General features: G+C 53.2%; 38 protein-coding genes, 1 tRNA gene and 1 pseudogene (1 of these 40 only partly in view). 21 read left to right on the forward strand and 19 right to left on the reverse strand.

The genetic code is table 11. From position 1 onward, the window contains the following. Window positions 1-106 carry the start of a DNA polymerase/3'-5' exonuclease PolX gene (gene polX, locus CA13_RS33700; RefSeq protein WP_146404490.1) on the reverse strand. It extends 1,628 nt beyond the left edge of the window, so only the first 106 of its 1,734 coding nucleotides appear in the window; its start codon is at window positions 104-106; its stop codon lies off the left edge, out of view. A 153-nt stretch (window positions 107-259) separates the two neighbouring features. Between polX and CA13_RS33705 the strand changes: the two genes are divergently transcribed. Then, window positions 260-342 (forward strand) — tRNA-Ser (locus CA13_RS33705). A gap of 103 nt (window positions 343-445) precedes the next feature. On the opposite strand, the gene CA13_RS33710 is transcribed toward CA13_RS33705, so the two are convergent. Beyond that, window positions 446-1,348 (reverse strand): TerC family protein, encoded by a 903-nt coding sequence (locus tag CA13_RS33710; protein ID WP_473087526.1) that lies wholly within the window; start codon window positions 1,346-1,348, stop codon window positions 446-448. Window positions 1,349-1,594: 246 nt separating this feature from the next. Here CA13_RS33710 and CA13_RS33715 point away from each other — a divergent pair, with 246 nt between their 5' ends. Then, window positions 1,595-3,979: an alpha-L-arabinofuranosidase C-terminal domain-containing protein gene (locus CA13_RS33715; protein WP_146404492.1), complete on the forward strand. Its 2,385-nt coding sequence runs from the start codon at window positions 1,595-1,597 to the stop codon at window positions 3,977-3,979. Window positions 3,980-4,347: 368 nt separating this feature from the next. After that, complete coding sequence (locus CA13_RS33720) at window positions 4,348-5,166, forward strand: PEP-CTERM sorting domain-containing protein (protein WP_146404494.1); 819 nt, start codon at window positions 4,348-4,350, stop codon at window positions 5,164-5,166. A gap of 224 nt (window positions 5,167-5,390) precedes the next feature. On the opposite strand, the gene CA13_RS33725 is transcribed toward CA13_RS33720, so the two are convergent. Then, window positions 5,391-6,632, reverse strand: coding sequence for a GspE/PulE family protein (locus CA13_RS33725; protein WP_146404496.1), 1,242 nt, complete (start codon window positions 6,630-6,632; stop codon window positions 5,391-5,393). A gap of 279 nt (window positions 6,633-6,911) precedes the next feature. Between CA13_RS33725 and CA13_RS33730 the strand changes: the two genes are divergently transcribed. Further along, on the forward strand, window positions 6,912-7,697 hold the full coding sequence (locus tag CA13_RS33730; protein ID WP_146404498.1) for an NIPSNAP family protein: 786 nt from the start codon (window positions 6,912-6,914) through the stop codon (window positions 7,695-7,697). Between the two features lie 120 nt (window positions 7,698-7,817). Further along, on the forward strand, window positions 7,818-10,442 hold the full coding sequence (gene mutS / locus CA13_RS33735; protein ID WP_146404500.1) for a DNA mismatch repair protein MutS: 2,625 nt from the start codon (window positions 7,818-7,820) through the stop codon (window positions 10,440-10,442). Between the two features lie 106 nt (window positions 10,443-10,548). Here the strand turns inward: mutS and CA13_RS33740 are convergent, their stop codons facing one another. The 6 genes from CA13_RS33740 to CA13_RS33765 form a co-directional block, all read right to left on the reverse strand. After that, on the reverse strand, window positions 10,549-11,574 hold the full coding sequence (locus CA13_RS33740) for a DUF1559 domain-containing protein (protein WP_146404502.1): 1,026 nt from the start codon (window positions 11,572-11,574) through the stop codon (window positions 10,549-10,551). Window positions 11,575-11,857: 283 nt separating this feature from the next. Further along, window positions 11,858-12,388: an NUDIX domain-containing protein gene (locus tag CA13_RS33745; RefSeq protein WP_146404503.1), complete on the reverse strand. Its 531-nt coding sequence runs from the start codon at window positions 12,386-12,388 to the stop codon at window positions 11,858-11,860. Then, complete coding sequence (locus tag CA13_RS33750; RefSeq protein ID WP_146404505.1) at window positions 12,388-13,641, reverse strand: nickel-dependent lactate racemase family protein; 1,254 nt, start codon at window positions 13,639-13,641, stop codon at window positions 12,388-12,390. Before CA13_RS33750 ends, CA13_RS33745 begins: the two co-directional genes overlap by 1 nt. Window positions 13,642-13,803: 162 nt before the next feature. Continuing rightward, entirely contained in the window at window positions 13,804-15,198 is a 1,395-nt protein-coding gene (locus CA13_RS33755) for a phytoene desaturase family protein (RefSeq protein WP_146404507.1), read from the reverse strand. A 52-nt stretch (window positions 15,199-15,250) separates the two neighbouring features. Further along, window positions 15,251-15,511 (reverse strand): acyl carrier protein, encoded by a 261-nt coding sequence (locus CA13_RS33760; protein ID WP_146404509.1) that lies wholly within the window; start codon window positions 15,509-15,511, stop codon window positions 15,251-15,253. Window positions 15,512-15,589: 78 nt separating this feature from the next. Further along, entirely contained in the window at window positions 15,590-16,849 is a 1,260-nt protein-coding gene (locus CA13_RS33765) for a beta-ketoacyl-[acyl-carrier-protein] synthase family protein (RefSeq protein ID WP_146404511.1), read from the reverse strand. 604 nt (window positions 16,850-17,453) lie between these two features. On the opposite strand from CA13_RS33765, the gene CA13_RS36020 reads away from it, so the two are divergent. The 5 genes from CA13_RS36020 (at window position 17,454) to CA13_RS33790 (ending at window position 23,627) form a co-directional block, all read left to right on the forward strand. After that, window positions 17,454-18,764 carry an MSCRAMM family protein gene (locus CA13_RS36020; RefSeq protein ID WP_419195301.1) on the forward strand — a complete coding sequence of 437 codons (1,311 nt, stop codon included), beginning with the start codon at window positions 17,454-17,456 and terminating at the stop codon, window positions 18,762-18,764. Between the two features lie 202 nt (window positions 18,765-18,966). Next, complete coding sequence (locus CA13_RS33775) at window positions 18,967-20,100, forward strand: hypothetical protein (protein WP_146404513.1); 1,134 nt, start codon at window positions 18,967-18,969, stop codon at window positions 20,098-20,100. A 61-nt stretch (window positions 20,101-20,161) separates the two neighbouring features. Further along, entirely contained in the window at window positions 20,162-21,583 is a 1,422-nt protein-coding gene (locus CA13_RS33780; RefSeq protein ID WP_146404515.1) for an aldehyde dehydrogenase family protein, read from the forward strand. Then, window positions 21,583-22,518 (forward strand): 16S rRNA (cytosine(1402)-N(4))-methyltransferase RsmH, encoded by a 936-nt coding sequence (gene rsmH / locus CA13_RS33785; protein ID WP_146404517.1) that lies wholly within the window; start codon window positions 21,583-21,585, stop codon window positions 22,516-22,518. The genes CA13_RS33780 and rsmH overlap by 1 nt, the downstream gene beginning before the upstream one ends. Before the next feature lie 92 nt (window positions 22,519-22,610). Further along, complete coding sequence (locus CA13_RS33790) at window positions 22,611-23,627, forward strand: Gfo/Idh/MocA family protein (protein WP_146404518.1); 1,017 nt, start codon at window positions 22,611-22,613, stop codon at window positions 23,625-23,627. A gap of 818 nt (window positions 23,628-24,445) precedes the next feature. Here the strand turns inward: CA13_RS33790 and lhgO are convergent. Next, window positions 24,446-25,681, reverse strand: a complete 1,236-nt coding sequence (lhgO, locus tag CA13_RS33800; RefSeq protein WP_419195302.1) for an L-2-hydroxyglutarate oxidase — start codon at window positions 25,679-25,681, stop codon at window positions 24,446-24,448. A 19-nt stretch (window positions 25,682-25,700) separates the two neighbouring features. Continuing rightward, complete coding sequence (locus CA13_RS33805) at window positions 25,701-26,516, reverse strand: MBL fold metallo-hydrolase (RefSeq protein ID WP_146404522.1); 816 nt, start codon at window positions 26,514-26,516, stop codon at window positions 25,701-25,703. A gap of 234 nt (window positions 26,517-26,750) precedes the next feature. Between CA13_RS33805 and CA13_RS33810 the strand changes: the two genes are divergently transcribed. Both CA13_RS33810 and fucP read left to right on the forward strand, forming a co-directional pair. Then, on the forward strand, window positions 26,751-27,551 hold the full coding sequence (locus CA13_RS33810) for a DUF4405 domain-containing protein (protein ID WP_146404524.1): 801 nt from the start codon (window positions 26,751-26,753) through the stop codon (window positions 27,549-27,551). 227 nt (window positions 27,552-27,778) lie between these two features. Continuing rightward, complete coding sequence (gene fucP / locus CA13_RS33815) at window positions 27,779-29,140, forward strand: L-fucose:H+ symporter permease (RefSeq protein WP_473087527.1); 1,362 nt, start codon at window positions 27,779-27,781, stop codon at window positions 29,138-29,140. Window positions 29,141-29,161: 21 nt separating this feature from the next. Here fucP and CA13_RS33820 read toward each other — a convergent pair whose 3' ends face one another. The 3 genes from CA13_RS33820 to CA13_RS33830 form a co-directional block, all read right to left on the reverse strand. Next, a complete protein-coding gene (locus tag CA13_RS33820; protein ID WP_419195303.1) occupies window positions 29,162-30,418 on the reverse strand; it encodes a hypothetical protein in 1,257 nt (418 codons plus the stop codon). Further along, window positions 30,415-31,752, reverse strand: coding sequence for an HlyD family secretion protein (locus CA13_RS33825; RefSeq protein ID WP_146404528.1), 1,338 nt, complete (start codon window positions 31,750-31,752; stop codon window positions 30,415-30,417). Before CA13_RS33825 ends, CA13_RS33820 begins: the two co-directional genes overlap by 4 nt. A 126-nt stretch (window positions 31,753-31,878) precedes the next feature. Further along, entirely contained in the window at window positions 31,879-33,198 is a 1,320-nt protein-coding gene (locus tag CA13_RS33830) for an outer membrane protein assembly factor BamB family protein (protein WP_146404529.1), read from the reverse strand. A 217-nt stretch (window positions 33,199-33,415) separates the two neighbouring features. On the opposite strand from CA13_RS33830, the gene CA13_RS33835 reads away from it, so the two are divergent. Beyond that, window positions 33,416-36,307, forward strand: coding sequence for a tetratricopeptide repeat protein (locus tag CA13_RS33835; RefSeq protein ID WP_146404531.1), 2,892 nt, complete (start codon window positions 33,416-33,418; stop codon window positions 36,305-36,307). A 202-nt stretch (window positions 36,308-36,509) separates the two neighbouring features. Here CA13_RS33835 and CA13_RS33840 read toward each other — a convergent pair whose 3' ends face one another. Next, complete coding sequence (locus CA13_RS33840; protein WP_146404533.1) at window positions 36,510-39,884, reverse strand: PQQ-binding-like beta-propeller repeat protein; 3,375 nt, start codon at window positions 39,882-39,884, stop codon at window positions 36,510-36,512. A gap of 440 nt (window positions 39,885-40,324) precedes the next feature. Beyond that, window positions 40,325-40,705, reverse strand: a complete 381-nt coding sequence (locus CA13_RS33845; RefSeq protein ID WP_419195304.1) for a sulfatase-like hydrolase/transferase — start codon at window positions 40,703-40,705, stop codon at window positions 40,325-40,327. A 111-nt stretch (window positions 40,706-40,816) separates the two neighbouring features. Here CA13_RS33845 and CA13_RS33850 point away from each other — a divergent pair, with 111 nt between their 5' ends. Both CA13_RS33850 and CA13_RS33855 read left to right on the forward strand, forming a co-directional pair. Further along, window positions 40,817-43,117, forward strand: a complete 2,301-nt coding sequence (locus tag CA13_RS33850) for a glycoside hydrolase family 95 protein (protein WP_419195305.1) — start codon at window positions 40,817-40,819, stop codon at window positions 43,115-43,117. A 218-nt stretch (window positions 43,118-43,335) separates the two neighbouring features. Next, on the forward strand, window positions 43,336-46,008 hold the full coding sequence (locus CA13_RS33855; RefSeq protein ID WP_419195306.1) for a family 78 glycoside hydrolase catalytic domain: 2,673 nt from the start codon (window positions 43,336-43,338) through the stop codon (window positions 46,006-46,008). 38 nt (window positions 46,009-46,046) lie between these two features. On the opposite strand, the gene CA13_RS33860 is transcribed toward CA13_RS33855, so the two are convergent. The 3 genes from CA13_RS33860 to CA13_RS36025 are packed head-to-tail and all read right to left on the reverse strand — an operon-like array spanning window position 46,047 to window position 50,074. Continuing rightward, window positions 46,047-47,534, reverse strand: coding sequence for a sulfatase family protein (locus CA13_RS33860; RefSeq protein WP_146404539.1), 1,488 nt, complete (start codon window positions 47,532-47,534; stop codon window positions 46,047-46,049). Window positions 47,535-47,541: 7 nt separating this feature from the next. Further along, window positions 47,542-49,836: a glycosyl hydrolase family 95 catalytic domain-containing protein gene (locus tag CA13_RS33865; RefSeq protein WP_419195307.1), complete on the reverse strand. Its 2,295-nt coding sequence runs from the start codon at window positions 49,834-49,836 to the stop codon at window positions 47,542-47,544. Next, window positions 49,766-50,074: a hypothetical protein gene (locus CA13_RS36025; RefSeq protein WP_419195308.1), complete on the reverse strand. Its 309-nt coding sequence runs from the start codon at window positions 50,072-50,074 to the stop codon at window positions 49,766-49,768. Before CA13_RS36025 ends, CA13_RS33865 begins: the two co-directional genes overlap by 71 nt. 71 nt (window positions 50,075-50,145) lie before the next feature. On the opposite strand from CA13_RS36025, the pseudogene CA13_RS33870 reads away from it, so the two are divergent. The 6 genes and pseudogenes from CA13_RS33870 to CA13_RS33900 form a co-directional block, all read left to right on the forward strand. Next, window positions 50,146-50,517 (forward strand): annotated as a pseudogene (locus tag CA13_RS33870) (DDE-type integrase/transposase/recombinase); the annotation flags it as partial. Between the two features lie 223 nt (window positions 50,518-50,740). Beyond that, window positions 50,741-53,461: a PAS domain-containing protein gene (locus tag CA13_RS33875; protein WP_146404542.1), complete on the forward strand. Its 2,721-nt coding sequence runs from the start codon at window positions 50,741-50,743 to the stop codon at window positions 53,459-53,461. Beyond that, the gene (locus CA13_RS33880; protein WP_146404544.1) at window positions 53,448-54,089 is read left to right on the forward strand and encodes a response regulator transcription factor; all 642 of its coding nucleotides are present in this window, start codon (window positions 53,448-53,450) and stop codon (window positions 54,087-54,089) included. Before CA13_RS33875 ends, CA13_RS33880 begins: the two co-directional genes overlap by 14 nt. A gap of 434 nt (window positions 54,090-54,523) precedes the next feature. Next, complete coding sequence (locus tag CA13_RS33885; RefSeq protein ID WP_146404546.1) at window positions 54,524-54,949, forward strand: response regulator transcription factor; 426 nt, start codon at window positions 54,524-54,526, stop codon at window positions 54,947-54,949. A 110-nt stretch (window positions 54,950-55,059) separates the two neighbouring features. Further along, complete coding sequence (locus CA13_RS36030; protein ID WP_419195309.1) at window positions 55,060-55,896, forward strand: DUF1269 domain-containing protein; 837 nt, start codon at window positions 55,060-55,062, stop codon at window positions 55,894-55,896. Window positions 55,897-56,073: 177 nt separating this feature from the next. Next, complete coding sequence (locus tag CA13_RS33900; protein ID WP_146404552.1) at window positions 56,074-57,642, forward strand: arylsulfatase; 1,569 nt, start codon at window positions 56,074-56,076, stop codon at window positions 57,640-57,642. Window positions 57,643-57,671 lie beyond the last annotated feature (29 nt).

Raw genomic sequence — 57,671 nt, forward strand, 5'->3', positions numbered from 1 at the left:
CTTGGGCTCCGCCACGGTAAGCACGAATTCGAAACGGATTTTCGCTGCGAAATTCCATCAAATCCGCCATTTCGTCAAAGATGTCGGCGATCGCTGCGTTTTCCACGGTACAGATTCCTATTCCGATTTTTCGTAGGCGAAGTGGCAGAAACTTCCCATTTCAACATGGGAACCTTCTGCGAGTCACCCTAATTTTCTACACGAAAAGACGTCCCGTTGCGACAAAGTGCAATCGAGGGCAAAATAACAATTCAAGATCGGAGGGTAAGCGAATTGGTGAGCGGCCTCATTGGAACTGAGGTACCCCGCAAGGGGCTGCGAGTTCGAGTCTCGTGCCCTCCGCTACCGGATGCCCCGAAACCGGTATGCCCCGTAAAACACTGGCGAAACATTGTTTTCCCCTGTGTTTTGCGGGGTTTTCTTTTTGGTATTCCTACCAACCGGATCAAGCGATCCCTTTTTGCTGGGCAGCTTGTTCAGCCAGCAGCCGTTTTTGATAGCGGCTTTGAACCACGTCGACCACGATCAACACGGCCAAAACAAAGTAGAAAGTACTCTTGGCCATCGGCGTCACCGCGTGGCCGAATAGATGCAGGTGTGCCAAATGCCCTCCTTCGCTGGTCAGCATGATGCCGACGATGAACAAAATAAAGAGTCCAAGCACTTCGTACATTCGATTCTTTTTCAAGAATTCAGCCACATGGTCGGCCAACCAAATCATCAACACTCCACTGATAATGATTGCCGTTGCCATGATCGCAAAGTTTTTTGTCAGAGCCATCGCACTTAAAATCGAATCGAACGAGAAAACCAAGTTCATCAAGACGATTAGCGAAACGGTCTTTCCCACCGTTTGTTTTTCTTTGCTTTTCGACCCGTCTCCCAGTTCGTGGATTGCTAACAGGTGGTAAATCTCTTTGATCGCCGTCCACAAAATAAACGCGCCGCCAAAGACTACGATCAGGCTGTGCCCCGAGATTTTCGCGTCCATAAAGTGGCTGGTGATATTGTAAAAAGGATCCTCAAGCAATTCGATCAAATGAACGACCACGAACAAAAGAATAATCCGAAAAACAATCGCCAATCCGATCCCAAGCTTTCGTACTAACGACTGCTTCTCCTCTTCGACACGTTTGCTTTCGATCGAAATGTAAAGCAGGTTATCGAATCCGAGGACCACCTGCAGCAGCACCAACATCCCAAGCGTGAACAACCCGTGAAGTGAAAAGAAGGTCTCCACAGGCATCTCGGTTGCGGAACCCGCATCGCTAAGAGCAACAGCGGGCAACGCGTCAGCGACAGCGAAAATCCCTTGAAATCCGTTTAGCGAAGTAATCCAGTCGAGCATTGGGAATTCCATTGTGTTGAGTATTGTCGAGTAGTATCCGAAGCCTTGGAGAAAAGCCGTCGCGACAAGATTATGGTGAACTTGGCGGTTTTGTTCTACCGGACAAAATCAGGGCAATCCCAACAAAATAACAAGTAACGCAGCAAAATCATCTTGCTAGAATCAGGCACCCTCTTCGGCGGCGATTTGTGCCGGTCGAGGTAAGTCCTTCCCGCCGTTTCTGCCCCACAACTTGGAATCCCGCTGATGCCCTGTCTGAGATCAAAATGGTTGGCAACTGCCTTGCTTTTGATTGTCGCTCAATCGGCTTTTGCCAATGACGCCTCGCTGACCGTGCACGTTGACCAAAGTAGGGCGACGATTAGCCCCACGCTTTATGGCATCTTTTTTGAGGAAATCAATCGGGCTGGCGATGGTGGCTTGTATGGCGAAATGATCGAAAACCGATCGTTTGAAGACGATAAAGAAAAACCGACTTCATGGTCCTCGCTCGGCAAGGGAACGCTAAGCCTTGATCAATCGTTGCCTCTTAACTCACGCAATCCGACGGCGCTACGCGTCGACATTCCAGAAGAAGGCGGCGGGGTCTCTAACGCTGGTTTCAAAGACGCTGGCTTGGCAATCCGTAGTGGTGAATCCTACCGTTTGAGCCTTTATATACGTGGCGAAAAGTTATCCGAAGCTTTGCATGCCAGACTTGAAAGCAGCACCGGAAGCTTGCTCGCCGAACAAACGGTCACCGAGATAAGCGGCACTTGGAAAAAGATGGAACTCGAACTAACGTCCAAAGACGAGGACTTAGTTGGACGTTTGGTGTTACAAACACAAGGATCCGGGACTCTTTGGCTTGACATGGTTTCGTTGTTTCCAAAACAAACATGGAAAAATCACGGAATGCGAACCGATTTGGCAGAGATGGTCGCCAACATGAATCCAAGCTTCGTCCGTTTTCCAGGCGGCTGCTTTGTAGAAGGGGACACGATGGCCAGTGCGGTTCGATGGAAGGACACCATTGGCGATGTCGCTCAGCGCAAAGGAAATTGGTGCATTTGGGGTTACCAAACTACCGGTGGCTTCGGTGTTCATGAATTCTTGCAGTGGTGCGAAGACCTCGATGCCGAACCGCTCTATGTGATCAATTGTGGGATGGCTCACAAGGATTCGATACCGATGGACAAGATGGATGAGTTTGTTCACGACGCATTGGATCTAATCGAGTACGCACGTGGCCCAGTCACTTCCAAGTGGGGCGCCTTGCGTGCCGAAGCAGGTCATCCAGAACCCTTTAAAATGAACTACCTTCAAATCGGCAATGAGAACGGCGGCCCACTCTACGAAGAACGCTATGCGTTGTTCAGTAAAGCAATTAGAAAAAAACACCCCGACATACAATTGATTGCATGTGATTGGGGCGTTATCCCTGATAGTTATCCACTCGATATCATTGACGAGCACTACTACAACACGCCGCGGTTCTTTATCGAACACGCGGACATGCACGACGCTTATGATCGCAGTGATGCAAGGATCTACGTCGGAGAATACGCAGTGACGCAAGGTTGTGGACAAGGAAACCTCATCGCAGCGCTCGGTGAAGCCGCCTACATGACGGGGTTGGAACGAAATTCCGATCATGTCGTGATGTCGTCCTACGCGCCGTTGTTCGTCAATCCGGATTGGCGACGGTGGAGCCCAGACGCGATTGTGTTCGACCAAGCCCGCTCGTACGGCACCCCCAGTTACCACGTCCAGGCTCTGTTTGCTAATCATCGCGGCGATGTCATTTGTCCGAGCGAATTAAAAGTGGATGAGATGGAAGAGGAAGCACGAGCCGGATATGTCGGGGTTGGAACGTGGATCACTCAAGCCGAGTTCAAAGACATTCAAGTGACAAAAGATGGAAAGACGCTTTTTCAGAGCGATTTCAGCACGGGGTCAACCGACCGGTGGCGGATGCCGAGCGGTCAATGGGAAGCGACCGAGGGTGTCCTGCGTCAAACAAGCATGGCCGATAATGTCCGCGCCATGGTTGGAACTGCATCCTGGAACGATTACACGTTGTCGCTTAAGGCCCGTAAGCTTTCCGGCAACGAAGGTTTTTTGATTATGTTCCAACATCAAAACGAAGCTGAAAAGCACTGGTGGAACATTGGTGGTTGGGGCAACACCGCTTCCGCACTGGAAGGATTAGGGGACGGCGAACGGGTTCCGATGAACATTGAAACCGGTCGTTGGTATGACATCCGCGTCGAGTTAAGAGACAAACAAGTGACATGTTGGCTCGATGGCAAGAAGATCCACGAAGCGACTCAAAAGACGCTCCGGCCCCTTTACGCAGTCGCCAGCCGTACCAAGGACAACAAAGAGCTAATCTTGAAAGTCGTCAACGTCAGCTCCAATTCAATCAAGACGACGATCAAGTTGGACGGAGCCCAAGTCGTCCAACCGGAAGCGAAGGTTTGGACAATGAGTTCGCCAAGTTTCGATGACGAAAACAGCTTCGCGAATCCCCACAACATCGCGCCCGAGAAGAGCGATTTTTCCGAAGCCGCCACAGAATTTGACAAACTTTTCCCGGCTCGGTCGGTGACCATCATGCGCATTGGCATTGAGAGCGAAAGCGATAAGTAAGCTGCGGTTGTTAATCTTCAGCCGTCTGCCAAGTCGTTTGTTTATTCGCATGGTGCACCCAGCAGTGACACCAAAGGGCCCTTTTTTGGCCGTGATTTCACGACCGGTGCGACATCATCAATCTCACTTCGCGTAGGAATCTGCCTGACGGCCTCGCTGCTTATTTTCGTAATTCCATTTAACTCAGGTTGCCCCAAACCCCACCTCTGGTTATTTTATATGACAATAAAAGCCTGTCATCAGCTCTAATTCTCGCCGTGTCCCACCTCGTGGGGAAACGCCGATATTTAGCAAGCACGATATTTAGCGAGCACGTTATTTAGCGAGCACCTTGCCCCCAAGCAACTTGCCCCCAAAAGGAACATTTCATGAGAAACATAAAACGATTAGCAGTATCAGCAGCACTCGCCTGCTTCGCGTTGAGTCAGTCTGCATCGGCTGCGATTGTGTACACCGAAGACTTCGAAGGTGGCACCGTTGGTACCGCACTGAATACCTTGAACGGTCCGACGGGCAACTGGGGGGGTGGTGCGTCTGGGAACATCAGCCAAGCATCTATCGGGTCCGGCACTGAATTCGGGGCCGCTAGCCAATATTTGGATTTTTCGAGAACCACAGCTGGGTTTAGTTTTATGGACCATTCAGCTCCCGTTCCAGATGTTGGGCTAAACACTCCGGTCACGTTCTCTTTTGATCTATATGCTGCCTCAGCTGCTGCCTTTCCAACCTATTTGCGGGCTGTCGCCAGTGGGGATACAGGCAACCTCGATTACACTGATATCGGGACCGGAACATTTAGTTCCGGTGGGACATCCGTTGGCACCGACTGGAATTTCGGTACCGCGGCACACTTCGATATTGTCGCCACACTAACCGCTGTGGGAGATGGAGCAGATGGAACAACAACGAGTGCAGCCGGCGTGATTGATGTTTTTGTTGACGGGACCCAAACTGTCTTTGCCCAAGCAATGAGCTTTCCCGGCGGCGGTGGTGCTGGGGCTGGCTCGACAGTAATCGACGGTTTTGCCCTTTGGGCAAATGCTGATGCAACCGCCGCGACTACGACTAATCGCGTATTGATCGACAACGTCGTCGTCTCCGTCACCGCAGTTCCGGAACCAAGCACCTTTGCTCTTCTTGGGCTTGGATCGCTAGGTCTAGTCGCTTCCCGTCGTCGACGGAAGTAAGCGTCCTTTTGGCACACCATTTCAAAGAGCCGGGTCGTTTCGCAACCCGGCTCTTTTTGTATAGAAGTCGATGATCGGTTACGCACGTTCCGTGATTGCAATTTCAGTCACAAACGACAGCCATGGCTGGTTCGACTCACGCTTCAATCCACCATCGACACAGACTCGAGAATCAAACGCAAGGTGCCTTTTTTGAGTGCCAGGAAAGATTGTGCCGAGATCGACTAGGCAAGTTCGTGTGCTAGATAGGCGAGCGTTGGATTAGCGACGACTCGGTTCGCTTCGTAGCTAGTCGTTTCGCCACGAAGGACTCTCAAACTCGCCATATCTTCTAGGCTGAGCATCCCACCGGCACACGCGATTCGACCAATCTCATGCGTGGGCAAATTAGATGAGATTCCCTCGGAAAGTTCATCATCGATCAGCATCAGTTCGGTGAGCGTGGTCAGCGATTGATAACCATCATCGAAACAATCGTTGCATCCTATTGCGCGCCACTGGTTTGTCGGCTCGTGCCCAAGACGTTCAATGATCTCTGGGCGAACTTTGATCTCAGGCAGGCTTACCGGCTCGCGACACTTTGGACAGAGCTGGCGAACCAATCTTTGATTGAGCACACCAATAAGTGAGCTTGCCAGGAATTTCGGATTTGCCTCATATTGCATCATCGAATCAATGGCATCCGGGGCCGTCTTAGCATGAATGGTTGCCAACACCAATTGGCCGCTGGCCCCCGCACGAACTGCAGCCGCCGCAGTTCGTGGGTCGCGAATTTCACCGATCATGATCACATTCGGACTGTGGCGCAAGACGACTGACAAAAGATCGGCAAAGTCGAGCCCCAGTTTCAAGTTCACCTGCGACTGCATCACGCCGTCAATCGAATGTTCAATTGGATCCTCTAGCGTATGGATCTTGCGAGTTCCGTCATTGAGTTCATCCACGATCGCATAGAGCGTGCTGGACTTGCCACTGGCGACCGGACCGGCCACCAAGATCAACCCCGAAGGGCGACGGACTAACTTGCGAATAGCCTCCAGCTCTACCGCGTCGTAACCAAGCGAATCGATCGACCGAGCTCCTCGAACGGGATCGAACAATCGGAGCGCGACATCGTGGCCGAACAGCGTCGGAATGCAGCTCATTCGAAGATCAACAACACTACCACTTGGTGTTGTCACAAATCCACGACCTTCGGACGGGCGAATCATATCCCCCGAGTCACCTCCACCAAGAATTCGCAGGTGCGCCTGTAACCGCCGTCCGTACTCGCGAGCCAATCGGCGCACCGGCTCGATATGGCCCATGCGGCGAACGGAGATCCGCACGACGTCTTCCAAATCCGAGACAAACAGATCGCTGGCGTGGCGTTCCACCGCCCATTCGATCAAATGCGAAGCATAGGTTTCCGGGGGAGTTAGCTCGGTTTGGACTTCCTCGAAATCGACTTTGTTGGAATCATTCATGGCGAGTAGGCTCTTGTCGGTAATTCATGGGAGTCATCAAAGCTTCGTGACGCGATTGTAGGGGCCTTCCGAAGGCAATGCAAATTTTCGGGAAACCTTGACGCCACAATCAGATCGAATTGTGGCACCAAGGAGAATATTGTCGGTGTCACCCGCGAATCGCACCATCAACCGTTTTTGCTCCACTATATTGATTGACGGGTGGGTTCGAATATCATTGGCTCGGACATCGCCGTTCGACCGCCCCCTCCCTCTCCCCCTAACACCCGGATCCGCAGGATGAGATACCTTGCCCTTCTTTTCGCTTTCGTTCCCGTCATGGTTGTGTGCAGTTCCCAGGTCGCTTGCGCAGCTGAGCCGGGCCCACAAATCTACGAAGTTCGCTCCTACTTGTTAGGAGAAAAAGGTGACGCTACGGCGATCGATTCCTATCTTCGCGACGCATTAATTCCGGCGTTGGATCGCCAAGGGATCGGTCCGATTGGCGTTTTCGAGAACGCCAACAATGACGAAAACAACAGCAAACGTATAGTCGTCGTGATTCCTTACACCGATGCAAACCAAGTCGTTTCGGTTGGCAGTGCACTTCTTTCGGATTCGCAGTATGCCGCGGATGCGAAATTGTACTTAGACCGCGAACCATCGAATCCGCCGTACGATCGAATCAATAGCGAACTACTCTCGGCGATGGACTGTATGCCGCTCCTCGCGGTACCTGGTGGAACACTCGATAACGCCGATCGTGTCTACGAATTGCGACTTTACGAAAGCCCCAACGAACGAATGGGGAATTTGAAAGTTGATATGTTCAATTCGGGTGAAGTACCGATTTTTCTCGACAGTGGTATTCAGCCAATTTTCATCGGTCAATGTGTCGTCGGTCCTCAAACGCCGAGCTTGACGTATTTGACGTTGTACCCCAGCGAAGACGCCCGTCTAAAAGCGTGGGATACGTTTCGCAGTCACCCCGACTGGAAAGTCCTTAGCAAAGTGGCGAAGTACCGGGGGACCGTCAGCCATATCGACAAGTTTATTCTGGTGCCAAAAGCCTATTCTCAGTTGTAGTTTCGCTAACCCCCAAAAGTGTCTCAACCGGTTCACTTAGCATCCGGCACCGAGCAAACTGCTTCGATTCATCCTCCGGATGACTTTTCGTCTCGCCGTCCTGTCGTTAGGATTTGCGTCATGACACCGATGATGAAGCAATACCATGAAGCCAAAGCAGCTTGCGGCGACGCATTGCTCTTTTTCCGCATGGGCGACTTTTACGAATTGTTTTTGGACGACGCAAAGGTCGCCTCGAAAATTCTTGGCTTAACACTTACAAGCCGCGATAAAGACGCTGAGAACCCGACTGCCATGGCGGGTTTCCCTCACCACCAACTCGACTCCTATTTAAGTAAGCTGATCCGTGCAGGCTATCGTGCGGCTGTTTGCGAACAGGTCGAAGACCCCAAACAAGCCAAAGGACTTGTTCGCCGCGAAATCACCCGACTCGTCACTCCCGGGACTCTCACCGACGACGGACTACTCGACCCCCGCGAAGCGAACTACCTTGCCGCTGTCTACCTTGTTTCGCCCAAGAAGAAATCAAAAGACAACGCGGAGCCGATGGTCGGAATCGCGTGGGCAGAATTGTCGAGTGGCCGTTTTGAAGCAGGCGTATTCCAAAAATCGCGAATCGAGGATGAATTGGCTCGGATCGGGCCGGCCGAAGTAATCTATCGTGAAGATGACGCTCGCTTTAGCCCCGACACGACCGCGCCATGGTCATGGACGTCACGCCCTGCATGGTCGTTTGCTGAAGATGCCTCGCGAGATGCACTATGTAAACAATTTTCCGTCCACAACTTAGAAGGCTTTGGCTTTGAGGATACGGATGCCCCGGCGATACGAGCAGCCGGAGCTGTATTGACGTATTTGCAGGAAACTCAACCAAGTGGTCTTGACCATTTTCGGTCGATCTCGGCCCACCATCGATCCGGCGTGTTGCAAATCGATGCATCGACCCGGCACAGCCTTGAAATCACTCGTACGATTCGTAGCGGATCTCGCGAGGGGTCACTCCTCGGTGTGATCGATCGAACTTGCAGCCCAATGGGTGCCCGGCTTTTGGCGGATTGGATCGCCGCTCCTCTGATTGATCACGAGCGAATTGAATCACGCCTGGACGCGGTTTCCGAATTAGTTGGTGATGCTCGTCTTCGCGGTGACATCCGCGAAACACTTCGTCATACCTTCGACCTGACGCGGCTGATGGCTCGAATCGCAACCGGCCGAACGGGACCTCGAGACCTTCAACAAGTGGCGCGAACACTGGCGAATCTTCCGGAATTGAAAGCGAGACTGACTGACCGCAAATCCGAACGCCTCGGGTTTGTCGAAGCGCACCTTCATCTTTGCCCTGAATTGCGATCGCATCTTGAAAGGGCATTAGCCGACGATTGCCCGTTGTCCGCTTCCGATGGCAACTTCATTCGCGAAGGGTTCGACGAGCAACTCGATGCACTGCGCGTCTTAGCACGTGGGGGAAAGGAATGGATTGCCGCTTATCAGCAGAAGCAAATGGAGTCGACAGGCATTCAAAACTTGAAGGTCGGCTACAACAAAGTCTTCGGATACTTTCTCGAAGTAACCAATTCGCAACGTGACAAAATCCCCGACAACTTCATTCGCAAACAAACCCTCAAAAATTGCGAACGGTTCATCACGCCCGAGCTAAAAGAATACGAAGAGAAGGTGTTGTCGGCGGACGACCAAGCGTCATCGCGAGAACAAATTCTGTTTCAAAATTTGCGTCAACAAACGCATCAGCATTTGCCGATCCTGCAGGAAGTCGCCATGGTGATCGCAGAGTTGGACGTATTGGCGGCGCTAGCCGAAATTGCGGCGGTGCGGAAATGGGTTCGACCGCAATTGACCGATGACTCCATTTTGCGAATCGAAGCAGGCCGGCATCCGGTATTGGATGTGACGCTTCCACAAGGTGAGTTCGTCCCCAACGACTGCGTGCAATCACCGGAAACCGGCATGATCTTGCTGATCACCGGGCCCAACATGGCGGGCAAAAGTACATATATACGCCAAATCGCTCTGATCACGCTGATGGCTCAAGCAGGTTCATTTGTACCAGCAGAAAAAGCAACCATCGGGATCGCCGATCGGATCTTTGCCCGTGTTGGCGCAAGCGATGAACTGAGCCGTGGCCAAAGTACCTTTATGGTCGAAATGGTCGAAACCGCCCGCATTTTGAATACGGCAACCTCACGCAGCTTGGTGATTTTGGATGAAATTGGGCGCGGAACGAGTACCTACGACGGGCTCTCCTTGGCGTGGGCTATCACCGAACATCTGCACGAACAGATTGGCTGTCGCACCCTGTTCGCGACTCACTATCACGAACTGACACAGCTTGAGGAAACATTGCCTCGCGTCGCCAACCTAAACGTCGCTGTCAAAGAATGGAATGATGAAGTCGTGTTTCTTCACCGCATTGTCTCCGGCGGTGCCGACAAGAGCTACGGGATTCATGTCGCCCGGTTAGCAGGTATTCCCAAGACGGTCAACGAACGCGCAAAGGATGTCTTGGCTCAGCTTGAAGTCGATCATCGCGATTCGCTCGATCGACCAACTATATCGGCAGCCGGGGATAGTACTTCCAAGCAAAACCACTATCAGCTGACCTTGTTTGGTATTGCAGACCATCCGCTGCTTGAGGATATCCAAAAACTTGACATCAACTCAATGACACCGATCGAAGCAATGCAGTTCTTGCAAGCGGCTAAGCAAGCGTTGGAATCCAAAATTTAGCTCGCCACCAACCGTAGCACGGTGGCTGTCCCACCATGCGTGACTTTCGAGTGCCTGAGTTTCGAGTGTCTGGTTTACTCGGAGGAGACCTGCCGACTCCATCGACTTACGGAACCGCTACCACTTCGCGGCCCGCTCGAGTGGACAACGCCCGCCAAATGGCTAGCTCGATCGAATCGGACACGTACCGAACCGAACCATCCAATAATGCCACGTTCACTCCTCCGACGTGAAAACTTCGCGACGTGACAGCCGCATAGGTAACGGCAGGATTCGATGGGGTCGAGGGAGTCTTGCCTTCTCGCCAATTTGTGAAGTCAACGTCGTACTGAGTTCCATTCTTGGTGCAAAGGATTTTCTTGTTGGGGGTGAACGTAGTTGTGAACCCCGTTTGATGGACGCGCCCGTCAACCCATTCGGTGTGCCCGGTGTTCGGCTTGAACGATCCAACCCCCAGATCACAAATTCCAGCTTCGCTGGCGGGAAAATTGATTACGCCGTCGATCTCACCATCGCGGAAATAGGGCGACCATGCTTTGACTTCTGCAAAAGCTAACGTGTTGCTGAGACCGTCGAGACAGGAGCTGAGCCGAAGCCATCGATTCGCAGTAAACATGCCTTCGCCGACTGAATTATCGCGAGAATTATAGACAAACCATTCGCCAGCGTTGTATCCATAGTTGAGTGGATAATTTTCGGGACCACTTGAACCTAACCGCTGAACATCGTTGGTTTCACTAGGACACAAGTAAGTCGGAACGCGATAACTAGCCACGGGAATGCTCTCGCCATCGACGGTGATCGTTGCGGCACCATAGCCCGCCTCAAAATTGACCGATGAGGCGAGAGCGATCGCTTCGATGAAGGGCAAAATCCGCGCTTGCGCCGACCATCCGTCACCGGACATGGCACTCGGGGACCATGCGGCCGGTAATTGCTTGTTGGCCGACTCATAGTTATGCACCGCCAAGGCAATTTGCTTCAAGTTATTTTGACAGCTCATCCGACGCGCCGCTTCGCGAGCGGCCTGCACCGCCGGCAGAAGCAGTCCCACCAAGATGCCAATAATCGCGATGACGACCAGTAATTCGACTAACGTGAACGCCGACTGTTTTTTCAAGAACACCTTCATTTCCCCATATTCCTCGCTAGAAAGCCACTGCAGTGGTTGGCCAAGTGGCGTTGTTGGTATTGAGAATCACTCGCAACAGCCCGAGTTTTATCGAAGACACCCATTTATCGCAACTGCCGATGCGAAAAAAGATCAGGCTTTTTTGGGGAGAAGATCGGTTCACCCACGAGTGAATTTGCGGTGATATCACAGCGTACGGCGTAGAGGACGACGCTACGCAACGTAGAGGGGCTCGATCATCCCAAGAAGACCGAAGCTTGTCGCGATTGGAGTGGCTAAAAAATTAGCCTATTGATTTGGCCCAACGCCGAACCGCAATCTTGTTCGACTCAAACGCCATCTCATCAAAAAGCGAGGAATCCGCGTCGACCCAACGATACTCGGTGAGCTCCTTCTTTTGCAGTTCGATAGATCGGTCGCCGGCGACTTTAGCAACAAAAAAAAGATCGATCACCGAAACGACAATTCCGCCGTAGCGGTAATGGTTTGGGTGGGTCATTAGCAATTTGCGATTCGAAATCTGAAGTTTCGTCTCTTCGAGCACTTCGCGCTCCAGCGCATTCTCGATCGTCTCGTCGCGATCGACAAAACCGCCTGGCAGTCCCCACATGCCTTTTCCTGGATCGCGTGCTCGACGAACAAGTAACAACTGGTCTTGATCGTTTGTTATGAGCGCACCGACTGCCGCGACAGGGCCAAAAAAATTCGCGAACCCACACTCGTCGCAGCGAAACGGCACACTACCAATCTTCTTTGCTTTCGCACCGCACAACGGGCAGAATTTGTGGGCATACTCAATCGGGACCTCGGTCATCACTGTGCCCTTTGCGATGAATTGGAAGATTGGAATACGTAATGATCAAAGGTTCCACCTGCGAACTGGGCTGCCCGCATCGTGCCACACGACTCAAAGGAACCGGTGAGCCGATCGAGTCCAGCAATCGATTCCACAGCACCAATACCAAGCGATTCGACCACTTCACTATCGAGCTTGCTATGTAGCAGTAGACGATGCTCGCACCCGACACGATCCATCACTTTCGCTATCGCCAAAGAGTCATCCCATAGAATGAACCCGTCGCCTGATTCGACGTTTTCGATCCCGTCATCAATCCCTTCCCCATCCGTGTTCATTCGGTGAACCAACCGGTCACTCGGTGGCGTTTTGATTTGCGTCCAAAGCAAAAGTGTCCCACCAGCAGCAACGTGCGTTGCCGCGACAGCAACAGCGCGCGCGAGATTGCCCCAGGTTTGTTGTTGGTCGGAACCTTCTATCGAAGCAATCACAAGGGGAGCAGCAGGTGGAAATTCATCATTGGCTTGACGTGGCTGATCGAACGAACGACGAATCGCATCGGGCGTTCCCGCAAAAATCGCACCCGCGGTACCGTCTTCGTTTGCTGCGACCGCCATCATCAACTGGACCCCTAGCATCCAACCGATATGGGACTCATTGGAAGCCTTCTTTTTATCCTGTGGTTGGTATAACGAAACTTGGTGACGAATCCGTGTATTTGAATCGGCCAATATTGGATAGACGCCACTGAGTTCATTTCCGGCTGCCGCATCCCACGGTCGTGCGCTAACGATTGGCAACACAAGGTCAGCATCAACAACGAGCCGGTTGAGGTAGACGGGTTCAGATTCGTTATCGACGCCAAGGTAACGTAGGGATTCACGATTGTGACTATCATGACGAGTCACCGCTGCAATGTTTTCAAACTCCGCTTCTAGCAAACGAACCGTTACATCGGTTGCCTCATCCCAGAGGACGATATCGACGACATCTCCTTCGGATTCGTCAATTTCCAACAGCACGCCGCGAACCACTTCAACAATGTCGGGAACATTTGGATCGACCGCTAACGCGACTCGATCCCCGGGCGCGATGGCCGCCGAAAGCGGCGGAAAATCGGTAGGCGTTCGCAACGCAACCCGAACAGCAGCGGGGATGTCGACGATTTGCGGTCGGTTCGATGAAACGTCGTAGTGCCAATGGTTGGTCGACGGAATCTTCGCCAAAACGTCGGCGAACGAAGAGAGAGATGGATCAGATGACGAATGCATAGCAACAGAGAAAAAGGGCGGTCGAAATAATGAACTGCCCCAATTCTCAGCGATACACGGCCCGCCGAACACCACCCTTGGATTTCGTATGATTTATTAACACGCGTAGGAATCCATTGGCATTTCGACCGCTGGACGTTGCTTCACCGTGAAAACAAAAGGTTAAGGCTGCAAACAATGCCGATTGGCCATACTGATGCCGCTTAGGATCGCACCAACAATGCCGACAAATCCTTGGTCAGTTCCGCACAAAAACAGGTTCGGCAAATGCGTGGTCCCGTCGAGTTGCTTGTCGGGCGCTCCGTAGACGGCACCGTTGTCGTGCCAAGTGAATCGCCGAATGGTTTTGGGTGTAAAAACATCGGTGTCGATCACATGCCGCCGAAAATCGGGCATAAACCGGACTGCGGATTCAACCGCCGCATCATATTGGATCATCTTCTCGGCCCGATACTTATCTTCGCTCAAACCGCACCACCGGTCGTGATTGGCCAAGGTGGTGATACGGATCACGCCGTCGGGCAATTGCCCCTCGTCGGCATCAAAAATGTAATTATTGGGGGAACAAATCACGCCGGTTCGTGCATCACAAAGAGCATGCTCGGGACGTTTCCAGTGAAACCTTTCACTATCGTTGTAGAACACAATGGTGCGGTCGAAGCCAATGTTTTTGGGTAATTGATCCAGAACAGAAATCGATTCAATGAACGACAACTTCCCGGCTCTCGCTACGTCGACTTCGCTGATGTCGTCACACATACGAAGCGTCTCAACATTCCCCGCCGACGACAGGACACGTTTGGCTCGCAATTCGGTTCCATCGTCGAGCACCACGCCGACCGCTCGGCCGTCTTCCACATGGATCCGCGATACACCGCTGCGAAGTTTTAACTCACCCCCGAGACCACGAAACTTGCGAACCAAATTTTTCAGGATCACCCGGACGCCTTTGAACGGACGACCGAAACCTTCAAGATAACAGGCGCGGAACATGATCGAAAACTGGCCAAAATCCATATCATCTTCGCGAGCGTTGCCGTACCACATGAGCGGACAGAGCAACATTTCGATCAACAAGGGATCGGTGATGTGGTTGGCCATCACTTCACGAGCGGAGTGCATGAAACTAGCGTCATCACCGTCCATGTCACTGTAATCGAGCAGGGCGGCGCATAGACTGCGAAAGCCATCAATTTGGCTGGGGAACTTTTCCGCGACTTCTTGTTCAAGCAGTCCAAAGTCGTTGTCAAAATCGAGCGATACGTCGGGAAACCGGATGGACGAACCGACCTGTTCGGCCAACTTAAAGTCCTCCCAGCGGAAACGCAGCTGGCGAATCAGTTTTGCCAGCGGGCCTTTTTTCGTCCCTTTGCTCGCAAAGTTGGTCATCGCATGCAAACCAACATCGTAGTCGCGTCCACCAAGTCGGTAGAACGAATTAAGGCCACCGATGGTGTAATGGCGTTCGAGAATGCAGACGCGTTGGTCGAAATGGGCTAGCCGAATCCCAGCGGCTAAACCACTCATCCCCGCACCGATGATAATCGTGTCGTACAAAGGTGGTTGACTAATTGAAAGGTGTTCGAAAAGGCCCAGCAAACCTGCAAGACTAGCTCTTAACGATGTCTTTCATTTTAGGTTCGAGGTAAGTCACTGTCGAATTCATACTTGCCAAATGGCCGTAATCTTCCTCTGGAATTTGCACGCGGTGGCGTTTACGTAATTCCATCACGATATCCAAAAAGTCCATGCTATCGAGTTCCAATTGGTCTCGAAACGACTTTTCATCATCAAGGTTTTCCATATCATCGTCGGGAGAGATATCTTCAAGAATGTCAAGGATCTCTTCGCGGATTTCAGCAGGCGTCATTTGCTCAGTTAACTCAGGGTATCAAAAGGATGGGATTCGCAGCGAAAACGCGGAATCGTTAATTGGAAAAAGGAGAGCTTAAATTCGGCCAATGATGACGACCGAATTGATCCCCAACATGCCGAAAGAATTGTTCAGGATGTAATCGACTTGAGCAACTTCCTGCGGCTCGTTGATAACCAAACCAGTCAAGGCGCAGTCGGGGTCAAGCTCGTCGACGTTGATCGTCGGGTGGACAACATGGTCACGGAATGACGGCAGGTTGCCTGCAAGTTCGAGTGAACCGGCCGCACCCATCGCATGTCCGATATAACTTTTGGTGTTGTTAATCTTGACCGATGGCGCTTGGCCAAAAACTTCGCGGAGGGCTTTGCATTCTTGCGTGTCACCGCTGCTCGTCCCCGTGGCGTGCGTACTGACGATGTCAATTTGGTCCGCAGATAATCCCGCACGCTTCAATGCCATGTTGACACATTGGGCTTGTCGCTCCGGGTTAGGCAGCACGAAATCGGTGGCATCCGTATTGATCGCATAGCCCACCAACTCGCCATAGATTTCTGCTCCGCGTGCCTTCGCATCGCTGTATCGTTCAAGCGTGTAGAGACAGCCTCCTTCGGCAACAACAATCCCGTTGCGGTTGATGTCGAACGGACGCGATGCAGCAGTAGGATCCTCATGGGTGGCTAATGCGTTTTGACTGTTGAAACTGGCAAAAATGCCAAACGTATGAATGCTCTCGCTCGTCCCGCCGGCAATCGCAACATCGCATTCGCCAAGCCGAAGCATCTGAGCCCCTTGGATTAGCCCCGCGTTGCCAGCAGCACAGGCGGCTCCAATCGTATAGTGCGGGCCGGTAATCCCCATATTCAACGCGATCTCACCCGCTGGATTATTTGCGACCGTCCGAGGATTGTGATGATGCGACCAACAACTGGTGTCGTAGTCAAATCCTTTGATAATATAGATCTCGTTTTCGGTTTCGACGTTACCGTGCTCAGTCACACCCACATAAATCCCCACCCGCGACCTATCGACGTTTTCCCAGTCGATTCCGCTGTGCTTGACCGCTTCGTTGGCAGCATAAACGCCGACGCTTCCAGCACGCGTGCCGCGACGAACGTCTTTTTTGGATTGGTAGCGTTTAGCATCGAAATCGCAGATTCCCGCAAGTGTCTTGCCAAAATAGCGGATCTCGTACGGTTGAACGCCGCTGCGGCATTTCAAAAGCGCGTCGCGGTAAGTAGCCCAATCGTTGCCGTTAGGCGCAGTAAGACCAATACCAGTGATTACGATTCGCTGGTCGTCAGGCAGCTGGGAAGCACGATTCGGGGCAATCACGGTGGCAATGGCCGAGAAAAAAAGTGAAAAGGGATAGGGAAAGGTTGCGAACAAAAAGGCTAACGAAGCGCCCGAAAATTGGCAACGCCCTGAAGCCAACGATCATGGATCGTTTGTGTCCGCAATCCGATGGTCCCTACGCTCCGAATAGAAATTGCTGTCAAATCTCAGCGTGTTTGAAGTGACTAGGCAAAAAAAGCACGCAGTGACCTCCAACTTTTCAGTCTATCGATTCAGAGGAAATCGTGAAAATCCGAGCCATTCGGTAACAACCAGACCTAAGATATAGAATGTTCCAGCGGGCAAGAAACCTTAGAAAAACAGCGGTTTCAGCTTACAATATGCCCCTAATGCGTACACAAAAAGCCATTTACACAAAGAAGGGTTTAGCCATACCCCAAAAGGGGCATTCGCTGTCTTCTTCTAAATCGGTCGAAACGATCATCCCAATTTTATGATTTGAACGCTTGAGTTTCGACAGATGATTACCTAGGATAGCGTTTGAAGTTTGCCCAGTCCCCCTCGATTACTCTCACTGAACATACTCGGCACACTCCGATTGCCCACTCATTTGCACTCGAAATAACACAACAAGGTCATGACTATGAGACACCTGCTGGCAGGAATCATGCTTATCGCTTTATCGGCGATTAATTCTTCCGCTCAAGCGGAAACACCTGCGGAAATGCAGGGAACCCTAACTCATTTAACGCTGAGCCAATGGGTTTGTCCGGTAGAACGAGATACGCTGGTGGGACGCTTGGTTTTGCCATCTGCTAATGGTCAAGCCAAGGCGGTCGCCAATGCCAAGATCGCACTGGTGAACAGCGATGGACAGGCGGTACATGGCACGACGAACGAGTTAGGCGAGTTCGAAATTGAGAATGTGCTTCCTGGCGTGTATTCGTTGACCGCGAAGGCGGACAATGTATTCGCGTGCTGTGCGATGCATGTGATCAACAAGCAATCGGCGGGCTCGCAAGAATTTCCAACCGAAGTTGAAATCTCGGCAGCAAACGTCGACTATTCGTTTGTGAAGACAGCGATCATTCGCTACCTGCCACCGATTTCGAAGAATAGCGAAGCGACGTTGCCCGATGCATCTTACAGTGACCTTGCAAAACGCGTGTGCAGTGATCAACACTTCCGGGTCTCGCAAACCGAAGGTGGCATGAAGGGCGTGATCCACTTGGCAGGAACCCTGAACAATGAACTGTCGGCTGCAAATTTGATCAACGTCTTCATCCTGAAGAACGGCGAATCGGTTAGCCGCACGGTAACGGACCAAGACGGCTCGTTCCGCTTCGAGAATTTGCCAGCTGGCGATTACTCGCTACTCGCGGTTGGTTCGGGCGGGATCGGTTTGGCTGGATTCGAATTGGTTGGTGATCAAGGCAACTTGAACAAAGAAGAGGAATCAACCCAGGCAGTTCGCGAGGAACAACTCGTCGGATTGTTCGGTCGACATCACCGGGACTGTTGCTGCTGCTTCGAAATGCAAGTCGCTCCAATGCCTGAAGTAATTCAGTGCGTTGAAGAAGTGATCATCCAAGAAGCACCAATCGTTGAAGATTGCTGCGGTGGCGAAGTCATCATGGACGGCTGCGGATGCGGCGGTAGCGGCCAGATTGTTGACGGAACCATCATTGACGGAACCATTGTCGACGGCATGGATCCATACGCTGGCGGATTCGGCGACCCAATGATGGGCGGCGGATATGGTGGTGGCTATGGCGGCGGCTACGGCGGAGGCGGTGGATACGGCGGTGGCGGTGGCGGATTCGGCGGTGGTGGACTTGGCGGCCTAGCTGCACTTGCCGGTATCGGCGGGATCATCGCGGCAACTTCCAACAACAACAACGACAGCCCAACAGTAATTGTCCCGCCACCTGCTTCGACCCCTTCGGGAATCTAAAGTTAAGCGATTCGAGCTTGCTGGAAGGGAAACCGCAGCCGCTCGACCGAAAGAAAGATTGAAGCCACTGTGAAATTCACAGTGGCTTTTTTCGTGAGATCGCGATTCTACGCTGATCGCCCCTGATTCAAGTCTTTACAGATCGTGATACTATGTCATCGATCTTTCCCTTCTTCCAACGTTCCCTTCTCGAGCCCCAATGATGTCGTCGGATCCCACGGTTATCGATCAAGCGGTTGCAAAACAGGCTGCTGATGCCCTCGAACAACTTAATGAGCACACAATTCGAACGGTGCATTGGCACTTTAGCGACGAAACGGGTAGCCCGTTTTGGTTAGAGAAGAAACGCGAGCTTAATTTTGATCCGCTGACGGAAGTAAAGTCATTCGCCGACTTGAAAAAATTTCCGCTGTTCGAAGACGAGTGGTTGCGAGGCGGGCCGATCCGCCGTTGGGTACCCAAGGGGCATGCAGAAAAACCGGTTTACGTGTTTGAAACCGGAGGGACTACCGGGATCCCCAAGAGCCGGATGGTGATCGAAGACCACTGGAAGGACTACGAACTGTTCAGTGAAACATTACCAGAGAAGTATTTTCCAATCGGATCGAATTGGTTAATGCTAGGTCCGAGCGGCCCGCGTCGATTGCGTTTGGCTGTAGAGCATCTAGCACAACACCGAAAGGGGATCTGCTTCTGTATCGACCTCGATCCACGCTGGGTCGTTAAGCTAATCAAAAAAGGTTGGATGGAACATTTAGAGGAATACAAAAAGCACTGCATTGATCAAGCCGTCACGGTTTTAACGTCTGGCCACGATGTGAAATGCGTTTTTGCGACACCGAAACTGCTTGAATCACTCGGTGAGGCTTTGGAAGAAAAGGGGACAAGCATTCCCGAAGTTGGCATCACAGGAATCTTCTCTGGGGGCACCGAGTTCACCCCTCAATGGACGCGATTTTGTGTCGAAGAGTTGTTAGGCGGATCACCCGAGGAGAGCGGCGTCTACATGACCCCAACCTACGGAAACACGTTGATGGGATTGGCATGCAGCAAACCGATCAGCGCGGCCGATGGCTACAAGATTTCCTATTACGCTCCTCAACCGCGTGCGGCAACCGAAGTGGTCCAATTTGATGATTACAACCAAGTTGTTGGGTACGGCGAAACCGGACGAGTGAAGCTGTATACGTTGACCGACGAGTTCTTTGTTCCGGGCTTCATGGAACGAGACGAGGGTGAACGAGAGGCTCCCTTCAACTTGTACCCTTGGGATGGAGTTAGCGGTGTACGTCCATTCCATGAATTGGCGAGCTCGACTACCGTCGGCGTTTACTAGTATGCGAATCAGCTAACCATTCCTGAATCGATCGTTCTCCACCTTTACCCAATTAAACCTCATGATCACTCTGAACCCGCTTCGCTGGGGCAAACCCTACGAATCGCTCGACTTCAAGAACGTCGTTCATTTTGACACAGGCGATCCGATTGCCAAAGTTGGGACGGTTGGCGGTGGCATCGTCGGACGGGATATACGGAAGGCTGGGAAGGCTCGTGAAGCACTGCTACAAATCACGCCATCGGAATTGATCGAACGATGCAAAAAAGCAGCGGAACTTTTTGAGAAGGGCGATTTGAAGGTTGGAGATTCAGTTCAAACGGTCAACGATTTTGTTCATCAACAATCCGCTAGCACCGGACTGCCCGAGCACATGTGCCGTTCAAACATGTCTAAGAACAGTTTCGTGCTCAGCAACATCGACCAAATCCTTAATTGCCTTACGCGTGGATTGGACTTGTCCATCTTCGCGCGTGGGTATGGCGAAGAAGGCCGTGGCGTAACCGTCAGCTACCAAGCCCAGACTCCAATCCTTGGTGCGGTACTACCGAACAATTCGCCTGGCGTTCATACCCTCTGGTTGCCAGCGGTCCCACTTCAAATCGGCTTAGCCCTCAAACCTGGGTCTCAAGAACCGTGGACTCCCTACCGCATGATTTCAGCGTTCATTGAAGCAGGCATTCCGGCCGAAGCGTTTTCGCTTTACCCTGGCGACCACGATGTCGGCGGCGCGATTATGGCAAAGACCTCACGGAGCATGATTTTTGGGAGTGCGCAAACGGTAGCTCAGCATTCGGGTAACCCGAAAGTCCAAGCCCACGGTCCCGGCTTTTCCAAAATTTTGCTGGGTGACGATGTGGTGGATGATTGGGAAAAGTACCTGGACTTGATGGTCGAAAGTGTGCTGAGCAATTCGGGCCGAAGCTGTATCAACTGTTCGGGCATCTGGGCAAGTCGTCACACTCGAGAAATGGGTGAGGCAATTGCCAAGCGGATTGGTCCAGTGGATATTCGTCCGCCGAGTGACCCTACCGCCGAATTGGCCGCGTTCACAGTCCCCGCCATGGCGACAGGAACCTACGCAATGGTCCAACAAGATCTGAGCGAAGCAGGCGTGACCGAATTGACATCGGATTATGGCGACAAATTGATCGAGCGCGAGCATTGTGCATACTTACGGCCCATGGTGGTGCATGCGAATTCGCCCGATCGCGCAGTTGCTTCGAAAGAGTACATGTTCCCATTCGTTTCGGTGGTCGAATGTCCGCAGGCAGAAATGCTCAGCCGGATCGGCCCAACATTGGTCGGCACGCTGCTTAGTCGTGATTCGAAGTGGATTCATACTGCAGGCAATTGCACCGAGATCGACCGTCTCAATGTTGGCCCAATTCCAACAAACCGGCTCAATTGGCTACAACCCCATGAAGGCAATCTAGTCGAATTCCTTTTCCGAAACCGCGCCTATCAGATCGCCGAGTTTTAATGTCGGATTCACCGCTTAATGAATCGCCGGATGCTCGGCGCTCCGACGCTCAAAAAACCGAATCGTGCCACGTTTCGGTGATGCCCGACGAGGTCATCCAGTGGTTAATGGAAAGCGATCCAGCCGTGATAGTCGATGGCACCTACGGCGGTGGCGGTCACAGCAAGCGGTTGCTCGATCAATTGCCAATGGGGGAAGGTGTCGTGATTGGACTCGATCGTGATCCCGCCGTAAGCGAGCGGGTGGAGACCGAATCGCATGACCCTCGGTTACACGTTTTCTTAGCGAGCTACGACCAAACGCCCAAGGCACTCGCGCAGCTGAACCTCACGGTGTGCGATGCATTTGTATTAGACTTAGGATTATCCAGCGATCAATTGGCTGATCGAAACCGCGGGTTTAGTTTCACGCAGGAGGGCCCTCTTGATCTGAGGTTTGACCCCGAAAATGGCACGCCGGCCAGTAAGTGGTTGGCGATTCATAACGAAAAACAGATCGCGGACACAATTTACCAGTATGGTGAAGAACGCTTCAGTCGCCGGATTGCCCGAGCCATTGTCGCGCGAGCGAGAGAGCGCAACCCCGTCGAATCGGTCGTCGATTTAGTCGAGATTTGTCGCCGATGTGTTCCCCGCAGCCGTAACCATGACATCCATCCCGCCACGCGTACGTTCCAGGCTCTGAGGATCGCGGTGAACGACGAGTTGGGCATCCTCGAAAGGACTCTTCAATCAGCTCCAAACTGGCTGGCTCCCGGGGGTCGGGTCGCGGTGATCAGCTTCCATTCGCTCGAAGACCGAATCGTCAAGAACGCGTTTCGGGACGATGATGCATGGGAGGTTCTAACGAAGAAACCGTTGCGACCGACAGAATCCGAAGTGACGGCGAACCCGCGAAGCCGTAGCGCAAAAATGCGAGTCGCACGTCGACGGTAATCACATTCGTGTCCATCGTTTCGGTACAATGCCATCTACGGATCGCGGGGCTACAGGCAATGCTTTTACAAATATAGCAAGGATAAAAAGCAATGATACGAGTCGGTGTTGTTGGTCTAGGCATGATGGGGCTCACTCATTTAAACGTCTATCGTTCGCTGCCGAATGTGACCATCGCTGCAATTTGCGATGCGGATGCGGATCGTTTGTCAGGTACCGTTGCCGCAGCCGGTAACGTCGAAGGACAAGCCCAAGCATCCGTAGCCACGTTGCCCCCAGAAGTGCGGCGGTGCAGTGACATTGCTGATGTAATCGGGGCAGACGATATCGATATGGTCGATATCTGTTTGCCCACTCATTTGCACGTCCGTTTCGGCAAAGCAGTGTTAACAGCCGGGCAACATTTAATGATGGAGAAACCACTCGCGCGAAACGCCGAGGATGCAGCCGAATTGGCCGCAGCAGCGGAAACCGCAAAAGGCCTATCGTTCGTCGGCCATTGCTTGCGATTTTGGCCAGGATGGTCGTGGCTTAAGGAAGCCGTCGAAGATCGTCGCTATGGCGATGTCTGTTCCGCCACTTTCCGCCGAGTGGTGGATCACCCCAAGGGGGCATTTTATGACAACGGCGATCTCTGCGGTGGAGCCCTCTTAGATCTACATGTTCATGATACCGATTTCGTGCAGCACTTGTTCGGCATGCCCAAGTCAGTCACCAGTTTTGGCTACACCAAATTGACAGGTGAAACGGATCACGTTGTCACAAGGTACCAATACGACACAGTTCCTTTAGTGATTGCAGAAGGAAGTTGGGCGATGACCGATGGCTTCACTTTTAACATGTGCTACACGATCAACTTTGAAAACGCGACGGTCGATTTCGATCTGAACCGCGAGAAATGCTTACGAATTTTTGAAAAAGGAAAAGCTCCTGAGTTCCCCGTGGTCGAATCGAAAATGGGATACGACTATGAAATCGAATACTTCTTGAATTGCATTGAGGAAGGACGCAAACCGGAAGTAGTGACCATGCAGGATGCACTCAACACGATTCGAATCATTGACGCGGAAGCCAAGAGTGTGAAGTCTGGGAATCCGGTTGTAATTTAGGGATATCGAAAACAACGAGCTAACAAAACTGTGGCCGCTGGCTCCGCGACAAGGCATATCAACCAACGTCCTTTCGCGGAGCAAGACACCCGAATCACGCCGCCCCTCTATCGCAAAAAACTGCGACAGGGGCGACGTTTGATTTTGATTGTGGGTTGTTTTCCACGACGATCATGGGCAGCAAACCGGGACGCAACAGCACCCACAGCAGCAGTTGCAGTAGCAGCAATTGCAGTAGCACCTGTAACGGCATTTCACCACAACGGGTGGAGGGGGTGGGCAGCAGCGGACCACCCTTACTACCTTCACTACTCTCTCACAGTAAACGGGCTCACAGCAGACGGGCTCACAGCAAACGGGCTCACAGCAAACGGGCTCACAGCAGACCGGATCAACGCATGGGACGACGCAGCAAGGATCGCTATCGTTCCCACATAACCGTGACAAGAAACCTCTGGCTTCTGCCGTGTCAGCCATTGCAAAATTGCTGGCGAACACTACTGCAACACAAAACAACATTCGGCGCATCATGATTAACTCCCTCCAATTGGTTATTTCTATTGTCAAGGTGATGCAAACAACACACCACCTCTTCAATACACTGCGAAGCAACCTGAATGCCAACCGCTCATGAACGCCGCGGCACACACGCGCAACCACCACCAAGGGAACCTGCGTCGCCAAAGAAGCGACAACAAGGGGCGTGAATTGACCTTCTTAATTCACCGCATGTCAACCGAAAATTTGCAAAACGTGCAATGCAGTCTCAGTAACATTGACGGTGTGCCATTTCGCTACATTTGTGGTTGTCCCAAAAATCAGCAGGCTTGGTCAACTCGTTCGACAATTGTATCTGCGATAGCAATCGATGCGGTAGCTGCAGGCGATGGAGCGTTGAGAACGTGAATAGCGTGTTGAGTTTCCTCGATAAGGAAATCATCCACCAGCCCCCCCTCGGGTGTGACCGCTTGCGCTCGCACTCCCGCTCGTCGCGGCTTCAGATCACTGCTACGAATCGAAGGCACCAGCTTTTGCAAGGCTCGCACAAAAGCTCCCTTATTCAGCGACCGTCGAATTTCTCCAATCCCCATTCGCCAATGGCTCCACGCAAGACGACAGAAACCAGGGTATGACAAGGTCTCGAACAAGTCTTTGGGGCTAAGCGTTTTCCAATCATATCCATGTCGGGCGAGGGCAAGCACAGCGTTAGGCCCACATTCCACACCACCTTCGATCATTCGCGTAAAATGAACCCCCAGAAATGGAAAGGATGGATCGGGAACCGGGTAGATCAGATTTCGGCACAACGATTCGCTTTCACGCTGCAATTCGTAGTACTCGCCCCGAAATGGAACGATCTTAACGCTCGGCTTGCCACCCGACAGGCGTAGGATACGGTCGCTTTGCAGGCCGGCACAATTGACCATTCGGCCGCAATCAACGGTAGCTCCGTTTCGGCTTTTTAAACACACGGAGTTATCATTCGTTTCGATATTGACCACATCAAACCCAAGATTCACGCTACCACCATGCCGCGTGATTCGCTGGCTCATCGCCTCACAAACCTTGGCATAGTTCACGATACCGGTTTCAGGAACATGTAAAGCCGCAATGCCGGCGGCGCAAGGTTCCAATTCGCGAAGCAAGTCCGTATTGATTCTCTCAAAAGCGACACCATTGTCGGTTGCCCTTTGAGCAATTCGGTCGAGTGACGTGAGTTCAGACTGGCGAGTTGCGACAACCACCTTTCCACAGCGGTCCCATGGAATCTTTTCTTCCTCGCAGAACTGCTCCATGGCCGCTTTCCCTTTGCGGCAGGTGATCGCTTTGACCGAGCCTGGTTTGTAGTAGATTCCCGAATGAAGGACGCCGGAATTGTGGCCACTTTGATGAGCGGCCACATGAGATTCCGCTTCGACGACTGCTACTTTGATCGTTGGGGACTTCACGATTAATCGCATTGCGGTAGCTAGGCCAACAATGCCGCCGCCGATCACGACGACGTCCGCCGTGGCTTTTCTTGGCATACTTTCCGAGCGAGTGGTCGATTGCATGACGATAGTCTCCCCCATTTCAAGGTACGCTGATGTGGGCTCTCACACGCAATCCATCATAGGCCAAAAAGACTCCGTCAGGTAACTCCGCCATGATTTCTTCGTAGTCTAAATCGTGCGACAGATGGGTAAAGTAAGTTTGCTCGGCATCGACTTGTTTAGCCACTTCGATTGCCTGTTCGAGATTGAAATGGGTCGGATGTGGCGTCCTTCGCAGCGCACCGACAACAAACGTTCGCACGCCTTCGAGTCGCTTCATCGACTTTTCAGGAATCGCATTGGTGTCGGTACAATAGGCAAAGTCACCGATTCGAAACCCGAGTACATCAAAGTGCGGACCGTGTTTCATCGGAATCGGAATGACCGTCACACCGAGCACTTCAAAAGGATCTTCCTCGATCGTCTGAAACTCTAACTGAGGGACTGCCCCCGCATGGGTTGGTTTTCGATCGGAAAACGCATAGTCGAATGAAGTTCGGATGCGCTGCTCGACACCCACTTGGCAAAAGAGCGGCACAGGATGACCGAGTCGGAAGGGAAAAAGTCGCAGGTCATCTAACCCAAACAAGTGGTCGGCATGTTCGTGGGTATATAAAACCGCGTGAACCAATGGAATCCGCTCTCGAAGCAATTGCGTCCTTAGATCCGGCGGGGTATCGACCAGCAGCGTTCCCTGTGGCAACTGCAATACGATCGCACACCGGGTTCGATTATTGCGACGATCCGGGCTGCGGCACACTTCGCAATCGCACCCTAACATGGGCACCCCCACACTGGTGCCCGTCCCAAGAAAAGTCACTTGGACTTCGGTCGAATGCGTTTTTGGCTGGAGCATGGGGTTCCGATTTCCGCTCCCTATTGGGCGGCAAATATTCCAAGGGCAAATGAATCTTAAACAAGTTCATAATGAACATCAGGTGGTATCTCCATAACCTGCGTGCGCAAAACCGGGTGCTGTCGATCCAACCGGTCATATTGTCGCACAGAGCGGGATGGTTCGGAACCGGTGCGCCTACTTTTGGTTTAAATCTTCCTGTGCTATTCGCCCCACCATGAAGGAGTTCGATCGATGAAGTTCAAGATGAAAGGTTTCGCATCCCTGTTACTCTCGATGCTATTTACCGTCGTTGCAGTTTCCGGCGTCGTACTCTATCTGACCCCTCGTGGCCGAACGGCGAACTGGAGCGGGTGGACGATGCTAGGACTGGACAAACACACTTGGTCGACATTGCATATCAATGTCTGCTTGCTGTTTTTCTTTATCGTTGGGCTACATTTGCTTTACAACTGGAAGGTGCTTTTGAGCTACATCAAAAAACGATCGGCAGGCTTGAATCTGAAAACCGAAATGGTGGTCGCGCTATTGATCACTGGGGCCGTCACCGTTGGCACGATCATGCATGCACCACCGCTAACCGCGACTGCGGATTTGAACGAACAGATCAAGGACTACTGGGATCAGCAAACGCCATCGGGGCCAGCCCCCCATGCCGAAGAGTTTTCACTCGAGCGTTTTGCCTCGAATATCGGATATTCGGTCGATGAAATCTGCGAGGCCCTATCGACGGAAAACATCACCGTGGACAACCGAGAAGCCACGGTAGGTGACATCGCCCTAGCCAACGGCCTTGCTCCGGCTCAGGTGTTTGCTGCCCTCCAAGAACATTTCCCCAACCTGCATTCCGAGCAACCGGGACATGCGCGTGGCGGGCAAGGTATGGGAAGCGGTATGGGTAGCGGTATGGGCAGTGGCATGGGGAGCGGTATGGGGCAAGGGAAAGGAATGGGACAAGGCCGAGGGATGGGGATGGGCCAAGGGCGTGGAATGGGCCAAGGGCGTGGGATGGGCCAAAACCAGCTTGATGACTAAGAAATATTGTCGACAACGTGTGTAAATTCGCCTCTAGGTCGGTTATACTGCCCGGCTCGCGTGCCTGAGTCCAACTCTGGCACCTTACACCGAGCCCCTCAAACATCCCGCACTAGGCACACACGGCACTGGCAATGGAAAAACCGTATCAACCCCCCGCTTCTGTTGATCCTGATTCCCCGCAAGTCAAGGAAAACGAAAGTTCCCTGACGGACGAGAATAGCGTAGTGCCTCGTCGATTCCTCGGCGCTTTTATTCTCGTGACTTCGCTTTTTGCGCTATGGGGTTTTGCGAACGATTTCACAAACCCGCTGGTTCGGGCATTCAAAGAAATCTTCTTAATTAGCAATTTCCAAAGTTCGCTAGTGCAATTTGCCTTCTATGGCGGCTACGCTACGATGGCAATCCCAGCGGCGCTTTTGATTCGCAAGTTTTCCTACAAGGCAGGCATCATCACCGGATTGTTTCTGTATGCAACGGGTGCGTTGATAACGATCCCCGCCAGTTTATCGATGTCGTTTTGGATGTTCCTAATCGGGTTCTATATTCTGACATTCGGACTTGCATTCCTCGAAACGACTGCGAATCCTTTCGTTTTATCGATGGGGTCCCCCGCAACAGCAACACGGCGACTGAACTTGGCCCAAGCGTTTAACCCGATCGGTTCCTTGTCAGGAATGGTCGTGGCCAGTCTGTTCATTTTGCCAGCGTTGAATACGGAGTCGTTCAAAGCCGAACAAGCTGCGGCACATCCAGAATACGCAACGATGCGGCCATCGGCAGTAGACGGTTTGATGATCGAATCACTCGAAAATTTTCGTGACACCCATCCCGAAGAACACACTGCAATGCAGGTTCACGATTTGTCGGTCGTGCGAATTCCCTACGTCGTGATCGCTCTAATCGTGCTGGCCGTCATGGTCACCTTCATTCTAACCAAGATGCCAAAGACCGCCGGCGAACACGAACAAATTTCACTCGGCGCACTCACCCGCCGCTTGATGACGGGCCGTTACCTTGGCGGTGTCGTTGCGCAAGCGTTTTATGTCGGTGCGCAAATCATGTGTTGGACCTTTATCGTCCATTACGGCATGACTCTGTTGGGACTGACCGCTGCGGAAGCTCAAGGCTATAACATTTGGGCAATGGGTATTTTCCTTGCTTCTCGATTCTTGTGCACGGCAATTCTTCAATACATGCGTCCTGGATTATTGCTGGGAGTTCTCGCAATTGGCGGAATTTTCCTTACCGCTGGTGCGATTCTAATACCAGGCTACACCGGCCTTTACTGCTTGATTGGCGTCTCGGCATGTATGTCACTGATGTTCCCGACCATCTATGGACTTGCACTTCACGGACTGAATCCCGAGGATGCGAAACTCGCTTCGGCTGGTTTGATCTTCGCGATTGTGGGCGGTGCGTTGATGCCGCCGCTGCAAGGATGGATTATCGACGGATCGGACATGACGCTCGGTGGCACCCTTCTTGAATCAGTGCGTGTCTCCTTTGTCTTGCCGCTGATTTGTTTTGTGGTCATCACAATCTATGGCTTTGCAATGAGCCGACAAGGTTCCGCAGCATCGAGTTAAGGCGGAGGGATCCTCCGTCCTTTAATCAGCCAATTTTAGGCATCGCTTTAAGGTCATCACGGCCATTGCGGTGCCATATTGTTGGTGATAATCGTAAAGTGGGTAATCCCACCAACATCCGTTCTTTTCTTGCTTGGGCACGATCAAATCGGCCAACATGGCTTGATAGGGCGTGCGATCTTCGGTTGGCAACTGCTCTAAGCTAAGCGCGCCGTAGTAATGCCCAAAGTAGTAGAAGTATCCCGCAACCTGGAACCACGATTCATGTGGAATGGGACGTTTGCGGCCGATGCTTAACCAACCGTTGCGTTCGTAAAGACGGTACAACCAGTGCTTAATCACATTGTCGGTCACTGCGGCATCGCCCCAACGACGTAGCGCCAAGTTACAGCATTGTGACCGGCCGAGGCTGCCGGCTGGACGGTTGATTCCTCGCATCGGGCGATCTTTCAAATACTCGCCATACAAATAGGTGAAGTCGGGTTTGCGTTGGCGCAGCGTCGCGGCGAGCGCACGGTCCACGATTCGCGGTGGAGGGTCGACACCGATTTTTTTCGCATCCGATAACGCGACCAATACGGCACCGTTAACAAAGCTGATCGAGTCCGAGGAAGGCCGTTGCAACTGATAACGAAAGTCGTAATAGCCCCAACCCCCGTCCACCGATTCGTATCGCCTGAGCAATTCGAATTGATCACGAATCTGATCTGCAATCAATGCTTGTCGCTCGCTATTGCCCTCGTGTCGACGATAGAGTGCCACGAGTGCTTGGATGGAATAGCCGTGTCCCCAGACATTGTAAATCGCTGTTCCGTCAGCGCGGCGGAGTTCCGGCAAATGCTTCATCAACCACGCTTCGCCAAGATCAATCGCCCGAACAACGTCGGCGTTTTGTGGATCCCCCACTTCCACCATTGCCATCAAGCAAAGAGATGTTGTCGCGGTGCGGAATGCGTCATGAGCCCCTGGTACCGGAGCGTAAATATTTAAATCCTTCGTGTTGGTCGCCGAACCCCACGAGCCATTTGCATTCTGGTCAGAAACCAAGAACGCCACGCCTCGATCAATGGCTTCACGAATTTCACCATCGCTCGGCCCAGTCACACGGGGAAGACTCGGCGGATGGTCAAAATCGAGCGGTTGAATGCGAGCTTTCGATGGTGCTGCATCGTCCAAGCCGATGCGATCTTGGGCGATTAGGGGCACTTTCAAGCAAGCCGCGACAAACAACCCTACGATCACCAACACGCAAACCGAACGCCAATTGGAATGGATCATTCGGTTGCCTCCGCTTCACCGGCCGCGACCTTTTCTGAATCATCTTTTTGAAATTCGATCTTGCAGGTCATCCCCGGAACCCATTGAACGTCGCCTTTCTTAGCTCGAATGGATAAAACGCACTCCCACTTTCCATCCACGAAAGGCACCGACGCGATCGATTGGATCCTTACGGGGAGACTCGCTTTGGGGAACGCAACCGGCGTGGCCGTTCCGTTCGCTCCGGGCTTAAGGTCCGCCAATTGTGATTCCGATAGCTCCGCGAAAATCCGTAGCCGGTTTGGATCCACCACCGTGATCAATATCTGTTTCGCTGTGACCTTCGATCCTTTTTCCAGCGTGCTAGGCTTACTACTCAGACGTCCGCGCGTCAATTTGCCGTGATAGGCAAGTCCGTTGATCGGCGATTGAATCACGAATCCTCGTCGCTCTTTTCGCAGCTCGTTTAAGTCGTTTTTCTGCTTTTCAAACTCTCGTTTTTGGCGCCGCATTTCAATCTCACGACGTTCTCGCGAATCTTTCAGACCTTGAATCTTCTTAGCAAATACTAACTCAGCGGTGTCGAGTGCCGCCTCCTCTTTGGCCTGTTGGTTTGGGATACTTTGTTCTAATACCCTTGTCGTACGAGTTTCCGCAATTTTCAAGAAGTGTTTTGCGTTTTCCACAGCCCTCTGAGCTCGCTTTAGAACAATCTCCTCGGACTCTTCGGTGAGCTCATCCTCTTTGTACATTTTCTCGAGCTGGTTCAGTTCTTCTTGGGCGTACTCCAGCGAATCACGAGAGCTCTTGAGTTGGTACTCTGCCGTCGCAATTTGTTGTTGACGATCGACGTTAACAAAATTGTCAAAATTCTGCTTCGCTTCGCCTCGGGATCGCTCAGCCGCTTCACGATCCAAGCTTTGTTGCATGTTGAATTGTTCAAAAGCAAACTCGGCTTCCGACAAAGCCAACTTCGCGAGAGCCAAATCGGTTTCCGCTTTTACGATCTTCTCGTCAATGTCCTTTGTTTCAAACCAAACCACCGCTTCATTCTTGCGAACCGACTTCCCGTGATCAATGATTTTCCTAATTCCGAACGAATCGATTTGCTCCGTATCCGCAGCAAGCTGGTGAACGGTGACTGACTCAAAAACACCGTCAATTTTGATCGATTCGCTTTCTTGGACGTCCTTCGTTTCCTCTTTATCTGTTTTTTTCTCGGCTTTTCCGTCTGCGGATTTCTCTTTCTCTGCCGCTTGATCGTTTGCGGGCACGGCATTTTTGGCAGCCCAAATGGGCGAAGAAATCAAGAGACACGTTAAAAGTGGCAGGCACCAAACTCGACGAATCGACATGGGAAAACGCTCCAGCTAGCAGGTCATGGTGGGAAAACGAAGCCCCCCTCCAATTCATGATCTGAATTGGAGGAGTCTCGGCTCACGATTATACATGCACCGGTGATTCGAAGTTACCCGAAAGGATCATTTGTCCCCAAATCGATATAAATGCTGATGCGTTCGAAGCAAAACAGATTGATCAACCGGCACGGGGCTGGCAACGGTGAATGGTTCGTCGTCAGCCAATGCATTGGTGGCAACGAGCTCGGGCTGGCCGGCATCCAGTGGCCCGATCACAAAGGTAGTCGCGTTCTCTTGCGTGACGTAGAGATAGTTGCCCGCGAGCAGTGGGGAGCTGCTAAAGCTGTGACGCGATTTTGGCAGACGAACTTTCCAAAGCGTTTTTCCAGTCTTGATATCGAGGCATTGAACAAGCCCGCGATCCCTTTTCCCATCGCCAACGATATAGACTTTCCCGCTGTTGACGACCGGCGAGGGCACGTCGCTGCCGACATCGTCTCGAAACCAAACAATTGCGTCGGCGCCTTTACCTTCCGCCAATGCATTCATGTTGACAGTCGTGATTGTTGCACCTCGAGAATAAGGACAGACAACATTTCCACCTTCCGCGACAGGCGATGCAATGGAGCGGAAGAACTTTTCACCGGCGGGGTTGAAGCCGCCGAGTCGTCCAAGTTCGATACCAGTGTTCGATGCATGCAACGTCAAATGGTCCGCTCCCATCACCGCGATCGCTGGTTTACCATTGACAGTCACGTTTAGGGGCGTCGCATAGCTTTGAGCTGCCTCTTCGGGAGCGTCGGTGAGGCGGTCTGCTTTCCAAAATTCCTCACCGGATTCTTTATCGAGGGCAACAACACAGCTTGGCCCAGACTGCATCACGGCCACCACAACGGCGTTTTCAGTTAAGATCGGTGACGTGCCGAGGTCCCACCAAAGCGTGTCTTCGCCATACCTATCTTGAATGTTCGTTTGCCACAGGATCGTTCCACTGACGTCAACGCACGCCAAATCGCCACTTCGGAAATAGGCAAATACTCGCTCGCCATCGGTCACCGCCGACGGGTTGCTGCCGCCCCCTTTTCGATGTTTGCCGCCACGGTCGTCACCGACTTCGACTTCCCATCGAGTTTCACCACTCGATAATTCGAGCGCTGCCAAGTGATTTTTTCCGTCGGCACCGTAAGTTAGAAAAGCAAGCGAGGAACCAATGACGGGTGTGCTTCCACCCGTACCGGGCAATTTCACTTTCCATGCGTTACCAGTCGCTTCGCTCCATTGGACCGGGAAATCACTTCCCTGTTCCGCAACACCCGACTGGGTAGAACCTCGCCAATTTGGCCAAAGGGGACCTTCCGCTTGGGCGTTGCAGAACCCGCAGTAGAAAAATATCGCTGTTGACAATGTGACTAAGGTAACGCGGCACAAAATAAACTCTCGCATAGGTGGAATCACTTTCGGGATACAGAAATTATGGAAAAACGGACGTTCACTCCGGCCGATAGATCGACCAGCTTGCTAGAATCCAAGTGTTTATTGTCGCTGTTGTGGTGCGACGCGATCAGACGCAGGCGACATTGGGTGTGCTAAGATTGTGTTCTATCATCATCAAATCTGGCGTTCTTCAAAACACGCCGCATTTATTCGCCAAATGGCTGCTATGTTCCGAAAATACTGCCTGATATTACCAAATTCACTGCGGTTTCTTCTGGCGGGATTGATTGTCATTTCCCTAATTCTTGGAAATCAAACGGTAAACGGCGCGCCGGGGGGCGAAGATCCCAATTCTCAGAGCGAGCAATTACCGAACCAGGAAAAGGCGGGTTCACGTTCGGCCATCTTACCCGAGTCAGTGTCGATGGACCAGCTTTCCGATAATACCTACTCGCGGCGTCAACGTGCGACGTTGGAAATGTGGCGTCTACGTGATGTGTCGCGTCAAGCGGTGCAGGATGCATCGCACCACAGCGATCCGGAAGTCGCTGAACGAGCCAATTGGATTTTGCGTCAATGGCGACGTGGTTCGCTACCGGATACGCCTCCCGAAATTGCACGTCTGCTCCAGAACAACGATGACCCGGCCGTGTTAGAGGAATTGTTGGAAGTCGGTCAATTCCGTGCGGTGGTTGTCGCCATCGAAGAATCGGCAGGTTCGGTGGACCGTGATTTGCTGCATCAACGCATCGCCGCTGTCTTGGCAAAACGCTTTCCGATTCATATTCGATTGGCGTTACACAACGATTCAATGCTGGAACTACTACAACTAGTAGACTTAGTAGCCGACTCGAAAGAGATGGCTGTTTGCCGAATTCAGTTGATGCAGGAATTAGGCCTGGATATCGACGACAACCCGTTGCTACCAAGTGCGTCAGAGCATTGGACGCCAAAACTAAAACGAGAGTCCGAGGTCGCAATCTTGGCCGTGCTCGGACGATTAGATGAAGCGATCGCACGAGCCAAAGCAGAAGGTGACGAATCGCTTGTACGCGTCTGCCGTATGCTTGCAGGTCAATGGAAATCATTAGCCGACGATGCGATTAAAATTGCACAGAACAGCGATCTCAGTTCGATCGAGGGGGTACGTGCTTGGTGCAATACCTTGGTTGCTGCGGATCGCTGCGACGATGAGACGATTCGAAATTTGGCGGTTGAAGCCATCACGTCGGAAGACGCGGCCAAGGATGCATTGTCGATTGACTTGAGATGGAAATGTCTTGCCAGCCACGGATATATTGACAAAGCAATTGAATTACTTCGTGAAAGGTTGCCGGATTCCGCAGCCACCGTCGCGATGGCCTCGGCTCGAACGGATCAAGCTTTCGCGATCCTTGGTTTCAACTATGAAGAAATCGACACAAATTTGTCTGTTTGGATTCGCGATGCGATAGCCCATCAACAAACCAGTGAACTCCCAGAGCTTCATAAAAAAGTATCGCGCTTACTCTCGCTGATGCAATGTCTTTTGCAAGTTGGGCGTGAGCAAGAAGCGTGGACGATCGCAACCGTCTTTGCGAATTCTTCAGTCAATATTGCGGAGGTTCCTCTTCGCGACTTTGTGCTTCAGTCACTCAAGAAACCCAACCGGGACGATTGGATTGTCAAGTTTGCGGTTCGCCCAGGGGACCGTACCCTTTCCAGCGATTCGGAGAAGTTTCTCGTTGCCTCGATGACGGACATTGACATCTCCACTTGGAAATCACTCCTTGATTCGATCACTCGACTGATGCCAGGCGTGCCATTTGAGCGACAAGTTCACATCACATACGCACTCGCGACCGGCGAAATCCCTGCTGAATTTGATCCGGAAAAGGATTTCCCACGTCTGTATGACGAATTAGTGTCGGGACATAACTCGTTATCTCCATCGGTCCAACGCGTCCTTGTACGCAATACAGTTCCCCGATTTTTAAACACAAAAATCGTTTCCTTTTTTTCGCGTCTTGGGCAAGCGGAATTGGCGTCTAGAAGTTTGCGGTTGCTGATGCAACGCGGCGACATGGAAGCGACGAGTATGGTCGCCGAAAACGAACTCGACCATGGTCGAGCCGAAATCGCCAACGAAGCATTCCAACGAGTTTGGAAGCAAATCGCGATTTCACACCAAAGTGGCCAATCCTATCGGCGATCCTCCAGCGAACTTCACTTTGCTGTCCAAGCGATGGTTGGCCAATGGGTGTTGGCAAGTCGTCAAGGGCACACAGAACAGGAAAAGGAACTTCGTCGACAATTACGTCTAACATTGTGCTCGCCCTCGACCGAGATGCGCAGCGACCTGCTTGCCTATTTGGCTGCGAGAGGCGCACGATCGATGGCGAGCGAAGGTTATCAAGTATTGCTTCGGATGACTGCGTTTGGATCACCCGAGGCGACCGAGTTGTACGATGTCGCGAGAGAGTACTCGACCATGATTCGAAAAACGGATTTGAGTGAAGCAGCAAAATGGTTCGACTTGGCTGTGGGCGGCACCCTTGAATCAACCTACTTTTATCCAATCGCCTATGTCTCGCTACCCGTTTATGTCCGCCGTTGGAAGTTGGAAGATGCGATTAAGAATCAGGATGCAGAGAATGCAAGCCGTCACTTGGAACGGATCCTTCGGCTCGATCCGCTTGACATTGATGTTGCCGAACGTTTGTTGCCGATGATGACGCGAGTGTCTGATTCGGATCTCGAGACGAGGGAAACTGCTCCGGCGAATGATGATGCGATGAAGCAAGTTGGCGAGGAAGCCTTTAATCGCATTTGGAAACGCGGGAAACAATATGTACTGACATATCCTTTCGACGCAACGTCGGCGAACAATTTGGCTTGGGTAGCGGCAATGAACCGCCGCCACCTTGCCGAAGCAGCAACGATTTCTGAACAAGCGGTTTATGTGGAACCTGACAGTGCCATTTTTCGCGATACTTTGGCAGAAGTCTTATTTTTGCTTGGTAAAAAGGACGCGGCGTTGAAAATCGAAAAAGGTTGTGTTATCGACGATCCTGGACAATGGCATCTACACCAACAGATCAAAAAGTACACCGCGGCGATGAAGATGGAAGCACGCTAATTGCTGCTGTGTCTTATTGCATCGGGCAAGTAGCGTATCGGTCTACTTCTCCTTCAAGACAGATCCTTGGTCGCAAGAGCATTTCAACTTTTCGCATAGGCCATTTGCGTTGGCTATCCGTAACCGGCGACATGCTCTGCCAAGTGTGACGTGGCCTACTAAGTGCGAAGGTCAATCCTCAACTTGCTTTTGTCGGTTCAGGTTATTCCTTTTTGCCCTTCACTTTTGCGGGCGTCTTTTGCTGATCCTCGCCCCAGGACTGCTTGACCGCTTCGGGACGCATGGCATCGATTCCGGGAAGGTGGTACATCGCCAATGAAGCGAACATCGGATAATTGCATACGCACCCATGCTGGAGCCCAGGTGCCGCCATAACTCCGTTTGCCGGCACAAAGCTAGTGGTACAACCGGCCCGCATCGAGTTGAACGAGATCGTCAGGTTCCGATCGATGTCATACATTTCTACCGATGCATCACGATAGGTCATGATGTGTTCGTTACCAACGAGACGACCGCAGGTTCGAGCCTTCGGTATTTCGACGGCATCGTGAAGCTTTTCGCCCGTCAGGATGTCGACAAGAAAGCCCATGCCACCCGTGGTTTTGCTGAGGCTGAGAAACAAATGGTCGTCCATAATATTCGGAGAATAGATGCGTGCGTCTTTTTCCATATCCGGATTCTTCTGTGTCCACAATTCGGAACCATCCCCGGCCCTACTGGCAATGATATTGTTACCGTTGTAGGTCACAATCAGTAGTTTGTGTTTGGCGTTGTAACCCAGGAAGGGAATCGGCGGCTTCATCCATGGACGGATACTGGGCTGGTTGTGTTTCAGCCAGGAAGTGTAGTGAATCTTCCGTTCCCAAACCTGTGATCCATCCTCAGGATTCATAGCGAACAGCAATCCGGTTCTCGCTTGCTGATCCTCTTGTGTTTGATAACTATCGGTTAGGCAGTCGAGACCGTACAGAGTATTTTCCCCAAGCGTATAGGTGGTTTCTTCCATCGTACCATTTCTTGCCCACCTCACTTTTCCAGTAGTTCGATCTACACCGATCAACGACTCGCCGACTTTTGCAATCAGCAAGTCGCCCCAAAGGCGAACCTCGGTCCATGCCGGAACCGACTGCATCGAGATGGCGCTCTTCCTCTCCTTTACCTTTGCGATCGCCGCCTTCGATGCCGCAGTCAACTGTTCAGGAACTGGAATCGTATTAGCCAACTGCCCCGTCTCCACATCATAGGAAAGGATCTTATCTTCGGTGATGCAATAGAGACGATCGTCGGAAAGCGTATAGTTCCGCTCGGTGGGTCGACCATAAATGCGGCTGTCAAACATACGTGTGTTGAAGTACGGCGAATCGGGCATTTTTGTCTGCCATAAATAGTCTCCGGTATAAACGTCAACCGCATGCAGTGTATCGATGGTGATGATGAATAGACGACCATCTTTAATTAGCGGATAGGGATTCCGGTCATGTTGATACTGAGTTTCCGGCGGAAAAAAGCGATCGATATCGCCGGAGTACCAGAGGATACCCAGCGGCCATTTCACGAGTTTGTCTTGACTGACAAAGCTATTGTCGGCGCTGCCGGATTCATGAGACCAATCCGCCGATCCCTCAGGTGCAGAAATTCGAGCCAGCACAGAGTTTTCCAACCGGTAATCAATTCCCCCTTCAATCAACTCTTTCAGAATTTCCTGATCGACCTTGGAATTCAATGCCATCTTCCCAGTAAACGGTCGCAATGAATTCACTGCCGCAGACAATGTCTTGTTGGATGTCCCTAATATCAATGGATCGTTAACAACAACTCGGTTAGCCCAATAGGGTGTCAATATGATGTTACTGCGCGAGTGGATCACTTGTGCACGCCGACCGTACAGCCCTAACGCATTGAGCTCTTGGCGAGCTTTCGCAACGGTTGCTGCGTCTTTCTCCAAAACAACAACGCGCCATTCGGGAAGCTCGGCCGCTGCTAGGGCCTCCGTTCCATCTCCCCAGCCAAGAAAGAAAGCAAAACCGTTTTTGGGCGACATCTCAACGGTTTCGGTAACAGGAATACCGGCCTTAACGACAGCACCGTTTCCAAAACAGTGAATCGATCCCGTATCGGTCGCCGTGACCAATTTCCCATCGGTCACCAACGTGTTGATTGGGTTCCCATCAATTTTGCTTTCCCAAGTGATTTCAGGCTGTTCACCATTTTTCGGGATTGCAATAGCGACAATTCGATTCTCTTCACCAGCGATCAAAAGGTCACCGGCTTTGATCAGTGCTCGCAGTGAGGTTTTCATCTGCCACTTAATCGGAAACTCGATTACGCTCACCCCAACTTTACTGCCCTTGCTGCCCTTGGGCATTTCCTTTCGCCAAATCGGGGATGTGAGATCCCTAGCCACAATTTTGTCAAAGGCTCTGGCCTTCACGTAGGTGTGGCCACGATCAATCTGAAATTTCTCTGACTTATCATAAGTGGAAGCGTACAGGGTATCGGCCGTCACGATCGGTTCGGAATAGAGGTTCTCACTTCCTTCAGCCGACGCGGAACCGTTTGGCTTATCGCCACAAAGAAACGGCCGGTGCTTCATCACATATTCAGCACCCGCCGGAGCCTTTCTGGAGAATGAAAGCGGACTGGGAATGTCCTTCAATTCCGCTGGCTTAGGCGGGGCGGCATCGGCATGAGCAGCGAATAGGTTTCCGCCTTGGACCCAAAACTGATCATTCCCGGCGAGATACCAGTTGCCGCGCGGAACCGCAAATTTGACGTAGAAACAGGTGTAAGGATCCATGTCGCCGTTTTCCAAATCAAACCAAGCCGCCAGCGTTCTGCCTGAGGTTACAGCAAGCTTGTTGTTGATCACCGCCGAATATCCGTGAGGCGGTAGGCTTAAGTCGAAGTTGGACCCATGGTCACACATACCGTCCTTGATGATCGATAGCGAATCGCTTCGCCAAACCAGTTTGCCGGTTTGCGCATTGACGGCATTTTGATAGACACCTTCCTCCGGCCAAATACCGACGCCGAAATAGACCATGCCTTGATGTAGAACAGGCCCTCCACGCGCCGGCCAGCGCGAACACATCCGTCCATTGACGATCATCCGCATATCAGGCGTTCCCGCCGGAACGCCGCGCTGTTTCCAAATCAGTTGTCCGTTGTTTGCAGCAACACAATACAGATGACCGTCATCCGAGCTGAAGTAGACTCGCCCACTGTCATAAATCGGTGCGAACCTTACTGGTCCCTCGGCGACGGCTCGCCATTTCAATGCCCCCGTATCTAGATCAAAAGCCATCACTTGATCGCTCACGTTGGAGGGCACGAACAACATTCCATCCGCTGCAACTGGGGCATAGCTGAAATCCGCACACATCCTGTATTGATGCTCATACGCAGGAGCTGGCTTACCCAAAGAAATCGTCCATTGCTCGCCTAAAATTGGAGGCAACTGTTCTGAAGTTGCGCCCGAGCGATTTGCGTCATGACGCCATTGCGGCCAATCTGCGGATACGCCAACGCGGCCAATGAAAACAGAAGCGAGTAATAGAATGGGACCAAATGACTTCATGGTTTTCTCTCTCTAGATAAGCAGTAGGGCCGGTTCCTATGTTTGGAGTCGAGACACGGGTAACACATGTGCCGGCACATAGGTAACACTTTGAGTTTATCGTTTCGAGGCTGGTTTGCCAGCCTCCGCCACTTGGTTGAAGCGAGTGGAGCAAGATCCAACCAAGTGGCGGTCGTAGACGATTTGGTCCGTCCGCAGAGCGAGCTGGCCCACCATAATACGGCAATAACAGGTGTCCCAAACACCACCGATCAGGGTTGGTGATAAGCCGATCTTTTGATCCAAAAAGGCTTCGCTGATCTGATATCCCTTGCCATAAAATCGAAATGGATCCGTCCTTGGGTGAAGACGACGGGTTTCAAATTGCTTGCGCTAATTGAACGGGCGCGTGACTTCCGCGAATCATCGTTGACTAACTTCGTAGCGGCTTGCTGGCACTTCTATGTCCAGGGCGTGATGCGGACGTTGGACGAATAGGGCGCCAAGCCCGTCATGATTGCCGTGCGTGATGGGTCGCAGCCAGGGCTCGGGCAACTTGTGTTTGTGAAACAAACAGACCGCTTCATAAAACGCGTGAAGTTCGGCGTGACTGCCTGAGGATGGCCCCCCAGCGGCTCAATCCAATCGTTCAAGTCATCCACGGACACGAAGAGAATATTGGGGCGTTGCTCTTGCCCAAACGTTGAAGCAAGCACCGGCAACACGAACACGCAAGCCAACAATATGGCTTTCCCGGAGGTCTTTTTCCGGCTTCCCCGGATAGTGCAGCCGGAAACCGCTCCTGGTACAATCTGGCGTTCATTTTGACTGCTGCTCTCCACCGCGTTTAGCGTTTGGTGGCCTCTTCGTATCTAATCGCGTTTTGCACGATGAGCACGAATGCTGGATGAAAGGACGTATAAGGTATGAACAGAAGTACTTCACTAAGACGGGTGCCAGTATGGATTGGTGTGGTCGCCTTGATAGCCGTTGCTGTCGGCGCAGAGATGTCACGGGGAAACGACATCCGTACCAATACCTTGTGGTACGAGCGGCCGGCGAACCGATGGATGACCGAGGCCCTGCCTATCGGTAATGGGCCTATGGGAGCGATGCTGTTTGGCGGTACGGATATTGAGCGGATACAGTTTAACGAGATCAGTCTTTGGAGTGGACGTCGTATGGCCACCGAGCCATACGTTGAAAACGACGACATGGGAGGCCATCAGGCTTTCGGAGACATCTTCATTCACCTCGGACATGCCCCGGATAAAGTCAGCCACTACCGACGAGAGCTGAACATTGACCGTGCGGTTCACCGGGTGACCTATGAATACGAGGGAGTGCGCTACCAGCAGACCGCCTTTGCGAGTCATCCGGCCGGTGTGATTGTGATCGAGTTGACCGCCAACAAACCCGCCGCCTATTCGGGACGCGTCTGGCTGACGGACATGCACGAGGCTCAGATCAGCACCAGCTCCGACAACCACCGTTTGCGTTCGGAGGGCAAAATCGGCAATGGATTCGAGTATGAAGCTCAGCTGCATGTGCTCCACCATGGAGGTAAGTTGAAACGTGCCGTTCCTGAAAACCCATTGAGAATCCCCGTGTCGCCATTTGGGGTGAGCTTTGAAAAGTGCGACAGTGTAAGTCTGATCCTGAGCGCAGGCACAAACTTCAAACAGGATCACACAACCGAGTGGCTCGGTGAACATCCACACGCCGCGGTCACAAAGCGGGTTGATACTGCTGTCAAACGCGGTGTGGAAAGCTTGCTGGACGAGCACGTGGCCGATTTCCAAGCCCTCTTTGGCCGCGTCTCGCTCGATTTGGGCAGACCGAGTCCCGAGTTACTTGCTAAGAGTACCCGAGAACGTCTGACCGACTACACGCAAAACAATGTCGCGGATCCGCACCTCGAGGCGCTGTTCTGTCAGTTTGGTCGTTATTTGTTAATCAGCTGTTCGCGCCCCGGTTCCTTGCCGGCTAATCTGCAGGGTGTCTGGAACCACAGCAATCGCCCCGCCTGGGCTGGAGACTACCATTCAAACATCAACGTTGAAATGAACTATTGGCCGGCTGAGGCCGCCAACCTCGCCGAATGTCATGTGCCCTTCATTGATTACGTCGATAGCCTGCGCGAAGTGTATGCCAAAAAGACCCAGAAACATTATGGTGAGGTGCGTGGATGGACGCTACAGACCATGAACAACGCCTGCGGTGTTCAAAGTTGGAAGTGGAATCCGCCGGGAAGTGCCTGGTACGCCCAACACCTATGGGAGCATTATGCCTTTGGTCGTGACATCGACTACCTGCGCGAAACCGCCTATCCCATTCTCAAAGAAATCTGTCACTTCTGGGAGGACCATCTGAAGCGGCGTCCCGATGGTACTCTCGTTACACCAGACGGTTGGTCGCCCGAACAGTACAAGTATGAACCCGAAGAGGGCGTGACCTATGACCAGGAACTCGTTTACGATCTGTTCACCAACACCATCGAGGCTGCCGATGCCTTGGGTGAGGATGAGGAGTTCCGGGACCATATTGCGGCCATGCGGGAGGATCTCTTGAAACCGGCCATTGGAAGCTGGGGACAGTTGAAGGAATGGGAGATCGAACGGGACGATCCAGAAGACAAGCACCGCCATGTCTCACACTTGTTTGCCCTGTATCCCGGGCGGCAAATCAGCATGGCCCAAACGCCAGAACTGGCCGAGGCCTGCCGCGTTTCTTTGAATGCGCGGGGCGATGAGAGTACCGGCTGGAGTCGCGCCTGGAAAATCAATTTCTGGGCCAGGCTTGGCGATGGTGATCGTGCCCATCGATTATTACGGAGCCTGTTGAATCTGGTCACTGGGACAAAGACGATCTACGGCGATAGCGGCGGGGGAGTCTACTCGAACCTACTCTGCTCCCATCCTCCCTTCCAAATCGACGGCAATCTCGGCGCAACAGCCGGTTACTGCGAAATGCTTCTGCAGAGTCACGCGGGCCAGATTCAATTGCTTCCGGCACTGCCTGCTGCTTGGCCGACGGGTTCCGTTAAAGGGCTGTGTGCTCGCGGAGGATTCGAAGTGGAGATGACCTGGAAGGACAGTCGACTGACCTCGGCGGTGATCCATTCCAAGTCAGGTCAGCCCTGCCGGGTTACCTATAAAGATAAGACGTGGGAATCGGACACCAAGGCCGACGCAAGTTATCACTTGGATCAAAACTTGAACCGCCAGGGCGATGGGAATGTGACTCCAGAGTAACTGGATGTGCGTTAGCTGCCTGAAGGCTAAGCTGGAAACATGCAATCCGAAAAAAAGCGACATACGGACCAAACATCATGCCAAAAAGACCAAACCTCAATCGAGTTGTACCGATGCGCCTTGAATCAACTCTCGGCCTAAGCGCCTTGTATGCTGTGCTTCTACTCCTCCTGTCAACAACAGCAGCGAGTTCCGCGCCGCTTCAACCGTCAATCGCAGTGGACATCACGCGTCTGCACTGCGAATACCGCGAGCAGCCGCTGGGCATCGACCATCCGCAGCCGCGGTTGGGCTGGGAGATGGCATCGGATGTGCGCGGCGCGAAACAGACGGCTTACCGCGTGCTGGTGGCCTCGACCGCCGAAGCCCTGCAGGACAACAAGGGTGATTTGTGGGACAGTGGAAAGGTCGTATCCAGCCAAAGCGTGGGTGTTGTCTACGCGGGTGCGTCTCTGGCGTCCGGCCAGCGATGTTTCTGGAAAGTGATGGTTTGGGACAACGAAGACACGGCGTCCGAATGGTCGGCACCCGCTTGCTGGGAAATGGGCCTGCTGAAGGCATCCGACTGGCAGGCCGAGTGGATCGGCGACGGTAAACCGATACCGGAAAAAGATGAAGACTTTTTTGAGGACGATCCGGCGCCACTCTTCCGCAAACCTTTCAAACTCTCCGGTCCGGTCAAGAGTTCGCGTCTCTACATTTCCGCTTTGGGATACTACCGTGCATCGCTGAACGGCGAGGTGGTCGGCGATCATCAGCTCGATCCGCTCTGGACTCTGCCGCACAAACGTGTGTTCTATTCCGTCTACGATGTGACGGAGCAACTCTCGCCCGAAGCAAACTGTCTGGGCGTCGAGCTCGGCAACGGCTGGTACAACCCCTTGCCACTGCGTCTGTGGGGCCGCCGAAACCTGCGTGAACACCTGCCCGTCGGCCGCCCGCAGTTTATCGCGCGTCTGATGATCGAATATGCCGATGGCTCGAAAGAAACGATCGTCAGCGACGCCTCTTGGAAGTTCACCCAAGGCCCGATCCTGCGCAACAACATCTATCTGGGTGAAAAGGTTGATGCCCGTAAGGACATTCCCGGCTGGAACGAGCCTGGGCTGGACGACAGCGGTTGGTCGGCGGTGAAAACCGGTGCCGCTCCGGATGGCGCGCTGACGGCGCAACCGAGCGCGGCAATCAAGGTCACGAAGAAGCTTCGTCCCGTCGCTATTACGGAACCGGCCGACGGCGTCTACATCGTCGATATGGGTCAAAACTTCGGCGGTTGGGCGAGCTTTGATTTCAACGTACCCGCCGGAACGCAGATTAAGATGCGCTACGGCGAGCTGCTCAACGAAGACGGTACACTCAACCCGATGACCAGCGTCTGCGGACAGATCAAGAACCGGGCGGGCAAACCCCAGGTTCCTGGCGCGCCGCCCATCGCCTGGCAGGAAGACAACTACATTGCCCGCGGCGGGGACGACACCTATACCCCGAAATTTACCTTCCACGCCTTCCGCTATATCGAACTGACGGGGTTGCCCAGCCGCCCGTCGCTGGATTCCATCGAAGGCCTTCGCATGAACTCCGACGTGGAACCGGTCGGCACATTTGTCTGTTCCAACGATTTGCTCAGCCGCATCCAAGAAATGTGCCAATGGACGTTCTTGAGCAATCTGTTTGGCGTGCAGTCCGATTGTCCGCACCGCGAACGCTTCGGCTATGGCGGCGACCTGGTCACCACGTCGGACGCCTTCATGCTCAACTACGACATGTCGGGTTTCTATCCCAAGGCCACGCGTGACTGGGCCGACAGCGCCCTGCCCGACGGCATGCTGACCGATACCGCGCCATCGGTGGGCATCCAGTATTGCGGCGTCGGCTGGGCGATGGCGCACCCGCATCTGCAGACACAGCTGTACCGCTACTACGGTGACCGCCGCATCATTGAAGAGCAGTATGCCGTCAGCAAACGCTGGTTCGAACTGGTCCGCTCCCAAGCCCCGGATCACATCATCCGTGGCGGTCTACACGATCACGAAACGCTGCAGCGCGAAAAGACGCCGCCCATGGTGACACCGCTCTATTGCGAATCCGCCCGCATGCTCTCGAAGATGGCCTCCGTTCTCGGCAAGGCGGATGAGGCCAAGGAATATGCCCGGCTCGCCGAAGACATCAAAGCGTCCTACCTCGGCAACCTGTTCGATGTGGAAACGGGCGTCGCCGGTTCGGGGTTCCAGAACTCGCAATCCTTTGCCCTCTATCTGGACATGCTGCCGGAAGGCGACCGAGCCAAGGCGCTGTCGCATTTACTGAAAGACATTGAAAAACACAATGGTCACCTTTCGACTGGTATCTTCGGCACCCGCTTTATGCTCGATGTCCTGAGCCGCGAAGGCGAGGTTGAAACGGTCAACGCGATGGTCAACAAACGCGACTTCCCCGGCTGGGGACACATGCTTGAAAACGACGCCACCACGCTGTGGGAACACTGGGAGTTCAGCGACAACACCTTCAGTCACAACCATCCGATGTTCGGCTCCGTCAGCCAATGGTTCTTCAATTGGCTCGGTGGCATCGAGCCCGCCGCGGACGCGGTTGGCTTTGACCACATCGAACTGCATCCCCGCTTCGTCGAAGGACTCGATTGGGTGAAGTGTTCGCATCGGTCGATCCACGGCCCTGTGGTCTGCGACTGGAAACGCGTCGGCGACACCGTACAACTGACACTGCGCGTGCCGGTCGGCAGCACCGCAGAGCTGCATCTTCCGGCGGCAACATCCATCACCGAAAACGACCATCCCGCCGCCGAGTCGACCGGTGTGAATCAACTTCCCGCCAAAGGTCGCGTGAAACTGCAGTTGGAGTCCGGATCCTATAGCTTCGAAGTGCAACTCTGACGCGGACCAGAGGCGTCAGCCTCGCAGTTGGCGATCTGCTATTTTTGCAGGCCTTCGTCGCGCATTTCGCGCCAGAGTGAAGTCATTTCCTGTTTCATGGAGCTGACGATTTCAGGATTTTTGCTTGCGATGTCGTTGCTCTGCGCGGGATCGACCGACACATCATATAACTCTACCCGGTCGGGATCGGATGTCGCCAGCCATTGGTCGAGCGAAACGCCTTCTGCGCGTTTTGGCAGCCAGGCGACCAGCGTGTAGTTGTCTTTGCGCATCGAGATATGCGGCATGCGAAACCACGTGTCGCCGTGGTGCGGAAAAAACCAGATGGCGGAATCGTTGCGTCGCACCTTCTCATCCAGAAATGCATTAAAGGCATCGACGCCGTCCACGTTCCGGTTGGCGGGCACCTTGGCGCCGACTAGCCCGCAGACCGTGGGAAGGATATCGGTTCCGTTGAAGAGCACATCGCTTTCGGTTCCTGCGGGAATGACTCCCGGCAAACGGGCAAGTCCGGGCACGCGGTGACCGCCTTCGTATGGATAACGCTTCATGCCGCGCAGCACTCCGGGCGTGCCGAAACACTTATCGCGAATCGGATCTTCCCACTGGCCCTGCGACTCCTCGAACGTAACCGGGGTTTCCGGCCCGTTGTCGCTGGTGAACAGCACCAGAGTGTTCTGTTTGAGCCCCTCTTCCTCGAGCGTCTTCATCAAACGCCCGAAGGCATCGTCGAGCTGGTTCACCGTTCCGTAATAATCCTTCTTATGGGCGGAGATATCCCTTTTCGGCCGAGCGACCCGACCGTATTCATTTTGCTTTTCCAACTGCTCGACCCTGGGATTGCCGTATTTGGCGCTGTATTCCGCGGGCGGATCGATCGGGGTGTGCGGCTCGTGCGAGCACACATACATGAAGAACGGCTTCTCTTTGTTGCGTTTGGTCGCCAGCCAGTCGCGCGCGTCGTCAACGATCACGTCGCAATACCAACCATCGACCTCACCCACGGGCTCGCCGTTCTTGAGAAACGCCATGGGGCCGTGCGGGCCGCCCAGCTTGTCGAACGCATTGAGAGTGGTGCCCATCCAGTAGTCGAAACCTTGCTCGCTTGGGCCGGGATGGACATAACCGGTTCGCTCCAGCGTGGAAAGATGCCACTTGCCCCAGAAGGCGGTTTCGTAGCCTTCGTCCTTCAGCACCTCGGCAAGGGTGATCTCCTCGTCTTTCAGGTAAGTGTTTCTGCTGTGGATGTAGAAGAAGCCACTGCGGTAGGGATTGCGCCCCGTCAACAGCGCGGCGCGCGACGGCGAACAAACCGTTCCCCCGGAATGACAGTCGGTCATGCGCACGCCTTCGGAAGCAAGTTTGTCGAGGTGGGGCGTTTGAATGATCTTGTTGCCGTAGCAAGCGAGGTCACCGTAGCCGAGGTCGTCGGCAAGAAAGACGATCACGTTGGGCGGCGCATTCTCGTTGCCGTATCCGGGGATGGCGACACCCGCGAGGATCAACAGTGCCAAAACTTTGTTCATGATTCTCCTACAATCCAAAGGGGTGTCTCTTGCCGTGGGGGGCGACGGGGATGACGCTCGGTTTGGGACGGGCTTTGCCGCGGGGCCAGAACATGACCCAATCACCGGGCGACGTTTGAATGGAGTAGATGCCTTCGCCGTCATTCTTTACCTTGGCACCATTGGCGGCGGCCCATTGGGCGTTGGCCAACTGCGGTTCGACCTGGACCGATCCTCCGGCCTCGGCCTGAACGAGCACCCATTGCGTTTTGCCTTGCTCGCGGCGGGCGCTGACCAGAAAGGCTCCCTCCCCGCGCAGTTGATGGATCTGGGCGTCGGGCCACTCGGACGGCATGGCGGGAAAGACGCGTAGGCGCCCGCCCCAGCTTTGCAGCAGCATTTCCTGCATTGCAGTAGCGCCGTGCAGCGGTGTCTCCATCACTGGTAGCCCAATCTCAGAATAGAAGGTGTTCGCTTGCAAGTAGGACTTGAGTCCGTTGAGGAATCCAAACGCCCGTTCGCCATCGCCAAGCAACGCAGCCACGCACGCCCCACCCGTGAAGGAATAGCCCATCGCCCGTCCGAAACTGTGCCAGTGGGTCAGACTACGATCGATCAGTTCGCGGTCCGCAGGAGCTTCGGGGGTGAGGGTGAGCAGCGGGTAGATCGCCATCAGATGCGACCAGTGGCGGTGCCTGCCGGTCAGCTTGACGCCGCGGCCAATCATGCGACCGCTTTTCCCATCAAGGTGAACTGGAACAAGCTTGGCCTGGATCTCTTTCCAAACGGGGATCAACGGCTCGTCCTTTTCAAACAGGCCCTTCTCCGAAGCCAACTCTAATAGCCGTCCGACGCCCCATCCCAGGAGGTCGATATCGTAGGTGCAATCGGTCGCACGACGGTATTCCGGGCTGTACGTTTCCGGCAGACTCAATTGGCCGTCCTTGTTTTCCACAAGAAAGTGGCGGTAATAGTTCACGGCGCGCGTCAGTAGCGGATAAAGCACATCGTCGCGCAATTCGGCGTCCCGCCAATAACGGTATTCCAAATCGATGTTGTGGACGCCCCAAAGCAGGTTTCCGACTTCGCGTCCTAAGTTGGCGTCCATTGGTTCGCGGCCACCAGGCTGCCCCACTGAGCCCAAGAGGTCCCAGCCCGAAGTCGAGCGACCAATGGCATAAGAATCAGCGCGATAGGGTTCGGCCACGTTCCGGGCAAGGTTGTCGCGATTGATATCGAGCCGATGGCTCATCGCTGACACCATGCCGCGGCGGTTGGCCACGTACCCGCCACTGTGGGAGAGCTGAACATTCAGGTTCCACCATAACGCGGCCCACGCGGTGGGCTGGAGCCACGGCCCCTGGTTGTCGATGATCCACCCCTTGTCACGGGTTGCGCAGGCGAGCTTGTATTGCTGGATCCAATAGAAGGAATCCCAGTAGCGATCGCCGACGGAGACAAAACTGTGCGGATAGTAGTTGTGCCACCAGTCGCGATGCGTCTGCACCCAGGCGACCTGGTCGGCCGAGGCCGCGGCGCGCACGGCCTCGACGGCTTGAACCACCGCATTCTTGTCCGGGAAGCTATGCTTTACGCTCAGCCAGAGCATGGTCTTCCCTCCCACGCTTTTTTCCACCCATGCGACGGCGGTCTGTCCGCCCGCATAGAGGTTCTGCACGGCGGTCCGCACGCCATCGTCAAGCGTTGTACGCACAGGTGATGGATTAGCTGGAACCCGCATTTCATCGCGTGGAACGCGCAGCGTTCCGGCACGCACCGCTCTGGGGTTGCGCGGCTCCTCGGCGACATAAACGAACTTCGTCTCCTCGAGACTCCCTTTGGCGACCAGTTCAAAACGCATGACGGGCTCAGTGGCATGCACCAATGCCGACCACTCGACCGTGCCGCCTTTGGCAGAAAGCGTGCCCGTCGCTTCGGCATCCCACAACGACAACCGCGACTCGAATCCGGTTACGTCCGCGGGCAACTCCAGCCGTAGATGACCGATGAAGTGCCGTCCTCGGTTGAGTACGGCAGCGCCTTTCTCGGCGAGGTCGTCCTCCTCGATTGGGCGATGGTCGTGCGCCGCCGAGCAGCCGACATCCCATCGCAGCGTTCGGTCATCCAGTTTATACAGCAGCGTGCCCTGCTCCCCATTGCCCAGAAAGGGGCCTTCATACCACTGGGAGGGAAGCTTCTTCCAGCACATGTCCTGCTCGGCCAAGAAAGCAGGCCAATCCACCGCATCAACCTCAGGCTGCGCCGCTGCCGCCGCGTTCCACCAAAGCATGGCTGCGCACAGACCAATCGTTTTCCATTTCATACTCAACACAGCCGTTCTCATGAATCTTTAGCAACGAGTCATCTACGCTCCCCAAGACGAAGCGGTTTATTGCTCCCCAATTGCTCTTTGTGAATCCCACTTTGACCACCGTGTCATATTCAGTCAGGGGCTTGGCGGGCAGCGTGATTTTCAGGTCAGCACCCTCTTGAACATAGTCCGCTTTATCACCGTTTACCAGATACACGGTTGAGGCCGCGACGGCGTATTCCGATCGCACCGACGCGAATTCGGTCCGAAGGACTCGCGATTCCGCAAGCAATCGCTAACACGGCTAACATGGAGACTGCGGTGACCGCGGCACTCGATCAAGCTGTTACGTTTCGCTCGCCACCGCCAGGCTTGATTGTCCACAGCGATCACGGGTCACAGTACGCCAGTGGTGCGTTTCGAGAAAGACTCGATCGTCACAAATTGAAGCAGAGCATGAGTCGTCGTGGCAACTGCTATGATAATGCCCCCATGGAATCGTTCTTCAAGAGCTACAAGACAGAAGAAGTTCTAGACAAAATCTACGAGACTCACGAAGAGGCAACCCGTTGCGTCTCGAAATATATCGAGTCTTTTTACAATCCAATCCGCTTGCATTCATCGCTGGACTACCGCAGTCCAATCGACTTTGAACAAGCAATGCCAACGCAAATCAACGTCGGTGAATTCTGATCCTCAGGACTCACCATTTAGCTTCCCGTTAAGATCGTTCCATTGTCAACTTTTCGTGAGCAATTCCAGCTAGACGAAGCGTGCGTCCATCGAAGGGTAAGATTGCGCCGTATACCGATGGAATCAGACGAATGAGACGCTCGTCTGTCGTGTATCATAGCGTTGCGGGGAGTGACCGGCCTTGCTCTTCCAACTAGGCTCCAATTTTCCTTTGGCTGCGAACATGCGCTCCGTATCATCGTCGTTTTTTGACCCGCGATCGCTCTTCGCTTGGCTGCTTGTCTTGCTCTCTGCTGTGTTCGCCTTAGCGGATGACCGAGACTCGAATCGCGAATATCACTTTCGACATCTTGGCATCGAGGATGGCCTCTCGCACCCCGCTGTTCATTGCATCCTTCAAGACCTTGAGGGATTCCTCTGGTTCGGAACCTCCGATGGATTGAGTCGATACGACGGGTTCGAGATTCTTGCCTTTCGACCTTCGAGACGGGCTGACAGCGAAGTGGTCTTCCCGGTGAAGAGTCTGTCGCAGGATTCGTCCGGCCTGATTTGGATTGCTGCGGGGGGACAGGGTCTCTATCGCTTCGATCCTCACAGCCGTAAGTTCCATCACGTCGCACTGGAAGTGCCTGGTAGCGAGCTGCATCCAGCGCGGCTCCATCTTTTGGAAGTTTCTTCGATAGACGACGTGACCTGGGTTGGAACAAAGAACTCGGGTCTCTTGCGGTACGACGCAGCGAAGAGTGAAACCAAGCACTACACGCTCGTGCCGGGCGAGAAAGTTCAAGTCGAATCGATCGTTGCCTCAGCAAAGCACTCGGGCAGACTCTGGCTGGGCACACGTACCCACGGTCTGCTGTTGTTCGATCCGGATCTTGGCACCTGGGAATCTCATTCGAGGATGCGCGAAGCAACTCCCGGCCTTGCAAGACTCGGACCCGCCGTCATCGACGTGATCGAAGCCGACGCGTTTGCGGAATCTCAGCCTCCCGCGGTTGCTTTGTCCGACTTTAAAATCTCGGGCGAGCACGCTCTCCGGCGAGGCAGCATCACGGTCACGCACGAACAGAATCGCATGCTTGCTTTCGAATTCACCGCGTTTGACTATTCCGCTCCGGAAGCAAACCGATACACGTGGATTCTTGATGGATTTGACAAAGATTGGCATCCTGTGTCTCCGACCCGGCAAGCGGTCTACACGTCTCTTCCCGCTGGTGATTTCACGCTTCGCATCAAGGCCGCGAATAGCGACGGCGTTTGGAACGAGGCGGGGCTCTCAATCGGTTTGACGATACTGCCGCCGTGGTGGGCGACGTGGTGGTTTCGCAGCGGTGGGGCTATCGCGATATTGGGTCTGACCGGTGGAACCGTTCGTTGGCGGAACCGGCGCATTCGAGAGCAAAACGAAATCCTTGCCGTCGGTGAACAACGCTATCAAAATTTGTTGGCCAACACATCCGAATTGCTCTGGTGCATCGAATTCGACGAACCCGTTTCATTGGATCTTGCCGAGATGGAGCAGGTCGAACGACTCTTTAATGCCCGCGTGGTCGAATGCAATGAGGCGTTTGCCAGATCGTATGGGGCAACAACGCAAGAAGCGCTGAATTGGCATGTTGAGGACTTTATTCCACGCTCACTTTCCACGTCCGTCCCATTCCTGCTCGAAGCCGTGCGGTCACGTTTTCGAATGGAAGACCTTGAAACCATCGAGCAGTCAACCGAAGGAAAGACGAAGGTATTCATCAACAGCTTCATGGGCACGATCGAAGACGGCAGAGTTTTGAGAGTCTGGGGAATGTGCCGGGATGTTACCGAGACTCGCGAAATCGAAAAGCAAATCCGTTTAAGGCAGGCGGCGATCGAAAGTACCCACGACGGTTTCGTCATTGCTGACGCGACCGAACCGGGTTTTCCGTTGGTGTTTGTGAACGAGCGTTTCCAGCAGTTCACCGGATATTCAGAGGATGAGATTCTGGGCAGAAATTGCCGGTTCCTTCAGGGGGCCGATACCGACCCAAATACGATCGAAGCGATACGAACGGCGTTAAATGAGGAAGAACGGTTTCAGGGCGAACTACTGAATTACCGAAAAGACGGGACGCCGTTCTGGAGCTTCCTGCGAATCTCTCCTGTCCACGACCGCTCGGGAAAGCTCACCCACTTTGTCGGCATGTCGACCGATATCACCGAGCGGGTGCGCACGGAAGAACTCAGTCAGCAACAACGTGATCAGCTGGAACATGTTTCTCGGGCGGCGACGCTGGTTGAAATTGGTGCTGCGCTCGCTCACGAATTAAATCAACCACTGGCAGCGATTCTTCGTAACGCCCAAGCCGCCCAGCGGTTTCTAGACACAGAAACTCCCAACCACGACGAACTCCGCGAAATCCTTGCCGACATAATCAAAGACGACCGGCGGGCCGGAGATGTTCTCAAACGCATTCGCCAACAACTCAGCAAGGATGCCAGCGAACGGACGAGTGTCAATCTAAACGAAGTTGTCAAGGACGCGTTGGCACTCTTAAGCCATGAACTAATCATCAAACATACCGAGATCAAATTGGATTTGTCAGAGGAGCTGCCGCCCGTTCTTGCCGACCCAATACAGATACAACAGGTCATGCTAAATCTCGTTCTCAATGCCGAGGACGCGATGGAGAGCACGCCACCGGGACAATCCAAGATTACTGTTTCAACCACTGTGCAGGGAGATTTTGTGCAGGTATCTGTCAGTGATGCGGGACATGGAATTCCCCCCGATCAACTCGAATCGATCTTCGAGCCGTTTCATACCACCAAGAACAGTGGAATGGGGGTCGGTCTTTCCATAAATCGGACGATTGTCGATTCGCATGATGGTAAGATGTGGGCCGAAAACGTCGCAGCAGGAGGCGCGAGAATGATCTTTTCTCTTCCAATACTCACCCATGCCCATGATTAAAGAGACCCAGAATAAAGCCGCCACGATTTTCATCGTTGACGATGATGACGGCGCGCGGAAAGGTGTGCAGAGATTATTGGATTCGTACGGTTATCGAACCGAAACGTTCTCCTCTGCAAAGGCCTTTCTCGATCGCTCACCAATTGACGCCGAGGGCTGCTTGGTCCTGGATCATCACATGCCGGAAATGACGGGGATGGAATTACTGGATGAACTCACCGGCATTGACTGCAAGATCCCCATCGTCTTCCTCACCGCACACGGTGATATTCCGACCAGCGTCAAGGCGATCAAGCGTGGAGCGGAGGATTTCTTGTCCAAGTTGGCCGAGGAGAAGGAGTTGATTGATGCGATCGAACGATCTCTGCAGCGGTCGCGTAAAACTCGGGATGAAAGCGATCGAAAACGGTGCATTCAGCAACGTGCCGATAGTCTCACCGCACGTGAGCGAGAAGTTTGCAGCTATGTCGTTGCCGGTTGGACCAATGGGCAGATTGGCAAACAGTTGGGCATCTCCGAGCGGACGGTGAAAGCGCATCGCCGTGCCGTCATGGAAAAATTCGAAGTCAGTTCCCTGGCCGAGCTGGTTCGGCAAACGATGGTTGTCGGAATGCAATTACCGGAATGAGCTTCGCTTTTGGGACGCCAGCCGTAATTGCTCCGATAATTCTTTAGCTGCTTGGTCCAACGCTGTGACGCATGACGCGTTGACGAAACCGACGTATGGTGCCGTGCTTGCACGCACCAGAGAGCGTTTTGGTGCATGCAAGCACGGCACTCTACAATTTGAAAAGTGTCTCATTAGTATGCATCACCGCGTTGCGTTTAGGCGCTAGTCGCTTGTTGATTTTGGTTCGTTCTACTGGCGCGGAATGACGCGAGCAAGAATCAACAGCCTGCTAGCCTTGGTTCTCGTGGACAACGCTATGCACGAGGCTCGCGCCCCGTAGCCAATACATTTCTTTTCCAGACCTGCACCAAAGGACAATTGGCCACCGCGGATCTCTTGCCTAAAGTTGCCCTTTGTGAATGATCCGGAACGAGGGGAGTTGATTAGCAAGAATGAATCGCAAGGGTGGTAGGATCGCGTTTGTTCACCAAGACGCTTCAGGCGGGACCTCATTGGTTCGCATTGCCCGGGCTGCGAAATTGCAGGCCGAACTGTATGCATCCATCGAGGCGTTTCTGGCTGCTGACGATCGCGCCGACGTCGAGTGTGCTGTTTTGCACGAAACGCAACCGGATGACATCGCATTCCAAGCGTTGCGAGAAAGCAAAGGGGCGTACGGCAAATTGCTTCCCGTCATCCTGCTCGCTGGCAAGGACGACGCGGAGTCTCGACAACGTGCACGAGACCTGGGGGCCGCAGGTTTTTTTCGAGAACCGGCCGACGGCGAAGCGCTTTTAGATGCAATTCGCTGGCTACTCTGCGATTCAAAAACACCTGAGGATCCCGAGTCCAAGTCGCTGAATCGTAACCATGACTAAATAACCGCATCACAATACCGAGCAAGAATCGCCCTGTGGAAACAATTCTGTTTTGGGGCAAACAAAGAACCTTTTACCAATTCCCAAGTATTTCCAATCGGAGAAGATAGATGAGCAAATTTGTTGTAACCGTTTTTGACAATGAAAAAGCTGCTTACGAAGGCTCGAAAGCAATGCTGCAACTCGATGGCGAAGGCAGCATCGCGTTGTACGCCGGTGCCATCATCACCAAGGGTGCAGATGGAACTGTTGAGATCAAAGACGCCGTCGACGAAGGCCCGATTGGCACTGCCACCGGCATGTTGCTTGGCACTCTGATTGGTGCTCTTGGCGGTGCAGGTGCCGTTGCCGCCGGTGCCGCTGCGGGTGCAGTTGGAGCGGGCGCTGCTGTTGGATTGGCCGGTGGCACTTTAACGGGCTGGTATAGCGACTTGTACAACGTGGGAGTTGACGGCGAATTTCTTAGCGATGTTGGTGCACTGATGCTGCCGGGCACCTCCGCGGTCGTTGCCGAAGTCACCGAAGGTTGGACCACTCCACTGGACAGCCGTATGGAAAAGTTGGGCGGAGTTGTCTTCCGTCGTTACCGTATCGATGTTGAGGACAACCAAATCGCTCGCGACATCGAAGCGACCAACCGCGAACTCGATGAGCTCGATGCCGAGTGGGATCAAGCTGTTGGCGAAGCAAAAAATAAGCTTCAAGCCAAACGCGACGCTGCAAAGGCCAAATTGGCGGCTCTCAAGGACAAAGTTGACAACAAAGTCGCATCGCTCAAAGAAGAATCTGACGCAAAACTTCAGAAGCTTAGCGACCAAATCGGCGCTGCCAAGGATGATGTCAAAGCCAAGTTTGAAACGCAAAAAGAACAGATGAAGGCTGACTATGACGAGCGAATCGGCAACCTCAAAGAAGCAGGGAAAAATCTCGAAAAAGCACTCACTTGAGTGCGTGATTTGAATGGAACGGTGGGTACACGACCTGCGTGCCCACCCGTGGTGATACTAGCCACTTTGGATCTAGCCTCGGTTGTCATCGGAAATAGTGAGAACTGGGGCTTTTTCGAGAGTGGCAAAAAAACTATTCTCACACATATCTACGACCACTCTTTCAAAGCCAGCAACATGACCAAAACTAAATTTCTTGCGATGATCGCCGTCGCAATGCTCGTCTCCTGTGTGTCGACTCCGTCGTTCGCGGAAAGCCAACCGAACATTCTCGTCATTTGGGGAGACGACATCGGCCAGTCCAACATCAGTGCCTACACGCGAGGCATGATGGGGTATCGCACTCCAAATATCGACCGCATCGCGCACGAGGGCATGATCTTTACAGACTACTACGGCGAACAATCCTGCACCGCGGGTCGCGCGTCGTTCATGCTGGGCCAAAGTGTGTACCGTAGCGGACTCTCAAAAGTCGGTTTGCCTGGTGCCAAAGAGGGAATCAATACGCTCGATCCAACGATTGCTGTTTTGTTGAAGGATCAGGGATATGCAACGGGGCAATTCGGCAAGAACCATTTTGGAGATCGTGACGAGCATTTACCGACCAATCACGGTTTCGACGAATTCCTTGGCAACCTTTACCACCTGAACGCTGAAGAAGAGCCCGAGGTCGAAGACTACCCCAAGGATCCCGAGTTCAGAAAGAAGTTCGGCCCCCGCGGTGTCATCAAGTCATTTGCCGATGGCGAGATCGAGGACACAGGTCCGTTAACGAAGAAGCGAATGGAAACGGTCGACGACGAAACGGTTGCCGCAGCGGTTGACTTCATTCAACGATCTCACAAAAGCGGAAAGCCTTGGTTCTGCTGGTGGAATGGCACGCGAATGCATTTCCGCACCCATGTCGCTGAAAAGATGCGTGACAAGGCCAACAAAATGTACGGAAACCTGGACGAATATCAGGCAGGAATGGTCGAGCACGACATTCACATCGGCGTCTTCCTAAAATTGCTGGACGATCTCGGAATCGCCGATAACACGATCGTGCACTACTCGACCGACAACGGACCGCATTACAACACTTGGCCGGACGCCGCCGCGACTCCGTTCCAAGGTGAGAAGAATTCGAACTGGGAAGGTGGTTGGCGAGTGCCGTGTGCCATGCGTTGGCCCGGCGTGATTAAGGCTGGTTCGGAATCCAACGGTGTTGTACATCACATGGACATGATGCCGACCTTTTTAGCCGCCGCCGGTAAAAAGGACCTCAAGACAGACTTGCTCGACGGATACACGTCCAACGCTCTTGGTCGCCAATACCAAATTCATCTTGATGGTTACGACATCACGGAACACTTGAAAGACCCGCAGGGAACGGACAGCCCGCGAAAAGAAGTATTCTACTTTTCAGACACAGGCGATTTGACGGCACTTCGCTATGAGGACTGGAAAATCGTCTTCCTGCAACAGAAAACGATGGGGACTCTCCGCGTCTGGATGGATCCTTGGGTCGAACTTCGCACTCCCATGATCTTCAACTTGCGTCGCGACCCCTATGAGCGTGCGTTATTTACATCGAACACGTACTACGACTGGATGATCGACCGCGCATTCATGCTGGTTCCGGCCCAGCAATATGTTGGAAAGTTCCTTGAGACCTTTAAGGAATATCCACCTCGTATGGAACCTGGAAGTTTCTCGCTTTCCAAAGTGATGGAGAAAATGAAGGACTCCGGCGGTTCAAAGTAGCTGCACCTCGGTATTGCCAAACAAAAAGC

Origin of the sequence: Novipirellula herctigrandis (assembly GCA_007859835.1) — a bacterium.
GTDB lineage: Bacteria > Planctomycetota > Planctomycetia > Pirellulales > Pirellulaceae > Novipirellula_A > Novipirellula_A herctigrandis.

Bases quoted from the DNA above. Each gene is read 5' to 3' on its own strand.
- CA13_RS33725 (WP_146404496.1), bottom strand. From the start codon at position 6,632: ATGAATGATTCCAACAAAGTCGATTTCGAGGAAGTCCAAACCGAGCTA.
- mutS (WP_146404500.1), top strand. From the start codon at position 7,818: ATGACACCGATGATGAAGCAATACCATGAAGCCAAAGCAGCTTGCGGC.
- CA13_RS33745 (WP_146404503.1), bottom strand. From the start codon at position 12,388: ATGACCGAGGTCCCGATTGAGTATGCCCACAAATTCTGCCCGTTGTGC.
- CA13_RS36030 (WP_419195309.1), top strand. From the start codon at position 55,060: ATGAGCAAATTTGTTGTAACCGTTTTTGACAATGAAAAAGCTGCTTAC.
- CA13_RS33740 (WP_146404502.1), bottom strand. From the start codon at position 11,574: ATGAAGGTGTTCTTGAAAAAACAGTCGGCGTTCACGTTAGTCGAATTA.
- CA13_RS33760 (WP_146404509.1), bottom strand. From the start codon at position 15,511: ATGACGCCTGCTGAAATCCGCGAAGAGATCCTTGACATTCTTGAAGAT.
- CA13_RS33780 (WP_146404515.1), top strand. From the start codon at position 20,162: ATGATCACTCTGAACCCGCTTCGCTGGGGCAAACCCTACGAATCGCTC.
- CA13_RS33835 (WP_146404531.1), top strand. From the start codon at position 33,416: ATGTTCCGAAAATACTGCCTGATATTACCAAATTCACTGCGGTTTCTT.
- lhgO (WP_419195302.1), bottom strand. From the start codon at position 25,681: ATGCAATCGACCACTCGCTCGGAAAGTATGCCAAGAAAAGCCACGGCG.
- CA13_RS33900 (WP_146404552.1), top strand. From the start codon at position 56,074: ATGACCAAAACTAAATTTCTTGCGATGATCGCCGTCGCAATGCTCGTC.
- CA13_RS33750 (WP_146404505.1), bottom strand. From the start codon at position 13,641: ATGCATTCGTCATCTGATCCATCTCTCTCTTCGTTCGCCGACGTTTTG.
- CA13_RS33810 (WP_146404524.1), top strand. From the start codon at position 26,751: ATGAAGTTCAAGATGAAAGGTTTCGCATCCCTGTTACTCTCGATGCTA.
- CA13_RS33840 (WP_146404533.1), bottom strand. From the start codon at position 39,884: ATGAAGTCATTTGGTCCCATTCTATTACTCGCTTCTGTTTTCATTGGC.
- CA13_RS33875 (WP_146404542.1), top strand. From the start codon at position 50,741: ATGCGCTCCGTATCATCGTCGTTTTTTGACCCGCGATCGCTCTTCGCT.
- CA13_RS33805 (WP_146404522.1), bottom strand. From the start codon at position 26,516: ATGCTCCAGCCAAAAACGCATTCGACCGAAGTCCAAGTGACTTTTCTT.
- CA13_RS33865 (WP_419195307.1), bottom strand. From the start codon at position 49,836: ATGAAATGGAAAACGATTGGTCTGTGCGCAGCCATGCTTTGGTGGAAC.
- CA13_RS33880 (WP_146404544.1), top strand. From the start codon at position 53,448: ATGCCCATGATTAAAGAGACCCAGAATAAAGCCGCCACGATTTTCATC.
- CA13_RS33860 (WP_146404539.1), bottom strand. From the start codon at position 47,534: ATGAACAAAGTTTTGGCACTGTTGATCCTCGCGGGTGTCGCCATCCCC.
- CA13_RS33820 (WP_419195303.1), bottom strand. From the start codon at position 30,418: ATGATCCATTCCAATTGGCGTTCGGTTTGCGTGTTGGTGATCGTAGGG.
- CA13_RS33885 (WP_146404546.1), top strand. From the start codon at position 54,524: ATGAATCGCAAGGGTGGTAGGATCGCGTTTGTTCACCAAGACGCTTCA.
- CA13_RS33790 (WP_146404518.1), top strand. From the start codon at position 22,611: ATGATACGAGTCGGTGTTGTTGGTCTAGGCATGATGGGGCTCACTCAT.
- CA13_RS33710 (WP_473087526.1), bottom strand. From the start codon at position 1,348: ATGCTCGACTGGATTACTTCGCTAAACGGATTTCAAGGGATTTTCGCT.
- CA13_RS33720 (WP_146404494.1), top strand. From the start codon at position 4,348: ATGAGAAACATAAAACGATTAGCAGTATCAGCAGCACTCGCCTGCTTC.
- CA13_RS33830 (WP_146404529.1), bottom strand. From the start codon at position 33,198: ATGCGAGAGTTTATTTTGTGCCGCGTTACCTTAGTCACATTGTCAACA.
- CA13_RS33775 (WP_146404513.1), top strand. From the start codon at position 18,967: ATGTCGTCGGATCCCACGGTTATCGATCAAGCGGTTGCAAAACAGGCT.
- CA13_RS33715 (WP_146404492.1), top strand. From the start codon at position 1,595: ATGCCCTGTCTGAGATCAAAATGGTTGGCAACTGCCTTGCTTTTGATT.
- rsmH (WP_146404517.1), top strand. From the start codon at position 21,583: ATGTCGGATTCACCGCTTAATGAATCGCCGGATGCTCGGCGCTCCGAC.
- CA13_RS33825 (WP_146404528.1), bottom strand. From the start codon at position 31,752: ATGTCGATTCGTCGAGTTTGGTGCCTGCCACTTTTAACGTGTCTCTTG.
- CA13_RS33730 (WP_146404498.1), top strand. From the start codon at position 6,912: ATGAGATACCTTGCCCTTCTTTTCGCTTTCGTTCCCGTCATGGTTGTG.
- CA13_RS36020 (WP_419195301.1), top strand. From the start codon at position 17,454: ATGAGACACCTGCTGGCAGGAATCATGCTTATCGCTTTATCGGCGATT.